Genomic DNA, 41,049 nt, shown 5'->3' with positions numbered 1-41,049 from the left:
GTCTGCAATATAATGCTGTTATTCTGTTATCATGAAGCTGCTCAAACATAATACCTCTCCTTTCCGCAGCTTCATACGGAACTCATTTATGTCATTATACCAAAGAATGCAATTTATGCGTCACAATCCATATAAAACTGCTCACACAAATCTCCATTGGTTGCATAGATGAAAAACCGGATACCATGGATGTTTTAGGTCCATTGATATCCGGAAATTCTTAACTACTATATATTTTGAATCTATGATTCATGAGGTAAAAATACTGTGACTCCGATAGCTGCTGCTCCTATGGCAAAGATGATCCAGTCCCACATACAGCTTCCAATTATGGCCAGAGCAAGCATTATAACTATATCCACACACTCTGTGCCGATAAGGAGCTTTTTCTTGTCCTCATGTCTGCGAAGCAGCAGTGCAAGTATCTCTCCTATCAGCGCTGCGGCCAGGATAAACCAGTGCATGAAGCAGTTATGTTTTTCGCTTACCGGCTCTGCCATATCTGGAGAGTCTGTATAAACAAGTGCATATGTAGAGAAGTATCTGGAGCTGATGGTTATGGTATCGGGCTCTTCATCCAGGTCAAAGAGCATCGTAACTGCTCCCTCATGACTCCTTAGGATATAGAATATCCTTCCGTCTGCCTGCAGACCCTTATCAATATCCAGTGTGATCTCTATGTCATCGTAAAGCGTTGTCAGGTATTCCCAGTCCCCGTTGCCTACGCTCTTCATTACACTAAGGTCATAATAGGTCCCGGGGATAAGCTCTTTATCTGCTATAGTGGTAAGAGCAGCCTCTATCTGCTCTCTGTCTGCCTCAGGAACATCCTCTGATATCAGCGTTACCACGAGCCTGATCCATACAGTTTCACCACTGGATACTGCATTTATATCATCCTGTGTAAGGACTGCCCTCATGATGGACTCCGTATCACCCACGATACTTCCGGAGTAGTTGGTCCTTGTCCCATCCTTGTCCTCCACATCGACACTAATGATCACTGTACCGTTGCCGTAATCAGTTTTGCGCTCCTCATTAAAGTAAATGCGCTCACCATCAAAAGTTTGGGTAGGAACTGTCACGCCGGTTCCGCCATCAGGCTTTCTGTCCGTATCCTGAGTGTCTAAAATATCATCATCCGGGGCATTTGCAGAATCCGCATCATAAGAGGAGGTAATATCATCAGACTTTTTGTCTGTATTCCTGCCACTGTTGCCCGGTTCCCCAGCCTTGGGGTTATTGTTTTTTGTATCATCAGCAGCTTTCTTATTATCGGTGCTTCCTTTATCAGACGGTTTATTGCCGCTGCCGGAAGGATTACCACCGTTATCATCGGACGAACCGCCTCCGGAACCACCAGAGCCGCCCGAACCACCTGAGCCTCCAGAATCGCCACCGCTCTTGATGGTAAAGCTTAAGGTGCTTGTATTACCTGCTGTGTCCGTTGCCGTGATGTTATAGGTACCGGCTCCGGATATGGTCTGGGTATAGGTATTTCCAGAAACAGGCTTTGACTCTCCGTTTACAGTGACAGAGGCAAGGCCGCTGATGTCGGATACGGAAAGATTGATGGTAGTGCCTCCTCCATAGCTTGCACCATTAGTTGCTCCTGAAATAACCGGTGGCTCATCGGGGACTATGATTATATCAAGTGTACTTACCGCACTGTTATTATGATTGCTGTCTCCTTCTATATAGTAGCTCACTCTATATGTACCAACTTCTTTAGCATATGGCAGGGTGTCTGAAAAGTCTGTCTCACCAAAGCCGCTCTGCGGTACTGCTGCGCCGGGTTCTGATCCTATAGCCTCTACCTTGTATTTAATAGTACCGTCATTTGTCGTACCTCTATTTATAAGGGTCCATGTATTGTCGTTATAGTAGAGATCACTTTTGGCAGAGGGATTTACAGTATAAACCGGGTCTGCCTTATCTATTCTGAGAACACCCGTTTCGTATGTAATGGTGTAATTATCCGTCACATTATTTCCGCTGGCATCCTTAATAACTGCCATGGATGGTGTCACGGTACCGTTTGTTGTGACATTGGTGCTGCTAGCAGTATATTTGATACTGGTTATGGTATGGCCACTATTAAGGGCTCCAGATGTAACAGATACCTTGGACACATCACTTGGGATTGTCTCTCCATAAGTAATAGTCCTGTCAGCCGCCTTGATTGTGATAGGGATTCCATTAATAGTAAAGGTCCCAGTTTCATATTTAAAGCTGTAATTGCCGGAAGTTTCGGTTGCGTTTGATGGTGTAATGATATATGTTCCGGAACCGTCTCCGCGTTCTCTGCCTAAAGAATAAGATAGTCCTGTACTTACTGCATCATCACCATCCGCAAAGCCCGTGACTGTGGCAGTAAGCTCGGGCTCAGCCGCTCCGTAGCTTATTGATTTATCATCAGCTTTAATCGTAAGTTCTCTCTTGGATATCTCATAATCAACCGAGGCTGTAACATTTCCTGTTCCACCACCACTGACAGCTACATTGCTCAGGGTGATACTTGCGGTATATTTACCTACAGCCGTTGGAGGAGTCGTGCTTTCGTCATAGATCGTACCATCCCTGCCCACATATTTAATGTCTGTATCTGCAATATTCAGACCTGTTGCGGTTTTGAAGGCATCAAGGTTCGTCAGGGTTGCAGATGCACTTTCAGTTCCGCCGTAGGTGGTAAGCGCAGGCTTAGTGATAGTCAGGCTTATCGTATGATTGCCGTTACCATCATTCAGCGTACAATGTTCATCACCATTTGAGCAGGTAGCTGTGATCTTGTTCGCCTCATTACCTGTTCCGGCTTCATAGGTAAAGTCGTGAGAGTGTTTTACTATCTCTACTTCACCAGAATTGTTTAATATTACAACATATCCATCATCACAGGTAAAAAATGTGGAGGGATCAACTATCTGACCATCAACCTGATTATTTGTTCCATAGCCTGTTGTGATAACGCCCGTACCGTCTCCGGTTCCAATACGGACACATATGCTCGCACCGTTTTGAAGTGCCCCGTTTACATTGATTTTCTTATTGTTTGTGATATATATACCATCACTGACCACAGGATTACCACTCAGATTAAGTATTCCACCGCTATAATCAATGCCATGCTTATCATCAGAACCATTTCCTGATATAGAACCACCTGTAAGAGTAAGAGTTCCATTAAGAAGCTTTATACCAACCTCATCATTATCCTTTATCTGCCCTCCTACTAATATGACTGTTGGTGGAGATTCTCCACTCATTCCACTCGAATTCATTTGGATGCCTAATTTGTTGTTAGATATTATTCCTCCCTCTATTGTAACCGTACCATAATAAGTATATATACCATAATTCAAATTTTGGATATTTCCACCATACAAATTGAATATATGAACAGTGTCATCTCTTCCGTTTGTTGCAACCCCGACACCAAACGCCGATGTACTCCTAATCGTACCACTATACATATTTACGGAGCCCCCAAAGATATTAATGGCTACACCAGATGACGTTGTTCTTTCTATCTTACCAGATTGCCCTGCGAACAAATTTATACTTCCATTACTTATAACCAGTTGATTTATTGTTTTGTCCACAAGGCATATATTTGATGTTCCGGTTCTATCCTTTGTTAAAGATAAACTATTAGTATTAATATAATAATTTCCACCGTCTAGATTTACATTGTTATTCGTTATCGAGGTCCATCCGCTATGGTCACCGTCACATGTTGTAACATGATTAGCAGCCAGAGCAGTCGAACCACACCAAAACAAATCAAACACCACTGCTAAAGCAACCACAATGCTAAGCAATACTTTTCTGCCGCCCTTAAACCTTCTTGTATAAAAAAAGCCGGAGAAAAAGCTCTCCTGCTTTTCCCTCCGGCTTATGTTATATTTCGCACGATCCTTATCTACACCAAAAGAAGCAGAGTCACCGCTCTGCTCTACGCTACGCTGGCTGGCTGGCTGGCAAAATTGTGTCCTATCTTCATCTGTGTGTCAAGTTCTTTTCGGTGATTCTTTGAAAACAAATTCATTGGTATAATGTCTCGCTTTCAATGATTTCATAAAACTAATGCCATACGTAATGTGTATCGGTACTTTTTTTCAATATCATGCCTTATTGCGCTTTCTGCGGTGCGAGGAGGGCAAGGACATATTCTTTTGCGACATGAAAATTTTCGACAATCTTTGAAATAATGTCGTTATCACTTGCTCCCATAATTCTCATACCCTTAATCGCACCAGTAACTTCTTTCTTCATATTGTTATCTTCCATCGCTTTACACAAGGGTTATCTTTAGTGGCGGACTGTATTCTACGACACAAACACTCAGAAAATCACATTTTCTACATGCGATACACAATTCTGTGTCCACCACGTCTCCTCCTATGATTAATAGTATTAAAAACAAATGACACTGTCAAACGAAAGTAGCTATACCACTTCTTCAATCACCCAAATTTGCTTCGATTTCTTCTATCGTAGGCAGAGAACTTTTATAGCCTTCAGGCATGAATTTAGTAATATCATACTCCGATATTCCCATAGGCTGACTACTTGCTTCTAACGCATATTGAGCCTTGATGTTATCTTTGGATTTACATATTATCAATCCTAACGTTGGACCATCTATTTCGCCCTTAAGAGTATGGTTGACAGCAACCATATATGTTCCAAGCTGTCCCATATCTCTTGAATTAAACTCTTCAACTTTTACCTCTACAACAACATAGCAATGAAGTTTTATGTTGTAAAAAAGCATATCCACATAATTTTCGGTATCACCAATCTTAAGCAACATTTCACGGCCTACAAATGCGAACCCGTTTCCAAGCTCAAGTAAAAATTTTGTAATGTTGTCCATAAGAGCATCTTTCAGCTCTTTTTCATCGTATCTTTCTCTTAATGTCAAAAAGTCAAAGTTATACGGATCTTTTGTTATTGCCTGTGCCAAATCGCTTTCTGTAGCTGGCAATGTCTGCTGAAAGTTTGTTATGGCTTTCCCCTGTCTCTCAAATAGGTCTGTATCAAGAAAATTGAGTAATACTGCTCTCGACCAGTTATTCTCTATAGTTTTCTTCACATAGAATAATGCCTTATCTTTATTATTCCTGCACTTATCAATAATTACTTTGTTGTGTCCCCACGGAATACTAAAAATCCCAGTATTACGCAAGTCCCCAACTTGGGGACTGCTGTTATTTTCGGAGTCCTCAACTTGAGGACTTGAATACATCTCGTAATAATACTGCATATATTTCAGATTTGTAACAGAAAAAGACTTTATTCCAGGGAACATATCAATAAGGTCATTACTGAGAGTTTTATAGAATGCATTTCCGCCAAAGCTGTCCTGTTTCCAAATATATATTTTGCTGCCAAGCCAAAAATAAAAGTCAAGCATCTCATTGTTTACCTTCATTGATGCCTTGATCTGACTTTGCCTGAATCTACTTCCAATCTCCTTGAGTAATTCCTTGTATTCCACCATTTTTTCTTCATTTGATAGTAAATCTGCCATAATTTCTACTGGTAAAAACTCCTTCTAATTCAGTTATTTACATCTGATCTCGACAACATAATTCCAGGATGTTGTCGTAATCCTTTTTCTTGCCATTATATACCCCAAATCAAAGCAAAAAGCCCGGTTGGTAATCCAATCGGACTTGATTTTGCTCTAGTTTTCTGATTTTATAGATGCCCGCCATCTTGCCTCGCGGCACGGATTAACCTATCAGTAAAAGGTTTTGATGGTCTCCTGATAACGACACGCGCCACATTAAGCCATCTCGGAGTTCGAGTTTTTACACTGTCAGAACCAGTGGGAGAAGCTCCTTATCTCCATAAAGGTGAGCACGCTCATCTGGCAACTAAAATATAACATGTGAGGTGGCAAATATCAATATGATAGCGCGACAATTTTATATATCTTTCACATGTAGTTCTAATTCCAGATACCATGACCTCATTCCTTTTCATAAAAAACACACCGGTGTTATAAACCGATGTGTCATGAATTCGTATGAAGCTGCAAACCGCTTATTTACAACACTATTAATTGGTGCGCTTACGGAAACTTGAACCCTTAATCCCCATGTTTTCCACCACAAATAGTATATTCAGGCATACATTTACAACTGTCATGATCACAGTTGTTATATCTATCAGCTTCTTTTTCTCATCCAACTGGAAAAGCGTAATCATATACAGTGTAAGAAGATGCGCAGGTGCACCGATGGCAAATGAAAAGAGATAATCCTTATTTTTCCCTATTCACAACCTTTAAGAATGCTGTGCTAACAACTGAGTAAATGATATAAGTGATTAGTGTTCCAAAACATACATCAGACAGAAAATGATTTGTCATGTGTATTCTGTTATATCCGTAAAGAACAACAAAACATGCTGCAAGGACAAAACAGAACATATTTTTAAACTCTGAACGCTTCTTGAGTACATCAGCAAGCATTGGCAGCGAAAACATCATGCTTGCTATGGTCATGTTGCCGCTGGGCCAGCTCTTAAAGCTGTCATTTGAGCCTGCGAGGTTCGGAACCATCTGCCACCAGTTCCTGAACTCCGACATAGGATCATCAAGTGTTATCAGATACTTATATCTTGGTCTCGATGCCACCTGCTTGAGCCATAGGTTTGTATTATCCGCTACAATCCCAGCTATCAGAATAGCAGCGCCTGTCATGATCAGCTTGTCAGGACTTACATCATCAAATATCCGGTAGCAGACAAATGGAACCCAAGAATATAGTATTACCCAGAATCCCCAACTTATTACAGATAGAAGTGGTGAGGAATCTCCAGCTGTGTAACCAAACAGCTCTCTTACCTTTGATCCGTTGTAATTATTGCTGTAATAAACAGCCATAAAGTATGAGATTGCCATGATCACCCACGCCAGCATTTTAAATTTGTTGCCTTTTTTCATTAGACCCTTAAAGATACACATCCCTGCTGCAGGATATAAACAGTAAGAGAAGTAAGAACCATAGGTGGAAAAAAAGGCCCCAATGTCAGTCTTGTTCGCCAGTGCTACGTTGATACTGTAATCAAAAAACGAACCCAGTATTATTCCTAAAATACAAACTGATATCACAATATATGTACATATCTTTGGAACAGCCAAAGTTTTCCTGTTATCCATTCTTCTTATCTCCTTTGATATTATATTTTTAATTACCGCTATTTATCGATAAAAAGTACCCCTAAAGTTCCAGGGCCGCAGTGGGAGGAAACAACGCCTCCTGCTCTGGTCTCAAGGATTTCATTAAATACGCCAAGGCTACTTAGATAATCTCTTACTGCCTCAACTATTTCTCTGTCGCATCCAGAGTGGGTTATGAATACTCGCTCAGGTCTTGCGTTCTTTAGGTCAGCTTCCATGTCTTTTACGTAATCAAGTATAAAGCGTTTGCTGGAACCGCGATATTTCTTTTCTGGATGCATGGCGCCATCTGCTACTGCGATACGTGGATGAAGCTTTAATGCAGTTCCAAGAAGAGCGGCCACTCCAGAGCAGCGCCCTCCTCTGTGGAGATATACTAGGGTATCCACCACAAAACTTGCGCGTACTTTGCCTTTGGTATTCTCTATTTCCTGGACTATCTCTTTGGCAGACTTTCCTGCTTTTTTAAGTTCAGCTGCATATAGTACCAACAGGCCAATACCAGTGGAAAGATTTGCAGAATCGATAACATAGACTCTGTCAGACATTTCAAGATTCTCAGCTGCAAGCCGCACATTGTTGAAGCTTGCAGACATTGAAGACGAGATTGTAAAAATGATGTATTCATCGCCGCTGTCAGGATCCAGATATTTTGAGATGTCCTCAATGCTGGGAGCAGCTGTCTTTGGAGTCTCTCCGTGCTCATCAGACCATTTATAGAGTTCTTCAGGAGAAATGTTTACACCATCTTGGTATTCCTCATCCCCCAATCTTACGTAAAGAGGAATAATACCAAGATCATATCTCTCAACCAGTTCCTTTGAAAGATCGCACGTACTATCTGATAGAATTTTAATCATTGTCTGTATCTCCCTGTAGCAAATTCTAAAGTATATTTCTATTTTGTGGCTTTAATCTCACCTTTTTCAACAAGCCTAAAAAACGCATCGACTACTTCAGGACTAAGCTGAGTTCCTGAAGCTTCCCGAATTATAGATATTGCCTTATCAAAATCCAGGCGCTTGCGATATTGCCTGTCGGAATACATTGCATCAAAAGCATCTGCCACGGCAATAATGCGGGCAACCTCGGGAATTGCATCACCGGAAAGCCCGTTGGGATAGCCATTTCCGTCATACCTTTCGTGATGACCCAGAGCACCTACTGCAAGCTCAGGTACAATGCTGATATCTTTAAGCACCTCATATCCCTTTAAAGTGTGAGATTTGATCAGGTCATATTCTTCATCTGTAAGTTTCCCTGGCTTATTCAGCACAGCCTTGGGAATTCCAACCTTACCTACATCATGGAGAAGCCCGATTCTATAATATTTTTCTACTGTTTCAGCATCATATCCCATCTCTTTTGCGATCAGAGCTGTATATTTTGCTACTCTCACTGAGTGACCGTTGGTATATGGATCCTTCATATCTATGACTTTGGCAAAAGCTTCTGAGATCTCAGATGCAAATACAGCACTCTCCCGCTGCTTTTTCTGCAAAGAATCGATATGATCCCTATATAGATAGATTCCCATAAATGCAGTAAATAAAAGCACGCCAAGGCGGGTAAAGGTTAAGCTTCCGTAGCTCTGCATAAAATGAAAACGGAGCATATCGATCACAGCTCCAAGTATGCAGGCGAATAGACCCCATTCCACGCTGCGAAGCAGTGTCTGCTTGATCTGTCCGCGGCGAACAGCCCTGAAAACCAGTATTGATGACAGCAGAAAACTAACCAATATCATAAGTTGCGAAATATTAACAAGATGATAATAGTCTGATGTACCGCTCAGGGTCAGCCCTATTTGAAGGAAAACATTTAAAAGACATGCTGCAAACATGCCGGACAACAGCCTTGGATGAGATTCCCCGGTTGTACTTGAAAAAAATGAAAGCGCAGGAAATGGTATAAGAGCAAGACACAAATATTCTGCAACTCTTACGATGTCAGGGCGAGCAGTCAGCACCTGAAGAAACAGCGTATCATTAAAGCCGATAAATCCGATCATTACACAGGATATTCCAAAGGATATGAAATCAATTCCTGTTGATTTCATGACGATCTGGCCTGTAACTCCTGCTATAACAAACAAGATCCCGATAATAATAGTTGTTGAACCCTGTCCAAATGAAAAGAGATTTCTTTTAAATACACCTGTCATGTACTGCCCGGCTTCACTTATAGCTATGTCATTTACGGCTGCCGATATATTTGTGAATACCGGTTCAAGCTCCAGTCTTAAAAATGAGCTCCCCTCCGGGATTGCAATAGTATGGTACTGCATACCATATGAAGCACCTAATTGCCTTGGCATCACAGGCTCATAATCGTAGATCATCCCATTGGATGCATATACTTTAAAATTGGTATCAATAGATTTGAAACAGATTGCCTTGCCATCAACGTTCTTATTGCTGATGTCCAGCGTCACAGACTGTTTCCCCGGGGCAAGATCATATAGATCAACTACCTGTCCGTTTTCATCGATCCAACCATCATTAATGTCCCAGAGCATTGTGGTATCAGTATTTACTTTAAAATTGCCCGAAGCGACAGAAAGTAATACAAAAAGCAAAAGGATCAGGACGCAGACGGCCTGCGCTATGCTTAAATGGGCTAATTCAGTTCTTTTTTTCATTGTCATTCTTTCTTCAAATATGCTTAAAGCATTATCCATATTATGCTATACTTTTTTTCGGCGTGAAATTTTAGCCGGGGAGTATGTGATATGGGAAATAAAAAGTTCTTTTTAAATATATTATCGTTAATAATTATAACAGTATCAATTTGTGGATGCACCAATAAGTCAGAAAACGCTTCTATTGTAGAGCCTTCAGCTGATGAGGTTTCCATAAGTGAGGCTGTTAGTAGCGAAGTTTCTGCCTCTGAAGATTCTTCCACTGATCTGAACAGTGAATACTACATGAACAAGCCCTTTGATAATCCAGAGGCTGGCCGTGCACCAGCAATTCCAGGAAACGGCAAACATTTTGTGAAGTTCGATGGAAAAATCTATTTCAGGATTCCGGAAAAATATGCAATGAAAGAAGCTGCTCTTTGGGGCGACTATGATGTAGTCTTGGCAGATAATTCATGTACTATTGCCTCTTTTGATGAGGGTACAGGTGAAATTGTCAGCCTTTTTCGAGATTCATCTTATGGTCCGATCACTATTTCAGGCGGGCGGTTCATTTTCTCCGAAAGTAAGGATGGAGAGGAAATGCCTGTAGAGTCAGTATCTTTAGACGGATCAGATAGACGTTCTCTTCCAGGGACTAAAGTCTATGGCACTCTTCCATCTGGGGAATATTTTGTGACAGGTGCATATGAATCAGATCATAAGTTACATTTGTACATCTGTGATCCAAATGGAGAAAGCAAAGAGATCCAGAATTCATCAGAGATCTTCTACTATGCCGGAATAGGCGGTGATCATCTCTTTTGCGTAACCAAGGCTGAAAGCAGCAGCTATGGACGACTTTGCGGATATGATCTTAATACAGGAAAAGAGATAATATACGGCGATTTCCCACAGATTGTAAAATATGCGGACTATTCAGCCGAGCCTGAGTATCTGGCTGTACAAGATGGCCTGGTTCTTGTTCAGATGTCTGTTTACGAAGGATCCGGTCATTTCTACGCAGGCTGCAAGCACTTTAGAGCGACCTGCGACAAGCCAGGGTCTCTTGAAGAGACTTTTCCGGCGGGAGCCCCAGGTAATTTCAATTCTGATGACCTTAAGAGCCCTGTTGTATACGTTCCGAATCCAAACACAGCCGGCAGATTCATCTATGCTGAAGGAGTACCAAGAACATGTGGTGTGGATGATGAAGGTAACGTGGGTTATTTTGATGATTATGGCTTTTTTAAGCCAGTGGCTTCTTACTATGGCTATACGCTTTTTGACAACTATGAAGACCGCGCCATAACTGAAATCTGTGAACTTGTTGATGACAATATATATGTTGTGAGAAACCATGAAGAATATGTTCCTGAAGCCTGCGTAGGATGGCGCGACGCCTATAGAAGATATGAGACCAGGATTGAGAAGATCAACATAAATAAGAAAGATGTCTTTTCACTGGCCCACATTATTTCGGACCCGCTAAAGGATTTGGTAGCAGATGATATTCTGACAGAATTTCGCGCTACTACTCCGATAAAAAGTTTTATTGCAACCAGTGAGGAGGCACAGGCTCTGGGCTTTTGGGTGCAGGATACCATTGGAAAAGAAAATTTCCCTGAAGACATCAGGGAAATGGGCGTTGGTATAGGAAATCGTTACGAATTCTGCTTTGGAACAGATACTAGTAACAATTTTGATGATAATATTCCGCGCATGTATAAGACATACTATGCCCTCAAGGAGTACTACACCACTGGCGGCAAGTGGGGTAAAGATTTCTACGATTCCCTCATGGAAGAGAATGAGTATTTTGGTAATGGTAACCCTGAAAACATAAACAACCTGTATTTGGAACTGCAGAATTTCATAACTGCCTGCAACAACATCGTTCGCAGGCAGAAATAGTAAAAAGCTTATGGAAAAATTAAGAGAATCTCAGATTAAAAATTCATTACTGCTCCTTCTTGCTTCGGTGGTCTGGGGACTGGCGTTTGTGGCACAGTCTGTAGCCGGCAGCAATATAGGAACCTTCACTTTTAACGGAATCCGCTTCATCATTGGCGGAATCTGCCTTTTGCCTTTTCTAAGAGGACATAATGTAAGGCCCAGTAAGATCCCACCTAATAAGCTACTTGGTGGTGTGATATGTGGTCTTGCACTTTTTCTTGCATCCACATTTCAGCAGGCGGGAATAGCTCTTGGTGCCACCGCTGGACAGGCAGGATTTTTGACAGCCTGCTATATCGTGCTGGTGCCAATACTAGGTCTTTTCATCGGAAGAAAGTGCAGCTTTCTTGTATGGCCTGCCGTGGCAATAGCGCTGGTTGGCCTCTATCTTCTGTGTGATCCCCTGGCTGGGATGGGCTTTTCGATTTCCACTGCAGATCTTGCGCTTTTATGCTGCGCTCTTTTGTTCTCAATCCAGATCTTGTGCGTTGATCACTACGCTCCCAGGATGAGCCCTGTAGCGCTGGCCTGCGTCCAGTTTTTTGTAAGCGGCGCAGTTTCGCTGGTTGCTGCGATCTTTTTTGACTTTATGCCAGATCCATCTGCCTGGATTAACAGCCTTTTAGAGCCTACTTCCTGGATTGCTATCCTCTATACCGGAATATTCTCAAGTGCTGTGGGCTACACCCTTCAGGCTGTTGGTCAGCGCGACTTAAATCCGGCCCTTGCATCCCTGATCATGAGCCTTGAATCTGTGTTTTCAACGCTTTTTGGCTGGCTCATCCTGCATCAGACCATGACAGGAAAAGAGATCACAGGGTGCCTTCTTATCTTTTCAGCAGTTATCCTTGCTCAGATTCCCACGAAAAAAGCTCAGTCCGGTGCATAAGCATCAGACTGAGCTATTTTTTTGTAATTACACAGGTCAGAACATACTCATGATATTGCCTACAAAAGATTCCTGCGATCATTATCTTTTTGAGCATAGTAATCACGTTTATATGCGTACATGTTCTTATCTGCCTGGATCACAATGGATTTGATATCCTTCATATCCTGATTGGTAGCATATCCATAGGAGATCGAAATGTCGGTGATGATCTCACCTTTATAGTTTGACATGAGCTTTTTCATCTCTTCTATTCTTCTGAGAGTTTCATCGCTTGATTCTTCTGAAATGACACAGAATTCATCTCCACCTGTGCGATAAAGCGACTCTATTCCCCAAAAGGCTGAAGCTATGCATTTAGCAGCAGCCACAATAAGCTCATCTCCTGCCTCGTGTCCAAGAGTATCGTTAACATTTTTAAGTCCGTTTATATCAAGGATGACAACGCTAAGGTGCTCTGGAAGGTTCATTGCAAGGGCCTTTAATTTTGTATCATAGGCGCGTCTGTTACGAAGCCCTGTCATCTCGTCGTGGTTGGCATATCTTGCCTGCTTTTCCGCCAGCTCTTTTGCAGATTCCTCATATATAAAGCGCTCGCTTCGCTCTTTGTTGATGGCATGACCAATAAGTATCCCTGCTAAAGAAAAGATGATAAGGTTTACAAGGCCCCAGGAATAAATGTCAGGCTCAATAATATTCACACCAAACACTGCATATACAATGATAGTGATAAATAGCATCAAAAAATCTGTGATAGAATTCTTGATAAAACATGTGGGAGTAATGATCACGAAAGCGATCATCGACGCAGTTCTTACATCCGGCTGACAAAACGCTATTCCTATGCCTGCGCCTAAGACGGACATCAAAAGCACACCTATGGTAGGATTTAATAACCATGGCATCTTCTTAACCATGAATAATGACACAATTATCGTTGCAATACTGAGCAGTAATGCAACTACATATACTATGCGGCATGCGAGATATGCATCTGAACTAAAGGACATTATCAGGCTGAATATCCAAAAGAGTGAAGCGCAAAATCCTCCTGAAACGGCAATCCTGCGGTTATCTTCTCCTATAACATCTGATACCCGCTGATATTGATCTCTTGTAAGCCCCATATAAAACAATGAATTGAATATTTTTTCAGATGTTTGCATGAATTCTGTTACTCCTCTGGAATAATGAATAAAAATGCATATAATACAGTCTTCTTTATTATTATAATATAGTAAAGTGTCTTGTCAGACAATAAGCATATCGATATTAGTTCAATTCCTTCATGTACCTGTCCATATCCTCTGCAATCTGCTTGGATACAGCAACTGCGGCTACAACGGTCTTTGCACCCGTGACCACATCTCCTGATGCAAAAACACCTGGAAGTGAAGTCTCGCCATGGGAATCTGTAGCCAGATTTCCATTTTCGTTGAGTTTAAGGTTCTTTTCACGGGTAACAATGCGGTCCTGTGGAACCTGCGAGATTGCGACGATAACGCTGTCTGCCGGAACCAGGTTCTCTTTTCCTTCAGCATCTCTAAATACGGGGCCTTCATCCTCAATTCTGACAATTGCTTTTTTGTACTCAAACTTAACACCGTCAACCTTGGCATATTCAAACTCTTCTGGGGAAGCGCTGACTTCCTCGCCTCTTACATAGACAACAACCTCTCTGGAGCCATGTCTGATAGCCGTCCTTGCCACATCCATTGCTGCATTTCCAGCGCCGATTATAACAACCCTATCCCCCAGCTCGTATACATCTGGATTGTTAAGATAGTTTATGGCGTAAAAGACATTTCCAAAGGTCTCACCCGGAACTCCCAACTTTCTTGGCCTCCAGGCACCTGTACCAATGAAAACACTCTTATATCCGTCTTCTAAAAGATCTCGGATTCCAGTTGAACCACCAATGGAGAAATTAGGTCTGAATTTAATCCCAAGTTCACGCATCTTCTTGTAGTATCTGTCCAGAATCGATTTAGGTAATCTAAATTCAGGAATACCGTAGCGCAGTATTCCGCCAATTTTGTCGTGGGTTTCAAATACGGTGATGGAATAACCCTTAAGCGCAAGGATTATCGCAATGGTTATCCCGGCTGGGCCAGCACCAATGACTGCAGCCTTCATTCCATTTGAAGGTGCAGGAGTAAGATCAAGTCTCTCGAAACAAGAGTCAGAAATATAGTTTTCTATTGACGAAATATGTATGGGCTCCCCTTTTATACCCCTTACGCAATTTCCTTCACACTGATTTCCGTGGTTGCACACAAGTGAACATATCATGGAAAGCGGATTGTTCTCAAAAAGCATTTCTGCCGCTTCCATCATGCGGTTTTCCTTGAAAAGACGTATCATCTCAGGAATGTTTGTGTGAATTGGACATCCATTTTCCCTGCATCTTGGGTTAGGACACTGTAAACAGCGATTGGCTTCATCGATTACGTGCACAGACATATATTGCTCCTCCACTTATCCGAGTATTTAGTACATGCTCCATTTATATCATGCGCACATATTCAATTGTAAGCGTTTACATTAGCAAAAATATGGAATATGTTGAACTCGATGTCACGCCTTACTCTTGCGCAAAAAAGCTACAATCATAAGTATGTAACATATGGTCTTTGGCAGCATCAGCATTCCCAGCATGGGAACGAGCCCTGCAAACACTGCAACGGGAATGTAAAAAAGAAATGACAGCAGTATGAATATCCACATAGAGCGGAATGTTTTATCCTGTGTTCTTTTTATATAATATATATAACATATAGCAGCTCCCAGGATTACAAACGGGATGTTTCTGATGATGCCCCAGGCCATGCTGCTTTCATTCTGAAACCACCCATTTTGTGGGAACAGGCACAGTATGATCCTTACTGCACAGAGTCCCCATATTGCCATCGTCAGGGCCTTGTTTTCCTCACACTTATACACCCTCATCCACAGATAATAGATAAGTACGTAAAAAACAGTCATGGTTATTGAAGTTACCAGCTTGCCAGCCCCAAGTGCAACGGTAAAATCACCATTCACAAAATAATTAAGCACTCTTGGCACAAGATGTAACGCATCGCCAAGCCCCAGTATCAGTGCGGCAACCCCCATGATCTTTCCCGTAGTATCCTTGGATCTTTTAAGGATGATACAGCCGCTTATTATGGCAAACAACAGGTAACAGATATCAAATAAAGACTCTCCGTATTTCATCATGTCCCTCCATTATGTTTAGTACCTTTTTTCACCAGCTCCATGTAATCTTTATAACTGATGGGCTCTCCGCCCATGCTCTCAAGATGATCAGTGTGAAACTGGCAATCTATGAGGAGATAGCCATTTTCATTAAGTATCTGGGCAAGGCCAATTAGTGCCAGTTTCGAGCCATTCTCAATATCGGAGTACATGCTCTCTCCAAAAAAGCATTTTCCCAGGTTCACTCCGTAGAGGCCCCCTGACAATTGCCCGTCTATATAAGCTTCAACGCTTAGAGCAAGGCCCTTACCTGCAAGCTCTGCGTAGGCTCTTTCCATATCAGTTGTTATCCAAGTACCTTCCTCTGTGGTCTCTCTCTTTTCCCTGCACCTGTGCATCGTATGGGAGAAATCCCTGTTGAGCTCCACCTTTACATCGTGCTTTCTCATGAATTTCTTCATGGAGTGGGATACGTGGATGTTCTCTGGCCTTATGATATAGCGTTCCTTCGGACACCACCATAAAATGGGGTCTCCCTCATTGTACCATGGGAATATCCCATTGGAATAGGCAAGTACAAGCCTTTCCGTGGACAAAGTCCCGCCTATGGCCAGAAGTCCGTCCTCCCTTGCAAGGGTTGGCAGTGGAAAAGATATCTGATTGTCATCAAGTTTGTACACAGGCATGTAGGATCACTTCCTTGCGACTTTTGAGGATTCTATGGTGAATTCCCTGTTTCTGGCTGAAAGCTTTATCTTTCCGCCGTTTTTAAGCTTTCCAAATAGAATCTCATCAACAAACAGCGGTTTAATGTCGTTTCTTATGATCCTGTCGATCTCTCTTGCTCCAAATTCCTGGCTTACGCCCCTGTCCTTTAACAGGTCTTTAGCTTTTTTATCAGCAGAAAGAGTGATCTTCTTTAAAAGAAGCTGCGCTGACAGCTCTTTTAGCTTCTTATCAACGACTCTTTTCGCCATATCATCATCCATGCTGTTAAAGACAACTACCTTGTTGAGCCTGTTTCTGAACTCAGGCTGGAAGGTGTTCTTGACTGCCTCTGTCAGCACGCTTTCATCCTGGTTTGTGCTGATAAATCCGATGCCGCTCTTACCAAGCCTGTTAGCACCTGCATTTGAAGTCATGATGATAATGACATTCCGAAAATCAGCTTTCCTGCCCTGGTTGTCGGTCAGAGTTGCATAATCCATAACCTGCAAAAGCACGTTGTAGATGTCAGCGTGAGCCTTCTCAATCTCGTCAAGAAGCAGTACGCAGGATGGATTTTTCCTGATGGCTTCAGTGAGGATTCCACCCTCCTCATAGCCAACGTAACCTGCAGGAGAACCGATAAGCTTGGCTACCGCATGCTTTTCGCCGTATTCACTCATATCGAACCTGATCAGTTTAACTCCAAGCTCCTCAGAGAGAGTCCTTGCTATCTCAGTCTTACCAACACCTGTTGGTCCCACGAACAGAAGGCTGGCAAGGGGCTTTCCGTCTTCGATAAGTCCTGCCTTTGAGAACTTCACGGCATTTACCACCTGGCTTATAGCCTCATCCTGGCCAAAAATCTTTGTTTTTATGCGCTCTTCCAACGTCTCAAGTCCTGCGGCATCATCTGTATCCACAGTTTCGATAGGAACTCTGCAGACGCCGGTAAGGATCTCATTTATCACGTCTTTATCTACGATCTGGACCTTTTTATCTGTTGGATGAAGCTTTCTGTAGGAACCTGCCTCATCAATAAGATCGATGGCTTTATCCGGCAAAAAGCGCTCATTTATGTACTTGGCGCTCATCTTCACAGCGTATTCCATGATACCCTTGCCGTACTTTACGCCGTGGTACTTCTCATATTTGGATTTAAGGCCGTTTAAAATTGCCACAGTCTCTTCTTCAGTTGGTTCCTTTATCTCGACATTCTGGAACCTGCGGACAAGGGACTTATTCTTTTCAAAATATTTCTTGTATTCCTCAAAGGTAGTGGCTCCGATGAACCTGATATGCCCGTCAGTCAAATAGGGCTTAAGCATGTTTGATGCGTCAAAAGAGCCTTCTCCAACTGCACCTGCTCCTGAGAGATTGTGGATCTCATCGATGTAAATGATGGGCTTTTCCTCTTTGCCGATCTCTGAAAGGACCTTCTTAAATCTCTTTTCAAAGTCGCCTCTGTACTGGGTTCCTGCCAGCATTCCGCCAAGATCAAGGGAAAAGACCTTTGCGCCCTTTAGGGCATCCGGAACATCCCCGGATTTAAGGCGCTCCACAAGGCCATAGGTTATGGCAGTCTTTCCAACGCCCGTCTCTCCGATATGAAGAGGATTATTCTTATCTTTTCTGCAGAGGATCTGAATGGTGCGCTCAAGCTCTTTTTCCCTGCCAATAAGAGGGTTTACGTCCCTTAATGTGTCATTGAGGCATGGGGCAAAAAGGCTGATCCCTGCCTTGTCCTCTTTGGGCTTGAGGTTTCCATCCACGTCCTCAGAAATCTCTTCATTTTCTGATTCTATAATGGCCATTTCCTGCAGCACGTCAGCTTCGCTGATATCCTGCTGTTCCATGTAGTAGACTGCATAGCTGTTTTCCAGGTTCCAGATGGCGTGAACAAGGTGCCGAACGTAGATCTGGTCGCTTCCACTACTGTAGGCGCTCTGTCCCGCAAAGCTTATGACAAAATTGGTTCCAATGGACAGCTCCGGCTGGCCGTTTTCAGCCTTATCCACGTATTCTCTAATATATTTCCGGAGATTACCATCAAGGATACTTAGGTCTCCGCCGCACTCCCTGAAGGCCTCCGCAAAGGTATCATCGTCAAGGATCATTAAAAGAACGATCTCAGGAGTGACATATTCATAGCTGTTCTCGCTTGCAAACGCTACCGCTTTCTGAAAAACCTCTGAAGCTTCTCTTGAAAGATCCATATTATGCCTCCTCCACTGTCATTCTGAAGGGAAATCCCTCTTTTTTTGCTCTCGCAAGGGCCTTGTTGACCCTGGTCACTGCGATATCGTAAGGGTATCTTCCCACAACAGCCTGTCCATTCTTATGAACACCAAGCATGATAGCCTCTGCGCTCACCGGGTCCTTGTGAAAAATGTCCACCAGAACTGAAACAACAAACTCCATGGTGGTGAAATCGTCGTTTATCATGATCACGTTATACTGCCGTGGCTCTTTTATCCTGCTAAATGTCTTTTCCTTGGTCTGACTTCCTGTGGCCATAGGTAATGCCTCCTGGATTAATGTGCATCTGCAAGCAATGTCATCTGGCAGATGAAAAACACTTTTCTTCATTCTAGCATAAATTTATAAATCACATGCCACAGTCGCATCGTATCATCTCCTCCTTCCTATTTTTCAAGCTTAAACAGTTTTGTCGTTATGTTTGAAACCACAACCGACAATACAACTCCTGCAATGATCACAACTATCAAACTCCACATTGGGCTTGCAGCCATAAGTCCCTCTGCATAGCCGGCAGGCATCTCTTCTATTGCGCACTCGTATGTGTAATCCCTGTTAAACCAGATCTGTCCATAGTAGCCAAAACTGGAGAAGGTCATAATCACTGTACTTATCACATCCCCTGTCCAGTTATACTTGAAAATTGTACGTATCGCCTCTGCAAGAATTACTATCACTACAATCGGAATAACATGCCATGCCACAGCATCTCCTATCAAAACAAGTAACAGGATCATTGCCACTCCCAGACAAACGGCCACTCCCGGTGCCTTTACTTTTCCGAATGCATAAATGATGATCCCTGAAAGTAGGATTCCGGCCGTAATCTGGTAGCACACAAATAGTATTGGCGTTATCGCACCCGTAACACATACAATTGCTGTTCCAACTGCATACAGAACTGCGTAAAGCAGCGTCCATAACGTTTTCTTTTTTGTCCATTCTTTCATAATGAGGTTCCTCCCTGTAAGTTAATATTTTGTGTTAGTATTAACTAACACCTATAACTAAGAAAGTCCCGGTTTCCCGGGATCTTTCAATGTTACCTGTATGTTTTATAAATCAGTTCGGCAAATACAAAGCAAAGTAAGCTTCCAATAAGCATGAGCCATATAAACAGCAACTCACTTTCGCCTATGTAATATCCATATATTAATCCAAGCATGCTTACAACCATTCCCAGAATGCCTCCCAGGACAAGTGCACCAAAGCCTCTTAAAAGCCTCACTCTAGGAAGTTTTCTATCCAGCTTCGCGAATCTTTCGGAAACAAGCTCTGCTATTCCGATCATCATTAAAACTGCCGGCAATACTGCAATAACCATGATTCCTGATAATCCCCGGGAAGAAATGAAGTCAGATTTTATGGAAAAGCACCTTGCAAGACAGAAAATATAAATAATCCATCCCACATTACCTGGAATGTCATAAGCAATCCATCTTGCATTCGAAATTTCCGTTACGTAGATCCTGTCTTTACATGGTTTCCAGGGAATACAGCGATTTACTTTAGTCTTATATATCTCATATTCAGCGCCATACAACTCTGAAAGCCACTTCTCTTCTGAGTTAATGAGCGTGATTGTCATAATAATCCAGTTAATAAACGGCAACACAAGCATCCATACGTTGTGCCACATAAGCGTGATACCGGCGAATGCGATCCACCAGCCACTGTACATAGGGTTCCTGACCCATGCATATATCCCATCTGTCTTAAGCTTATTGCTTTCAATGTTATTATCCATATCGGAGCGAAGTGCGCCGACAAACCAAATGACAATCCCGGATATTATCAATACGGCTCCTGCTATTCTAAAAATAAGTATCCATGGAGAGTTCAAAACTCCAATCTTAAGCACATACCCAAAAAGGATAATCCCTATCAGCGTCAGAGCACCCATTCCAAAAACCATATATGGCCCTACGCCAAACAGAGGAAGCTTCTGTCCTTTTTTATTATAGTTTCGTAACATTTCTTATCTTTACTCCCTTAAAACGGCTTATATTATTTTTTACACTTAAAAAATGCCATTGAGCCATCTATGTGGCATTCCACTTCAGAATACAGTTTATGAAGGACGTTATGAAGGCTCTCCTCAGTCAGAAATGGCGGTGTAAACCATCCTTTTTTTGTAAGTATCCTTCTTACCAGCCAATCTGTTCGCTTTGATTTCCCTTTAATATAGAAGCAGCCAATAAAGCTTCCACCTTTCTTCAGAACACGGTTCGTTTCAAGAAAAGCCTTTTTCTTATCAGGAAAAGCATGAAAACCATTCATACTAAGGACTGTATCGAAGCTCGCATCTTCAAATGGCAACTTTCCCACATCACCCTGCACAAATGAAATATTTTCATAGTAGTTCAATCTGTCTTTAGCTTTATCCAGCATGTCTTCGCTGTAATCAAGACAGATGATCTCTGCTTTTTTCAAGCCCTTCCATTTCTTTTCCGTAAATACAGCAGTTCCTACCGGAACATCCAAAAGCCTTCCATCAAAGTCATCAGGTATGTAAGACAGAACCTTTTCTGCAATTTCATTATCGTCCGTTCCGCTCCAGAAGAAACGTATATATAACCTGCTAAAAACGCTTCCCTGAGTTAAGACATCATCATAAATGTTTTTCGACGTATGATACGCACTCTTAATCCTGTCAGTTACCTGCTCAGTTTCTTTTGACATTCATTTTCCCCTCTCATCCCTTAAACTCTATCTTTACGATGATCATTTTTACCAGTCTGTCACAGAAGTGGATCATCAGTTTATGAAGGAAGCTCACATCTTTGTAGATGTCCCTGTAACCACGCATATAGCTCTTTGCGGACACATCTGCAAAATCATCAGACCATTTCTTCAGCTCATCCTTGTCCTCTAATGAGAAAAATGTGCTAACATCGGCTATTCCAGCTTCCTTAAGCCAGGTTTTTGTCATCATCTTTGCTCCACGCCTGTTACAGCTGTCGAAAACAATAACGGCTCCCGGAAATCTCTTAGCCATTTTCTGAAACAAAGCTTTCACATCATCGGTTTTAAAGTAATAAAACACGCCAGATGCAAAAAAGACTGCTCCACACTTTGCATCAATCTCATCCATCCAAGTTTCATCATTAAGATCATATGCAAGATTTCTTTCCCTGTCACTTTCCGGAAGGAGCTGATTTCTGACGGCGATCACATCGGACATATCGATATTATACCCTTTGCATGTCCCGTTATCACACTTACGAAAGGTATCATCTAGGCCACATCCCAGATTTACAACGGCTGCATTCGGATTTTTCTTCAAATAATCCTTTACTTCCCAGGCAAGATCATACTGTCTTTGTGCAACTTCCAACGCGCCAAAAAGTCCTACCGCGCTTTCCATCTTCTTGCCTTTCTCTGCAAAGTCATAATCCAGCATACTGCAAATGCGCTCTGCTTCTGGATCTTTGAACAATTCAGGAAAGTGTTCTGAGCATACCTTTCTGCCATACAAGGGAATGATCAAGGTCTCTTGTACGGTGTTCTTCTCAATGTGATATTTGCGCTCACCTTGATGTAAAATGTCCATCTCACGCCTCCATGAATCTTTCTATTTCTTTCACGTATTCTTCAGTTTTATCTGCCATATATCCACAGTGCGCATATCCCTTTCTGATCTTCATATCAGCTTTGGGCATATACACAGGAATCGATTTCTTTGAATACTTAAGATCAAAGTCTTTCTCACCAAAATCAAGGTGAAGTTTCTTTTGCTCGGCGTCTGTTAACTTGCGAAGATTATAATGACAACATGCGTGACATATCGCATCAATATCCTCCGGGGTAATCCTTTCAAAGTTCCTGGTCATCATCTTTGCGAAGTCATAACCGTACATCTTCACAAGGCTTTCAGATGCTTCCACATGCGTTTTTTCAAGCTTCTTTTTCCTATTTCTGAAGAGTTTTTTCATAAACCATTCAGCGAATCCCGCATTTTCTGCAAGAGCAACACCATCAAACCAGGCGCGTTCCACTTTAAAATCTGAATCAAGAAATAGCCTATAAGCCACAGCTACACCAAGCGATGCTCCATAAGCAAGCTTTATGTCCCTGATTCCTTTCTCCATAAGGTATTTTTTTAGGCAATCATATTCTTCATCCGCACTCACATAAGCACCTGACTTGCCATGTCCACCCTGATCCGGAGCGATGATATGATATGCTTTTGTAAAATACGGAGACAACAGCTCATACAGATCAGAACCGGATACCATCATAGGAGCAAGAAGAATCACAACCGGATATTCTTTATTTCCATATTCATTTATGTACATGTCAATTCGCCTCTTTCTTTTTTGTCAGGCATAGAGCACAAACAAGATATAATACAAGCCATCCGAAAGATTCAGATCCCGAATCCAGTCCCTCAGATATCAGATTAAGCAAATTTCCAAAGAGAATTCCAAATACAGGGCAGCATATGATCATCCACTTCTTTACTGGTATCATTCCCTTCAAAACCATTCCGATCCATCCTATAGCAACAAAAAGGTCGCATACCAAAAATCCAGTAGCCAAAGGCACCAATTCGCTCTTCAGTACCCTGACCGTCATTCCAACAGCAGTGGGGATATCTCCGGTAGCCTCCATACCTGCATTAAACACAACCGGCAAGATGCATATACCTATATGGATAAAGGCGAAATAAAGGATTCCTCCCCAATTGGCAATTTTAAACAGCTTATAAAGCTTGGAATCTTTAAGGTCATATTCTGTTTCCATTACCTTCAATAATTCTGTAGCGGCATAAGCAAACATAGCCGCACACAAAAAGCCGAGAACAGACGATACCGCATATCTCCAGTCAGGAGCCACATTCCAGGATAAGCCCATATATGCATCAGGATCCGAGGATGTACCAATCGTTCCATATCCAAGCAGATAATCTCCTATTATGGCAAGTACCATAGCATAACAACCAAAAAGGATTCTTTGTTTAGACTTCATCATTTACCTCCCGCCTAAGCTAATTATGAAATTGCGGTGCATAGCCATGCCACCAAGGCAGAGACCGCCGGAAACACGATAAATAGTTTTATCAGCTGACTCTTTATATTAAATCCATACTTTCTGTTCTGACTTACGCCTTCTATTTCCGGAAAATAAAACTGAAAGAAGTGAAACTTCATAAGCAGAAAATAGTCAAAGCAGATCATGTCATAGATTTTATATATAGTGAGGATCAATTCAAATCTCAAAAAGAACTGCCAGAAAGAATACTCACTTCTAAGTCCGTCCCATATGGTGATCACACACGAACCGATGATCATAAGAAAACTAAATACCATGAGAATCCAGCCTGTGGCCCTGGCACCATAAAAAAGTTCTTTATCTCTTGGTTTTATCACTTCCCTGAATTCTTTTGGTGCTGCCGAAAACATCTTTTTATCCTGGATAAATACAACGGCAGCAAACATCATGATTGTAATTGCTGCACATGTTACTATTGCTAAAAACAAAGTCAATAACATATCTATTTCTCCGAAATCATTCTCTTATGAGGTCATACATCCTACTTTCTTGCAATAACTGTTATCCACGGCTTGCTCTTATGGTGATCTGACTTAACCTTACTAAATCCGGCGTCTTTCAGTGCTCCTTCTATTTCCTCTACGGTATGGCATCTCATACCATCGATTATCTTCTCGAATTTAAGGCTGGTCTCATCCGTGCCATCAGACTCATTTACTATCATAAATGTTCCGCCCGGCTTTAAAACCTTGGCCACCTGTGCAAAGCACTCCTTAAGCCCCGGCCAAAAATATATGGTTTCAAATGCTGTGGCAAGGTCATACTTTCCCTCTGGTAGTGTCAAAGCTGAAACGTCTCCTTGTTTTACTTCACAGCGCCCTCTCTTTATTGCCTCTGAATTATATTCAGTTGCTTTGCTTACTGACACTTCGGAATAATCAATCGCTGTTACATGTGATGATGGATACTTCTTAAGAAGTTCTCCGGCATTTCTTCCACCTCCGCATCCTATCTCAACTATTTCCTCGGGTGCTATGGTTTTAAGATGTGACATGCCCCAATCTGCCATCTTGGCATGTCCTCCATTCATCCCGTTTACCATCATTTTTCCAAGAATACCTTCAGGTTTTCTTGTTTGACGAACAAAGCTCTTAAATAGTCCCATTTCTTACTTCCTCCCCATAAGAATTGCTGAACCAGAAAGCCCCATCCAGGTTGACTCCCATTTGTTCATAAACATTCCGCTTGTTGTATCTACAAGCTTCACTTCTTCGTATCCCATTTCCTTAAGCTTCTTCACAAACGACTGCATATCGCCGTATTTGGCCTTTGACATAATGTCATGGATTGCAAATGTGCCGCCCTTCTTTAATGTACGAAGTGTTTCCAGCAGTATTTCCTGTCTGTCGCCACTTGGAATATTGTGATACACGTAATTACTTGTCACTGCGTCAAAAGACTCATCCTCAAACGGCAATTTACATGCATCTCCCTGCATAAAAAAAGTATTGCTTACGCCTTCAGCTTTGGAATTGTTTTCACAAAGGCTTTTGCTAAATGACGCATATTCCTTGCCCCATCTGTCGATTCCGGTAAATGATGCCCCTGGATTTTTCTTTGCGCAAGCTATTGTTAGTGCTCCGCTTCCACATCCGACACCTAACCCTTTACCGCCATCAGGAAGCCTTACGTAAGATGCAACACCTTCGATGATCTGTTTGGACATCTGCCTCTTTCCGTTATAAGAAAAAGCCCTGTACATCAGATACATCCAAATTGTCATGATACAAAACATAACTGTAAGGATCAGAAACACAATTCCGATGACTCTTTTTGCGCTTCCTTCCGGTAATATCGGTGATATCCCCAGTGCAAGAAAAAGAACCAGCGAAACAAGTGCTGCGCATCCAAATCCCATTACCATGCCCTTTGGCATCCAATTTTTATAATCTGCTTTCATATACTCTTTCCTCCTCCAATCATATTTACCGACATTATAACTCTTAACGTTAGCTTGTGCTAACTTTTTTACAAAAAAATAAGGGCACTCCATGTGAGTACCCTTAAAGTCATGTTAGCTATGACTTTCACCAGTTTTCTTTCTTACAAAAAATCCAAACACATTTCTTACCAGTGGCCCGGCAATGAAAATCTGCCAGCAAAGTGCCATTGGGAAGTTCATAGCTGTGGTCTTAAGCCAGATGGCAACAAACTCAGCGCCGGCATCTTTAAAGAGGATTGTGGCAACCAGGCTCATAAGTGGGCACATGAGACATACTGACATGGAAGAGATAGCAAGGATCATCATGATCATAGGATCTTTTCCTGGTGTGACAAATCTGAAAGCCAGCTTCTGTGCAAGCTTTCCAACAAATAAAAGCTCTAAAACTATGGCGATTGGCCACATGATCAGCATTTCCTTAAATGCTGCAAGAAAAACAAAGTTCTGCATACCACCTACATTGAGGGCAATATTGTAGCAGATCATTGCATAGACCATGACGAAAGCCATGAAAATTGTGAAAATAACATCCTGAAATTTGTTCTGTGGTAACATACCTGGGGTTCTCCTTTCATTGTCCAGGGGAAGACCAAGGCGTGTTGTTCGTTATCACCACATAAGGTGTGCGTTTCCAATGATACCAGCCCGATATCTTCTGTATTTTGCGCGTCGATTTGTGATTATAGCAGATTTTTTTAAGGCATGTAATAGATAATTTTTAAATTATTCCTTCAACTGCTTTATTGATTTTCTCCACTTAACCATCTCATACATTTTCAATAAACTTCAAAATAAAGGCCTTAGTATAGCTTCCATAGGGCTGTTTTAGATGAATATCAAATCCATGCATGTCCATTACCTGCTTGGCAACTGACAGTCCCAGACCGCTTCCTGTATTTTTGGATCTTGAGTCATCTCCTTTTACAAAGGGCTCAAACAGCTCCTCTTCGCTTTTTTGGATCGCAACGCCGCTGTCTGCGATAGCAAAAAACTCAACGCCAGAGGCTCTTTTTATGATAAAACCAGCCTTCGTACCAGCCTCATTGTGCCTTATTATGTTGATTATCAGGTTCTCAATTACTCTCTTTAGATGCAGCTCATCTGCACTTATATAAAAACTCTCTTCAGGAATATCAATATCCACGCTGATCCCTGCATCTTCCAGGTCTGAGTAAAAGCCAGCTATTATCTCAGTAAGAAATGCATGAAGCTCAATATTTTTCCTTGCCAGTGCAAAGCCTTCGCTTCCTACCCTGACGTACTCAAAGAGCATGGTTATAAGCTCTGTCATTCTTTTGGATTTTGCTGCGATGGCTTCAAGATACTCTTTTTCCTGAGCATCATCTTTTACCATGCCATCTGTTATTGCTGATGCATAACCACCTATGGTCATGATGGGAGTCCTGAGGTCGTGGGCAAAGTCCGAGAGCATCAGGTTTCGTTTAGACTCATAGCTTTTACGCTCTTTTTCTCTTTCAAGTTCCAGCTGCTCCACCTGTTTTGTTACCAGCCCGGCATAGATCATGATCCCCGCAACGATTGGGATTGTAATGAGAAGCAGAGAAAAAAGGATCAGCGCAATAACTGCGGACGTTTCAAGGGCATTGTATACATACGCATTATTACCGGTGATTATGCCCCAAAAAACTCCAAGAATGCTACTGACAGACAGATCCGATGCTCCCGGCTTCCCCATAAGGTACCATATAAAGGGAAAAAGAATATAGTTTAGTATTGTACCAAGCAGCATCTCAACTGCAACTACTATGATCATGACCATGATCAGGCGTTTTATCAAAAAACCTTTTAATTTATCCATACTGTAGTATCCCAAAATTCACTCTTTTTCTATGCGATAGCCAAGGCCCCTGACAGTCTTGATATATGCTGAAGGGTCCTCACTGAGCTTGGATCTTAGCTTACTTATGGCAACCATGATGTTGTTATCAGCAACGACGTAGTTATCTCCCCAGGCACATTCATATATCTTTTCCTTGGTAAAGACCTTGCCCGGGTTTTCCATGAACAGCTCCATCATCTTAAGCTCTGTGGATGTAAGCTCGATCTTTTCATCTCCCCTGTAAAGGATACAGGCATCGGTGTCAAGTTTAAGGTCAAGAAGCTCTATTATCCTGCCAGACTCTGGCCCCATATCTCCTTTAAGTGCATGAAAGCGCCTTAGATTGGAACGCACTCTGGCTACGGCTTCAAGGGGATTGAAGGGCTTAACCATATAGTCATCAGCGCCAAGATCAAGTCCTAATATCTTGTCAGGATCAGTGTCCTTAGCGGATATGATGATAACCGGAATGTTGTTGTTTTTACGCATCTCCTTGAGCACGTGAAATCCATCCATTTCTGGCATCATAACGTCAAGCAGGCAGAGACTGATGTCTCCGCCTGCAAGGATCCTAAGGGCTTCCTGCCCATCGCCTGCTTCTTCTACGGCATATCCTTCATTTTCCAGATAAAGCCTTAATAAACTCCTGATTTCTGCCTCGTCATCTGCAATGAGGATCTTATCCATTAGTTTTCTCCTGTAATGTCTTAGATTAGTTGCCTGCTTCTTCTGAAAGATTGCCATATACAAGTCTTTCATAAAGGGCTGCTTCGGTCATGTTCTTATATGGTCCAACATAGAGCATTTCAAGAATTCTTGCTGTGAAAAGAGACAGGATATCCCATCCAATGAATGAAAGATCAAGTACGAAAGTCCTCCACTTCTGCCCCTTCATAAGCTCTTTACTTCTTGCAAATGCCTCATCCTTGGTCATCTCCGGGTTATCAGCCAGAAGATAAGGTATCAGGCGATATTCATAGCTCTTGATGATACCTGGAATGATAAAAAGTAAGCCCCAGAGAAGTATATAGATATCTCTCAAAAGAGTTGTCTTAACAATGTTGAGATAGTTGTTATCGAATGCGTAGGTTATCTCGCTAACGCTTGCTTTCTGGTTAAGATTCTTTAGGAAGAACCTTTTGCATCCTACTTCTATTGGATTGATAAGGAATGCGCTAACTGCAAGTACCACTGCGATTATCACTATACCGGCAAGACCGCCTATAACCGCTATGATAGGAGCCGCTTCCTTTGGAATATCAAAACCCATGGATAACTGAGCCTGTTCCAACGCTGTATCGACTTCTGACTGTGACGACTCTACAGATGTCTGAATTTCATTTTTGCCACTTCTTCCGCCGCCTACTCCTGAAACTGAACCAGCAGCTCCGCTAACCAGCACCAATAGGATAAAACTTACCAAAACAGTCTTCCAATAGTTAAATAGAAATGCTTTTTTACCTCTTGTTTTTAGTTCTTTTCTTGTCCACATACTTATTTCCTCCGTTTATGAATGTGCCGAATGTGTGCTTGTTTTCATTCGGTTTTGTTATCTTATGAACCAAGGATAACAAGCTAACCTTTCTGCCAAGCGAAAAGAACCTTAACATAACCTTAACACATCCTGAATTTATCCGGTATCCCAAAAAGAGATTTAGGAAGAATCCAGGCTCAGTCCTTTTTCAGCCTTTGCATGATTGTCTCAAGGGCCTGCTGGTGATAGTCTTTGTTTCTGTAGTTTGCCCACTTTGGCAGCTGTTTTTTTTGTTTGACCGCCTTCTCAATGTGGCCATAATAGTCAAGTTTCTTGAGGATATGCTCATAAGATTCGTAGCTTTCTGCAAACTCCTCAAGCATTATCTCGCTTCTGCGTCTTAGAAGGCGCATCATATCATCGATGCTCTTCTCTTCATTTTTCTCATATTCAAAGAAATCCTGTATCTCACTTATGGACATTCCGGCTTTTTTGAAGCAGTTTATGGCGCTCAGCCTTCCAACATGGGCATCAGAGTACACTCTACGGCCATTGTCAGTTCTTTCCACATTAGTTAAAAGACCTATCTCCTCATAATACCTTAAGGTAGACGCCGCAACGTCGAATTTTTCTGAGATCTGGGCGATTGTATAAGTCATTTTGGACCTCCAAAAATTTTTTGTTGACTTAAAGTGTACTTTAAGTATTATGCTTTGTAAAGAATCGAAAAAATGACATAATAAATATATATGTAAAGGGAGGTATACCATGTATACAGCTAATGAAAACAGATATGAAAATATGCAGTATAACCGCTGCGGAGCCAGTGGCCTTAAGCTCCCTGCTGTGTCTCTTGGACTTTGGCACAACTTTGGCGATACTGGAAATTTCGAGAACATGAAACAGATGTGTTTTACCGCTTTTGATAACGGTATAACTCACTTTGACCTTGCCAACAACTACGGCCCTGCAGAGGGAAGCGCCGAGGCAAACTTTGGCAAGATTTTAAAAGAGGACATGGCAGCCTACAGAGACGAGATGATAATCTCTACCAAGGCTGGATACTACATGTGGCCAGGGCCTTACGGCGACTGGGGAAGCAGAAAGTATCTCATCGCAAGCCTTGATCAGTCCCTTAAGAGAATGGGCCTTGAGTATGTAGATATCTTCTATCATCACAGACCAGATCCTGAGACTCCACTTGAAGAGACCATGGAAGCCCTTGCTCAGATTGTAAGGAGCGGAAAAGCGCTCTACGTCGGCATTTCCAACTACGACGGGCCTACTCTTGAGAAGGCAACCAAGATCTTAACTGATCTTCACGTTCCTTTCATCATCAATCAGAACCGCTACAACATCTTCGACAGAAAGATTGAGAAGAACGGTCTTAAGGAGAAGGCAAAAGAGCTTAATAAAGGCATTATCTGTTTCTCTCCTCTTGAACAGGGTCTTTTATCAGACAGATACCTTAAGGGAATCCCTGAGGACAGCAGAGTCCGCACAGATGGCAGATTCCTTCAGGAGAACAGGATAAACGAGGACGTTCTTGTAAAGGTAAGAGCTCTTAACGACATCGCTTCAAAGCGCGGTCAGACTCTTGCTGAAATGGCCCTTGCATGGATCTTAAAGGACGGCTATGTAACTTCAGTCCTTGTAGGAGCTTCCAGGCCCTCTCAGATCCTGGACAACATCAAGGCTATCGAGAACACTGCCTTTACAGAAGAAGAGCTCAGAGAAATCGATAAAATTTCCCTGAGCTGAGATTTCTTTTCATAAAAGATCAAAGAGGTCATCTCAACCAGATGGCCTCTTTTTTATCAGTTTAAACTTCGATCACTGTATAGGTATCTCTTGTCTTTTTTGACTCATAAAGAGCTTTGTCGGCAGTTGCGATCAGGTTGTTTACAAGGTCAGTTCCGTAAGCTCCGCCAAGACTCATGGTGAGCTGAACCTCCGGATGATCATCTAATTTAACCTTTTTAACCGCGCTTGTTAGCTGTGAGAGCTTTCGTTCAAGAACATCTTTGGTAATGTCAAAGAATACCATCATGAACTCATCACCGCCGTAACGGATCACCACATCATTTTTTCTGACTGACTTCGCCAAAACCTCAGCCACCTTCTGGATCGCCATATCTCCGCCTCTGTGGCCGATGGTGTCATTAATCTGCTTGAACAGATCAATATCTCCCATGACTACAGCATGACAGGGTTCATAGATAAGCTTCTCATCCAGGAACCTTCTGTTTCTTATCTTGGAAAGAGAATCGATATAGATCTCTGCTTCAAATTCCGATATCAGCTTCTGCTGCGCCAGAATCTGAAGCTTGGCATCTGTAGTATCAGCACAGCCATAAACAATATGTGCAAGACTACCATCTTCGTTGCGATCACCAACCATAAAGACACCGTTAAACCAGCGATGGGCGCCTTCACTGTAAAATTCCATGGTTGTGGAGCCATGGTCTTCAATGGCAGCCAGGATAGTATCCTTATTAAGCCAGTCATACAGGCTTTTGCGGAAGCTCTCTGCAACGGAAGAATCCACATTGTTCTTAAGGAACTGAAGAGCATCCGGATCCTTGGGAACTGCCTCTACAAACTCATTGGTACTGATCATTCGATAGCTCATGTCATTGACATCAATAAACATAGAGAAGTTGAAGACTTTACCGATGGCTTCGATAATCTTTAAGTATTCCTCAAGCTCCTGCTGAGCTGTGATATCGCGGTAACATCCCATGTAAATCTCTAATGATCCATCATCCTGACGTCTTATGAATCTTCCTGCTCCTGTAACCCAGATGATCTTGCCGTCTTTTCTCTGCATACGGTAAGTTGCGTGGGTGATATCAGGAAGCTCACGGTGCATCTTGACCGAATCCCAGAACAGCTTCACGATTCCGTCCCTCTCTTCAGGAACCAACGTCTTAACCCAGCTGTCAAATTCATTAGGAAGGTCCTCTAAGCCATCATAACCAAGCATCTGTCTGGTCTCATCGTTAAATTCAAAACTCGTCAGATTCTCGTCGCGGTCAAAGGTACAGAAATACATACCGGCTTTTAAGCCTTTAGCGAACATGTCCTCTCTAAACTTCGCAACTCGATATTTGTTGTTTGCCTCCTCAATCCTTCGGTTACACTCTTTTATAAGCTCCTGTTGATCCTCGGAATATTCAGAAACATCAAATAATGGCGTTAAATCCTTTATTTCAATACTATCTTCAGCAGCAAACTTTCCTACTCCTTCGTGCAGACTATCCGCTACCTTCTTTTTATCCATTTCATCTCCTTAAAGTGATGTTAATATGTGCATTAATATTGTATACCTAAATATTAAATATCGTTAACTTTAATTCAATGATATTATAAATTTCCCAAATATTTAATACACTTTTTAGAATATATAGTGTATAGTTAAATTACAAAATACAATATATAGTATTTATTTAAAAAGATCTTTTGCGTGCCATTTTGCATGCCTCCATAACAAGGGCGATGCTTCGTGTATCATATATACGCCCAAGCATCGCCCCTCCTTTCCTTTTTCAGGTAGTTATTCCTTTTGTTTCTAAAAACCTTTGTATCTTCTCATATCTGTCATTAATTGCGTGGTGAGCAGGGCCCGGGATCCAGCTTCCCTTGTGATGATGAACGCTGTAGCTATGTTCCGTGTTGTAGATGATACCGGTGTCAAAGCTCTTTCCCGTAAGGACCTCAAAGGGATAAATAGTTATGTCTCCTACAGTCTGGAAACTACCATCCTTTTTAAGGCCGTGTTTTTCAATGACTTTGGTGTATCGCACAGGACAGGTGGAGTTATCCCAGGTCCCGTCAGCCTTTAGATATGGCCTCTTTTCATAGCTCTCACAGATTTCCTCAATGATCTGATTTCCGGAAGCGGCCCCCATTCCAGAGCCACATTCTATGCGCTCCAAGGACTCAAAGCTCATATAGGCATCGTTATAGAGAAGATCATCGATGGGGCGAAGCAGCTCCACGTCAAGGTCCATGTAGATCCCGCCAAACCTGCGCAAAATGTCTGCTCTTGCGTAATCAGAGGCAAAAGACCAGTTCTTATGCCCTATTGCCTGATCAAAAAACAGGCATTTCCCAGGCTTATAAGTTTCAAGGTTCCAGATCTTTATCTCGAAATCGCCGGCATACTTTTTCCAGGAATCAAGGCATTTCTGGTACAGAGAGGGCATAGGGTCCCCAGAGAACCAAAAACTGTGAATGATCCTGGGGATTACCGGCTTATCATGCTTTCTATAGTTTACCGGCGGCTTTTTTGCCGATAAAAGCTGCATATCTTCATATAAAGCCTCAATGAAGATCGAAGGAACCGCCTCAAATGCTGACAATCTGGCATCTGCGCGCAGCTGAGAAAGAATCTCCTCATATCCCGTGACAGCAATCAGAATGACTGTGCAGCCGGGGTCCATGGCAGCCAGGTTCTCTTTTCCTATTATGCGAAAAGACCTACCGGCAAATTCAATGTCTTTTGCCAATTTACCATCCACAAATCCCTTCAGGTTATCAATAAGGCCACTCTTTTCTAAAAATGGCAAAGTGATATTGCGAAAGTGCTTGCCACTTCCATAGCAGATAATGTCTTTTGTTTTTAGCTCTTCAAAATACTCTTTTATCGTCATTCGCCAAATATCTTTTTGCTGATTTCATTGTACTTATCTTCTGCTATCTCTTCGTCATTGTAGAAGTAGGTGCGGTTTCCAGCATCGTCCTCATACCAGTACAGGTTCATGGAATCCGTGATCTCAAGATTGCCATTAAATTTGTACAGCTGGTATATGCAGCGCCCCTCGTGAAGGGTATCCTGATAAACGATCCAGGTTGCGTTATCGTAAGTTATGTACCTGCAGACAGTTGTGGTGTCAGTACCTTCAGCAAAGGCAACAACCTTTCCATCCTTGCAATCAAGGCACATTATGCCGTAAATCGTGTCAATTATGTACTCTGGCTCTCCGTCGTTATCAACGTCCATGGGGTCAAGGACTTTCTGATAGTCGTTCATGTCATCTAAAGACCATCCCCATTCTCTGGTGTCGAAACACCCTGTGTTACCATCAATATCCTTAAACTCTGCCTGGATCTCGCCTGCGCAGAATGCGTCAAACAGCTGCTGCGGAGTCATTTTACCAAGCTCTTCCTCTGTATACTTTGACACAAAAGGCTCTTTTTCTGCGGCAAAGTCCTCTGTCACATCAACAAGGACACCATCTTTTACCCTGTACATGTAGCAGAACGGCGTTTCATCAAAAACATCATATCCGTCAAGGAAAAAGCATTTTTCGCCGCCTACGTTCTTAAACTCTTCCTCTAAATAGTAGGTGACATTTGGACTGTACCAGCCAAAGATCTGGTCTACCTTAAGCTCTTCGTTTACAAACCACACGTTTTTTGAAAACCAGCGGGAATCATCTGTTTCATCAAGGTGTCCCCTAAGAACAAAGGCCTCATTCATGCCATTTCCGTCAAAATCTACGAGATAGTAGGCAAACTCACCCTCCTGCATCTCCTCTGTAGCTGCTGCAAATTCGTAAACAGCGTCAGTATATTCGTTCTCGCCAACAGTCAGCTTAACGATCCCTTCGACGGGCTCTTCCTCTATCGCCTCCTCTTTGTTGGCATTTTCTTCGCTTTCCACAGCTTCTACAACTGGGCTTTCTTCTATCGCACTTTCCAAAGGCTCCTCTGCCGCCTTCTTGCCGCAGCCGGATAATGCCAGGACAGTGCATGCTCCCGCTAGCATAAATAGTAGTCTCTTTTTCATAATATCTTTCCTCCAACAAAAAACCTACAGCAGTAAAACCGCTGTAGGTATATTATAGCCTTATTTTCTATTTTTTCTTCACATTATTTGATGACAGGCTCGATTCTCTTGGAAATTACTACAGCCAACGCCAGTTTAAGAAGGTCTGGGATGATAAATGGGAATACGCACCATCCAAGTACTGTAACAAGTCCGATCTCGCCGCTGTTTTTGATGTAAACACTCATGAACCACGCTGTCCCAAAGGCATAACACACTGCAAGTCCAAGAACCAACGCGATTATCTTAACTACGATCTTCTTACTGAAGAACTTTGTAAAGATGATGTATATGATACCTGTGAATAAAAATCCGATGATATATCCGCCCGTACTTCCTAAAAGAACTCCAATTCCTCCAGAAAATCCTGCAAAAACAGGAACTCCAACCGCTCCAAGAAGCACATATACCAGGGTTGCAAGAGTTCCTCTCTCTCCTCCCAAAGAAAGCAGAACAAAGAACACTGCAAATGTCTGAAGTGTAAATGGAACCGCTGTTGGTATGCTGATCCAGGAACAGATTGCAATAAGCGCTGCTCCAATGGAAATGTATACCAGATCCAGTACCTTGGTATTATCTCTTGTCTTAGCTACGTCTGCACTACTCATGATGTCTTTTCCTCCAACAATTAAGTTTGAACACTTATCTGAAGGTATCACATCAAAAATAGATTGTCAACCCAAATCATTTATCAGGGTGACAATCCAATATCTTCTCAATCACCCTTGCTATAAGAGCATTCTTGGTAATCGTGGCCTTTCCAGTAGGAAACAGGCTTGAAGCTCTTTCATTTACATCCTCAGGGAAGCTGTCTATATCTGAATCAAAGTTGATTCCAATTCCAGCAACTATCCACTGCAGGGTATTGCTGTCAAACTCGCTTCCAGACTCAAGCAGGATCCCGCATATCTTTTTCCCGTCCACATACAGGTCGTTGATTCCGTCAATATACGGCTCTATGCCGCACAGCTCCTTGATGGCGCCAATCACTGCGTTTCCAACAAAAGAGGTAACGGCTTTGCTGTCAGTACTAAAGAGCTTCGAAGGATCAAGGACAATGCTCATATAGAGCCCTCCTTCAGGAGAAAAGAATGAATGATCCTTCCTGCCTCGTCCTCCAGTCTGGGCCTTCGCAACGACAACGGTTCCGTGAGATGCGCCTTCCATAGCAAGCTCTTTTGCCCTGTCACTGGTGGATTTAAGGCTCTCATACACCATGATCTGCGCCACCTCAAAGTCCGATGGCAGACAGGCTTTTATCCCCTCTGCGGAGATAATGTCATTATTTTCCGTCAGTTTGTAGCCCTTGTTGCTGACAGCCTCAATAACATAGCCCTTTTCCCGAAGGTCTTTTATCGCCTTCCAGACTGCGTTTCTTGAAACACTGCACTGCCCGGCCATCTCCTCTCCGGATATATAAGCGTCTTTATTAGATTCAAGTATAAAAAGTACTTTTTCAGATGTAGTCATATATATATAATACAGTGGGGAGAGAGATTTTAACATGAAAAAAGTTCTTAAATGGATTTTTATAGTCATACTGGCCATTATTGTGATTTTTGCTGCTGTGACAACCTTCGACGTACTCACAAAACGGAAAGAGCGAAAAGCCGCAGAAGCCAATGCTATCGGATATATTGAAAAGAAATATGGCTTTACTCCTACGATTGTTGACAGCCAAAAATACTACGATACGAATTTCAATTTCGACATAGTGATCAGTTATTCGAAAAAAGCCACGGATTATTACCGGGTTAATATGGAGCACAACGATAAGTGCTTCACAGTCTATTCACCCTATACGGGCGATTCAATTGGAACCATAGACAACTACCAAAATGACGAGATTGATACTGCCATAGGTAATAAAGTGTCTGAATTCCTCGGAAAAGACAGTAGCTGCTTTTTGGAAACCACCATATATGCCAACAGAGGCCTTGGAACCTCCACATTCTTTGATGGAAGCAACCTAAAAGAAATGCTCTCAGAATATGAGTATTCAAGAGTCATGGTCCACACAGCCGGCTTGGATGCCGCGTCTATAGACATAAACAAGCTCAAGGAATCCATTGGCTGCACGCAGCTCTACATATTAGACTACACCTCTGCCGAAGTGTACAACGAGACAAAAGAATTCTACCTTATGGAGACAGCCCAGGCCTCGACCTGGGGAAAAGATCCCAAGGACTGCGTTCTTCTGCTTCCATTTATAGATGAATGCTACTATGTACGATACGGCGAAGAGCCCTTTTATATCAAAAGCTGCCTTAAATCAGTTGATGGCATCCTCTATGGCACATATAAAGATCTGGATATCACTGCATCCCGCTGCGATAAGAGTTTTCCTCTAACTAACTGGGATCGGTCCAACTCGGTAGATAACAATTACAGGCAAAAGACAAACTTCTACGAGTTAAACTCTGGCGCTAACGTAGTCTATATTTATGTCCCTTACGGTGATTTTGGCATGGAAAACCGCTACAAAGCAGGTTGTTTTGTAGCAAAAGAGTATGAATCAGGCAAAACCAGCTACAAAAGATCAGATTTTTACTCAATCTTTGGGGTAATAAGCAAAACCTATCCCTACTCAGTTTTTAAAGTTTACATTAAGGACATAGGATCTGATGTAAGACCTAAAAATGTATACTTCACAATAACAGGGACAGATCAATGATCTGTCCCTCATAAACCCGTTCTTGTTAAGGATCCTCCTCTAAAGTTTCTCTCATAGTAAATTCTGTGTCTTCGTCGATAATGCCCAGCATCACTTTTCCAAATTTTGGATCAAACTGCGTTCCAAGACCTTTTTCAATCTCTGAACGGACCTTCTCCTGACTCATGGCGCCGCGGTAGCTCCTTGAGCTTGTCATGGCATCGTAAGCATCCGCCACAGCTATGATCCTTGCCTCTTCAGGAATCTCTTCTCCAGCAAGACCATCAGGATATCCCTTGCCATCATAGCGCTCATGGTGCCACCTTGCGCCTGTGGCAAGCCTTGGATTCTGTTTTATGCTCTCTAATATCTTGCCTCCGATAACAGGATGGGTCTTGATTATGGCAAACTCTTCATCTGTAAGCCTGTCAGGCTTGTTGATAACCCCATCTGGCACACCGATCTTACCTACGTCATGGAGTAGTCCCATCATATAGAGCTCATTTTGCTCATTCTCAGGAAATCCCAGCTTTTCTGCGATCATTTTGGAGTACTTGGCAACTCTGGATGAATGGCCGTTGGTGTAAGCGTCTTTTGCATCTATGGCCTCAGCCAGGGCGCTTACCACCTCCATGTTCAGCTCTTCCACCTTCTGGTTGTTGTGCTGCTCGATCCTGTAACCAAAATAGTAGAAGAAAGAAATGAGCAGGAAGATTATCAGAGATACCAGTATATTTACCGCAAGCTGCGAGTGAACCGTCTCAAGAAGTTCTTCATTGCTGACAGCGATCATCACAACCCATTTTTCCATAAGGGCGTGGACGAAAAGAGTGTACTTCTCGCCGTCGATATCTGCATCAAACTGGCCCTTTGCAAAGCTTACCATTCCCCTATGGAAAACATCATCAGCCTTGCCCCCCAGCTTATCCCTGTCCTTGTGGGCAATGATAAATCCGTCCTCGTCAAGGACCATTCCATAACCTTTTCCGACAACATTTACATTCTCAGTTATTTCCTGGATATAGTTCACCATCACGTCAAGGCACACAACTCCCCTTGGAACCGATGATCCATCTCTTTTACTGAGGCTTTTTGCAAAAGTTACGACTATCTCACCTGTCTGAGCATCCATGTAGGGAGAGACTATGGCAATATCTCCACCTGCCTCAAGGGCCTGTTCATACCAGTCCCTACTTTCAGGATCGTAGTCATCAGGCGGGATCCAACCCGAGCCATCCATGTAAACTCCATCAACATATGCGTAAATACCGGTAAAATTCTTATCAAACTGTTTGGATTGTATATTGGTCTGGGTAACAAGATAATCATAGATCTCTTCTGAAGAAGCTCCATTTTGGCTCATTATATCCACAGAATCTGCTACAACCCTCAAGGTGGTCTTGGCAACCGTGATGTAGTTTTCCAGTTCAGCCGCAGTTGACCTCACAGCACCTTTAGCATCTTCGTTGATCTCTGAAACTGTAGCATTGTAAAGAAGCTTGGTGTTGTATATCACAACAAAAAGCATGAGAGAAAAAGTGATGATAATGGTAAAGATAAAGCTGAACCTGCTGCGCCTTGAGGCGTCCATGTTCATTCTTGTAGCCAGAATCTTTACATAATGATTGTCTATAGCATATACCAGAAGCATCACCAGCAGACACAAAACCACTGATATGACAAAGAGCATTACAACAATCCTGTCTGAAGCGGTGGTTCCAATCTGCATAGTGAGCATGGAGTTTTTAATCACTGTGGCCAGTATATAACCTCCAATAGAGGCTCCACCTATCAGAACTGATACGATAGCTTCAAATAACATCTGATATCTAAACTCAGACAGTTCGCCAGTAAAGCTGACATTAGAGGCTTTCCCAAGAGTTTTTTCCGCTGCCCAGGCAAACATAACGATCAGTATAGAGCGGACTATAGTCAGATAAAAATAGGGATCCAACAAATCATTCTCAAAGGTAAAGCACGAAGCCGTCCACATGCCATACTCTGTGAGCAAAAACAGAAGCACAACAACAGCAAAATATGGAAATTTCTGCCCTTTTGCCTTGTTCACACGATAATACATGATCTCCTGCATGCACAGGATCATGATGATTGTAGTAATACTTACCTGCCATATATTGTTTAATAAACCACCATACTGGATATACAGAAAGAATTGCACGATATTCGTAAGAATGGGCCATAGCATCAGAGGGTGAAAAAAGTCTTTTTCACTGTCAGAGCTGGTCTTTAGAACAGCGACCATAAGAAGCAGGTATCCGACATTCCAGCCAAAATAGGCCAGGAATTCTGATACCTCCGGATATGTATTCATTACAAGTGAATAAACAGTCCAGTAGTAATCACTTAGGAAATTCGCTAAAAAAAACGTTATCAGCAGCAAATACCAACGCTTTGGAGACTTGATATATTTAAAAAGAACACCCAGAAGTCCAAGGCATGTAGCCGCAAGCGTGATCACGTTTTCAAAATCGTCAAGGGTCATTGAGGTCTCCTCACAGTAACAATTAGGCGATATCTTTCATTCATTATACCAATTATTTTGTACCGAAGGTATAAAAAAGAGCTGGCATTACTTCCAGCTCTTTTCACGCTCGTTTCTTTCATCTTCTGTTTCCCAGTCCGGAATGGGGATTTCCTGGTGGAGTCTGTCCAAAATAGTATCAAGCCCCTCCGGCTTGTGATAAAAGAAGCCCTGACCAAGTTCGCACCCTGCGCTTAACAGGAACTGTCTCTGCTCCTCGGTTTCCATTCCTTCGCACAATGTGTGTATGCCCAGCTTGTGGGCAACATCTATCATAGCCTTTAGGATTTCACGGTTTGCACCCTTATGATCATCAAGATGCAGCAGAAGCTCCATGTCAAACTTAATAAGGTCAATATCGAATTTACTGAAAACATTGAGGGATGAGTAGCCGCTTCCAAAATCATCGATCCAAAGCTTATAGCCATTTTCCCTGATCTTACCCAGCTGTTCGTTGAATTTATCAGTAGCTGTGGCCATCCCCTGCTCCGTGATCTCAATGATAAAATAGCTCTTGTCTATGCCATACTGTTCAATATTGTACTCGTCGTAGATCCTGTTGATCTCACCAACAACATCGATATAATCAAAGTCCTGCCTTGAGAAATTAATGGAAACTGGCAGAAGCGGAAGTCCTTCATCATAGCGTATCTTTATCTCTTTACATACAGTTTCAAATATATACAGATCCAGCTCGTACATAAGATGATATTTTTCAAGCGTAGGTATGAAATCATCCGGAGTTATCATTCCCTTTTCAGGGTCGATCCACCTTGCAAGAGCTTCAAATCCCATTCCATTGCCGCTTTCAATGCGCAAAAAGCACTGGTAAAAGACCTTGATCCAGCCATTTTCCTTAGCTTTGCCAAAGCTTTCAACTATATACCTCTG

37 protein-coding genes are annotated in these 41,049 nt (G+C 42.3%); 4 read left to right on the top strand and 33 right to left on the bottom strand.

Annotated elements, in window-relative coordinates; genetic code table 11:
• Nucleotides 1-242: 242 nt before the first annotated feature.
• The 6 genes from J6I68_RS03390 to J6I68_RS03365 all read right to left on the bottom strand — a co-directional run bounded on the left by J6I68_RS03390 (nucleotide 243) and on the right by J6I68_RS03365 (nucleotide 9,833).
• On the bottom strand, nucleotides 243-3,263 hold the full coding sequence (locus J6I68_RS03390) for an MBG domain-containing protein (protein ID WP_292217419.1): 3,021 nt from the start codon (nucleotides 3,261-3,263) through the stop codon (nucleotides 243-245).
• A gap of 865 nt (nucleotides 3,264-4,128) precedes the next feature.
• Nucleotides 4,129-4,272, bottom strand: a complete 144-nt coding sequence (locus J6I68_RS03385) for a hypothetical protein (RefSeq protein ID WP_292217417.1) — start codon at nucleotides 4,270-4,272, stop codon at nucleotides 4,129-4,131.
• Between the two features lie 187 nt (nucleotides 4,273-4,459).
• A complete protein-coding gene (locus J6I68_RS03380) occupies nucleotides 4,460-5,533 on the bottom strand; it encodes a PDDEXK nuclease domain-containing protein (RefSeq protein ID WP_292217415.1) in 1,074 nt (357 codons plus the stop codon).
• 738 nt (nucleotides 5,534-6,271) lie between these two features.
• Nucleotides 6,272-7,171 (bottom strand): phosphatase PAP2 family protein, encoded by a 900-nt coding sequence (locus tag J6I68_RS03375; protein WP_292217412.1) that lies wholly within the window; start codon nucleotides 7,169-7,171, stop codon nucleotides 6,272-6,274.
• Between the two features lie 38 nt (nucleotides 7,172-7,209).
• Nucleotides 7,210-8,052, bottom strand: coding sequence for a DegV family protein (locus J6I68_RS03370; protein ID WP_292217411.1), 843 nt, complete (start codon nucleotides 8,050-8,052; stop codon nucleotides 7,210-7,212).
• 38 nt (nucleotides 8,053-8,090) lie between these two features.
• The gene (locus J6I68_RS03365; protein WP_292217409.1) at nucleotides 8,091-9,833 is read right to left on the bottom strand and encodes an HD-GYP domain-containing protein; all 1,743 of its coding nucleotides are present in this window, start codon (nucleotides 9,831-9,833) and stop codon (nucleotides 8,091-8,093) included.
• A gap of 90 nt (nucleotides 9,834-9,923) precedes the next feature.
• On the opposite strand from J6I68_RS03365, the gene J6I68_RS03360 reads away from it, so the two are divergent.
• Complete coding sequence (locus J6I68_RS03360; RefSeq protein WP_292217406.1) at nucleotides 9,924-11,726, top strand: hypothetical protein; 1,803 nt, start codon at nucleotides 9,924-9,926, stop codon at nucleotides 11,724-11,726.
• Between the two features lie 10 nt (nucleotides 11,727-11,736).
• Entirely contained in the window at nucleotides 11,737-12,657 is a 921-nt protein-coding gene (locus J6I68_RS03355) for a DMT family transporter (protein WP_292217403.1), read from the top strand.
• Nucleotides 12,658-12,716: 59 nt separating this feature from the next.
• On the opposite strand, the gene J6I68_RS03350 is transcribed toward J6I68_RS03355, so the two are convergent.
• From J6I68_RS03350 to J6I68_RS03255, 20 genes are all read right to left on the bottom strand, one after another.
• Complete coding sequence (locus tag J6I68_RS03350; protein WP_292217401.1) at nucleotides 12,717-13,823, bottom strand: GGDEF domain-containing protein; 1,107 nt, start codon at nucleotides 13,821-13,823, stop codon at nucleotides 12,717-12,719.
• 106 nt (nucleotides 13,824-13,929) lie between these two features.
• Nucleotides 13,930-15,120 carry an NAD(P)-dependent oxidoreductase gene (locus J6I68_RS03345; RefSeq protein WP_292217400.1) on the bottom strand — a complete coding sequence of 397 codons (1,191 nt, stop codon included), beginning with the start codon at nucleotides 15,118-15,120 and terminating at the stop codon, nucleotides 13,930-13,932.
• Nucleotides 15,121-15,234: 114 nt separating this feature from the next.
• On the bottom strand, nucleotides 15,235-15,873 hold the full coding sequence (locus J6I68_RS03340; protein ID WP_292217399.1) for a hypothetical protein: 639 nt from the start codon (nucleotides 15,871-15,873) through the stop codon (nucleotides 15,235-15,237).
• Nucleotides 15,873-16,541, bottom strand: coding sequence for a leucyl/phenylalanyl-tRNA--protein transferase (gene aat, locus J6I68_RS03335; protein ID WP_292217397.1), 669 nt, complete (start codon nucleotides 16,539-16,541; stop codon nucleotides 15,873-15,875). Before aat ends, J6I68_RS03340 begins: the two co-directional genes overlap by 1 nt.
• Before the next feature lie 6 nt (nucleotides 16,542-16,547).
• Entirely contained in the window at nucleotides 16,548-18,776 is a 2,229-nt protein-coding gene (locus tag J6I68_RS03330) for an AAA family ATPase (RefSeq protein ID WP_292217396.1), read from the bottom strand.
• 1 nt (nucleotide 18,777) lies between these two features.
• Nucleotides 18,778-19,077 carry an ATP-dependent Clp protease adaptor ClpS gene (locus J6I68_RS03325; RefSeq protein WP_292217395.1) on the bottom strand — a complete coding sequence of 100 codons (300 nt, stop codon included), beginning with the start codon at nucleotides 19,075-19,077 and terminating at the stop codon, nucleotides 18,778-18,780.
• Between the two features lie 128 nt (nucleotides 19,078-19,205).
• Complete coding sequence (locus J6I68_RS03320) at nucleotides 19,206-19,769, bottom strand: MptD family putative ECF transporter S component (RefSeq protein WP_292217394.1); 564 nt, start codon at nucleotides 19,767-19,769, stop codon at nucleotides 19,206-19,208.
• Between the two features lie 92 nt (nucleotides 19,770-19,861).
• The gene (locus J6I68_RS03315; protein WP_292217393.1) at nucleotides 19,862-20,794 is read right to left on the bottom strand and encodes a methyltransferase family protein; all 933 of its coding nucleotides are present in this window, start codon (nucleotides 20,792-20,794) and stop codon (nucleotides 19,862-19,864) included.
• Between the two features lie 32 nt (nucleotides 20,795-20,826).
• Complete coding sequence (locus tag J6I68_RS03310) at nucleotides 20,827-21,501, bottom strand: class I SAM-dependent methyltransferase (RefSeq protein WP_292217390.1); 675 nt, start codon at nucleotides 21,499-21,501, stop codon at nucleotides 20,827-20,829.
• Between the two features lie 13 nt (nucleotides 21,502-21,514).
• Entirely contained in the window at nucleotides 21,515-22,372 is an 858-nt protein-coding gene (locus J6I68_RS03305) for a class I SAM-dependent methyltransferase (RefSeq protein WP_292217388.1), read from the bottom strand.
• Between the two features lies 1 nt (nucleotide 22,373).
• A complete protein-coding gene (locus tag J6I68_RS03300; RefSeq protein WP_292217387.1) occupies nucleotides 22,374-23,117 on the bottom strand; it encodes an alpha/beta fold hydrolase in 744 nt (247 codons plus the stop codon).
• Nucleotide 23,118: 1 nt separating this feature from the next.
• Complete coding sequence (locus J6I68_RS03295; protein ID WP_292217386.1) at nucleotides 23,119-23,790, bottom strand: DUF6796 family protein; 672 nt, start codon at nucleotides 23,788-23,790, stop codon at nucleotides 23,119-23,121.
• A 23-nt stretch (nucleotides 23,791-23,813) separates the two neighbouring features.
• The gene (locus tag J6I68_RS03290; RefSeq protein ID WP_292217384.1) at nucleotides 23,814-24,314 is read right to left on the bottom strand and encodes a hypothetical protein; all 501 of its coding nucleotides are present in this window, start codon (nucleotides 24,312-24,314) and stop codon (nucleotides 23,814-23,816) included.
• 41 nt (nucleotides 24,315-24,355) lie between these two features.
• Nucleotides 24,356-24,979 (bottom strand): class I SAM-dependent DNA methyltransferase, encoded by a 624-nt coding sequence (locus J6I68_RS03285; RefSeq protein WP_292217381.1) that lies wholly within the window; start codon nucleotides 24,977-24,979, stop codon nucleotides 24,356-24,358.
• A gap of 3 nt (nucleotides 24,980-24,982) precedes the next feature.
• The gene (locus tag J6I68_RS03280) at nucleotides 24,983-25,774 is read right to left on the bottom strand and encodes a class I SAM-dependent methyltransferase (RefSeq protein WP_292217379.1); all 792 of its coding nucleotides are present in this window, start codon (nucleotides 25,772-25,774) and stop codon (nucleotides 24,983-24,985) included.
• Between the two features lie 114 nt (nucleotides 25,775-25,888).
• Nucleotides 25,889-26,371 (bottom strand): DUF2798 domain-containing protein, encoded by a 483-nt coding sequence (locus J6I68_RS03275; RefSeq protein ID WP_292217377.1) that lies wholly within the window; start codon nucleotides 26,369-26,371, stop codon nucleotides 25,889-25,891.
• A gap of 211 nt (nucleotides 26,372-26,582) precedes the next feature.
• Nucleotides 26,583-27,635 (bottom strand): sensor histidine kinase, encoded by a 1,053-nt coding sequence (locus tag J6I68_RS03270; protein ID WP_292217375.1) that lies wholly within the window; start codon nucleotides 27,633-27,635, stop codon nucleotides 26,583-26,585.
• A gap of 18 nt (nucleotides 27,636-27,653) precedes the next feature.
• Nucleotides 27,654-28,343 (bottom strand): response regulator transcription factor, encoded by a 690-nt coding sequence (locus J6I68_RS03265; RefSeq protein WP_292217373.1) that lies wholly within the window; start codon nucleotides 28,341-28,343, stop codon nucleotides 27,654-27,656.
• A 25-nt stretch (nucleotides 28,344-28,368) separates the two neighbouring features.
• Nucleotides 28,369-29,148, bottom strand: coding sequence for a DUF975 family protein (locus J6I68_RS03260; RefSeq protein WP_292217370.1), 780 nt, complete (start codon nucleotides 29,146-29,148; stop codon nucleotides 28,369-28,371).
• Nucleotides 29,149-29,327: 179 nt separating this feature from the next.
• A complete protein-coding gene (locus J6I68_RS03255) occupies nucleotides 29,328-29,789 on the bottom strand; it encodes a MerR family transcriptional regulator (RefSeq protein ID WP_292217367.1) in 462 nt (153 codons plus the stop codon).
• A 109-nt stretch (nucleotides 29,790-29,898) separates the two neighbouring features.
• Between J6I68_RS03255 and J6I68_RS03250 the strand changes: the two genes are divergently transcribed.
• A complete protein-coding gene (locus J6I68_RS03250) occupies nucleotides 29,899-30,891 on the top strand; it encodes an aldo/keto reductase (RefSeq protein WP_292217363.1) in 993 nt (330 codons plus the stop codon).
• A 61-nt stretch (nucleotides 30,892-30,952) separates the two neighbouring features.
• Here the strand turns inward: J6I68_RS03250 and J6I68_RS03245 are convergent, their stop codons facing one another.
• From J6I68_RS03245 to J6I68_RS03225, 5 genes are all read right to left on the bottom strand, one after another.
• On the bottom strand, nucleotides 30,953-32,413 hold the full coding sequence (locus tag J6I68_RS03245; protein ID WP_292217361.1) for a sensor domain-containing diguanylate cyclase: 1,461 nt from the start codon (nucleotides 32,411-32,413) through the stop codon (nucleotides 30,953-30,955).
• Nucleotides 32,414-32,678: 265 nt separating this feature from the next.
• Nucleotides 32,679-33,785: a glycosyltransferase family 32 protein gene (locus tag J6I68_RS03240; RefSeq protein WP_292217358.1), complete on the bottom strand. Its 1,107-nt coding sequence runs from the start codon at nucleotides 33,783-33,785 to the stop codon at nucleotides 32,679-32,681.
• A complete protein-coding gene (locus tag J6I68_RS03235; protein WP_292217356.1) occupies nucleotides 33,782-34,924 on the bottom strand; it encodes a hypothetical protein in 1,143 nt (380 codons plus the stop codon). The genes J6I68_RS03240 and J6I68_RS03235 overlap by 4 nt, the downstream gene beginning before the upstream one ends.
• 83 nt (nucleotides 34,925-35,007) lie before the next feature.
• A complete protein-coding gene (locus tag J6I68_RS03230) occupies nucleotides 35,008-35,571 on the bottom strand; it encodes a biotin transporter BioY (RefSeq protein ID WP_292217353.1) in 564 nt (187 codons plus the stop codon).
• A gap of 76 nt (nucleotides 35,572-35,647) precedes the next feature.
• Complete coding sequence (locus J6I68_RS03225; RefSeq protein WP_292217350.1) at nucleotides 35,648-36,433, bottom strand: biotin--[acetyl-CoA-carboxylase] ligase; 786 nt, start codon at nucleotides 36,431-36,433, stop codon at nucleotides 35,648-35,650.
• 34 nt (nucleotides 36,434-36,467) lie between these two features.
• Here J6I68_RS03225 and J6I68_RS03220 point away from each other — a divergent pair, with 34 nt between their 5' ends.
• Nucleotides 36,468-37,637 (top strand): hypothetical protein, encoded by a 1,170-nt coding sequence (locus J6I68_RS03220; RefSeq protein WP_292217348.1) that lies wholly within the window; start codon nucleotides 36,468-36,470, stop codon nucleotides 37,635-37,637.
• Nucleotides 37,638-37,662: 25 nt separating this feature from the next.
• Here J6I68_RS03220 and J6I68_RS03215 read toward each other — a convergent pair whose 3' ends face one another.
• Both J6I68_RS03215 and J6I68_RS03210 read right to left on the bottom strand, forming a co-directional pair.
• Nucleotides 37,663-40,119: an HD domain-containing phosphohydrolase gene (locus tag J6I68_RS03215; RefSeq protein WP_292217346.1), complete on the bottom strand. Its 2,457-nt coding sequence runs from the start codon at nucleotides 40,117-40,119 to the stop codon at nucleotides 37,663-37,665.
• A gap of 87 nt (nucleotides 40,120-40,206) precedes the next feature.
• Nucleotides 40,207-41,049 (bottom strand): EAL domain-containing protein (locus tag J6I68_RS03210; RefSeq protein WP_292217344.1); only part of this gene is annotated, 843 nt, incomplete at its 5' end.

Origin of the sequence: Butyrivibrio sp. (assembly GCF_017940685.1) — a bacterium.
Lineage (GTDB): Bacteria > Bacillota > Clostridia > Lachnospirales > Lachnospiraceae > Butyrivibrio.
The sequence above is the reverse complement of the archived record's forward strand: the minus strand, read 5'-3'. Positions and strand labels throughout refer to the sequence as shown.

Coding starts and splice junctions, on each gene's coding strand:
- J6I68_RS03350 (WP_292217401.1), bottom strand. CDS start 13,823: ATGCAAACATCTGAAAAAATATTCAATTCATTGTTTTATATGGGGCTT.
- J6I68_RS03245 (WP_292217361.1), bottom strand. CDS start 32,413: ATGGATAAAAAGAAGGTAGCGGATAGTCTGCACGAAGGAGTAGGAAAG.
- J6I68_RS03295 (WP_292217386.1), bottom strand. CDS start 23,790: ATGAAGTCTAAACAAAGAATCCTTTTTGGTTGTTATGCTATGGTACTT.
- J6I68_RS03260 (WP_292217370.1), bottom strand. CDS start 29,148: ATGTGGACAAGAAAAGAACTAAAAACAAGAGGTAAAAAAGCATTTCTA.
- J6I68_RS03375 (WP_292217412.1), bottom strand. CDS start 7,171: ATGGATAACAGGAAAACTTTGGCTGTTCCAAAGATATGTACATATATT.
- J6I68_RS03255 (WP_292217367.1), bottom strand. CDS start 29,789: ATGACTTATACAATCGCCCAGATCTCAGAAAAATTCGACGTTGCGGCG.
- J6I68_RS03390 (WP_292217419.1), bottom strand. CDS start 3,263: ATGAGTGGAGAATCTCCACCAACAGTCATATTAGTAGGAGGGCAGATA.
- J6I68_RS03235 (WP_292217356.1), bottom strand. CDS start 34,924: ATGAAAAAGAGACTACTATTTATGCTAGCGGGAGCATGCACTGTCCTG.
- J6I68_RS03220 (WP_292217348.1), top strand. CDS start 36,468: ATGAAAAAAGTTCTTAAATGGATTTTTATAGTCATACTGGCCATTATT.
- J6I68_RS03240 (WP_292217358.1), bottom strand. CDS start 33,785: ATGACGATAAAAGAGTATTTTGAAGAGCTAAAAACAAAAGACATTATC.
- J6I68_RS03215 (WP_292217346.1), bottom strand. CDS start 40,119: ATGACCCTTGACGATTTTGAAAACGTGATCACGCTTGCGGCTACATGC.
- J6I68_RS03340 (WP_292217399.1), bottom strand. CDS start 15,873: ATGAAATACGGAGAGTCTTTATTTGATATCTGTTACCTGTTGTTTGCC.
- J6I68_RS03330 (WP_292217396.1), bottom strand. CDS start 18,776: ATGGATCTTTCAAGAGAAGCTTCAGAGGTTTTTCAGAAAGCGGTAGCG.
- J6I68_RS03380 (WP_292217415.1), bottom strand. CDS start 5,533: ATGGCAGATTTACTATCAAATGAAGAAAAAATGGTGGAATACAAGGAA.
- J6I68_RS03360 (WP_292217406.1), top strand. CDS start 9,924: ATGGGAAATAAAAAGTTCTTTTTAAATATATTATCGTTAATAATTATA.
- J6I68_RS03345 (WP_292217400.1), bottom strand. CDS start 15,120: ATGTCTGTGCACGTAATCGATGAAGCCAATCGCTGTTTACAGTGTCCT.
- J6I68_RS03280 (WP_292217379.1), bottom strand. CDS start 25,774: ATGAAAGCAGATTATAAAAATTGGATGCCAAAGGGCATGGTAATGGGA.
- J6I68_RS03290 (WP_292217384.1), bottom strand. CDS start 24,314: ATGTTATTGACTTTGTTTTTAGCAATAGTAACATGTGCAGCAATTACA.
- J6I68_RS03370 (WP_292217411.1), bottom strand. CDS start 8,052: ATGATTAAAATTCTATCAGATAGTACGTGCGATCTTTCAAAGGAACTG.
- J6I68_RS03385 (WP_292217417.1), bottom strand. CDS start 4,272: ATGAAGAAAGAAGTTACTGGTGCGATTAAGGGTATGAGAATTATGGGA.
- J6I68_RS03275 (WP_292217377.1), bottom strand. CDS start 26,371: ATGTTACCACAGAACAAATTTCAGGATGTTATTTTCACAATTTTCATG.
- J6I68_RS03365 (WP_292217409.1), bottom strand. CDS start 9,833: ATGAAAAAAAGAACTGAATTAGCCCATTTAAGCATAGCGCAGGCCGTC.
- J6I68_RS03325 (WP_292217395.1), bottom strand. CDS start 19,077: ATGGCCACAGGAAGTCAGACCAAGGAAAAGACATTTAGCAGGATAAAA.
- J6I68_RS03305 (WP_292217388.1), bottom strand. CDS start 22,372: ATGGACATTTTACATCAAGGTGAGCGCAAATATCACATTGAGAAGAAC.
- J6I68_RS03265 (WP_292217373.1), bottom strand. CDS start 28,343: ATGGATAAGATCCTCATTGCAGATGACGAGGCAGAAATCAGGAGTTTA.
- J6I68_RS03270 (WP_292217375.1), bottom strand. CDS start 27,635: ATGGATAAATTAAAAGGTTTTTTGATAAAACGCCTGATCATGGTCATG.
- J6I68_RS03315 (WP_292217393.1), bottom strand. CDS start 20,794: ATGTTACGAAACTATAATAAAAAAGGACAGAAGCTTCCTCTGTTTGGC.
- J6I68_RS03225 (WP_292217350.1), bottom strand. CDS start 36,433: ATGACTACATCTGAAAAAGTACTTTTTATACTTGAATCTAATAAAGAC.
- J6I68_RS03230 (WP_292217353.1), bottom strand. CDS start 35,571: ATGAGTAGTGCAGACGTAGCTAAGACAAGAGATAATACCAAGGTACTG.
- J6I68_RS03300 (WP_292217387.1), bottom strand. CDS start 23,117: ATGTACATAAATGAATATGGAAATAAAGAATATCCGGTTGTGATTCTT.
- J6I68_RS03285 (WP_292217381.1), bottom strand. CDS start 24,979: ATGGGACTATTTAAGAGCTTTGTTCGTCAAACAAGAAAACCTGAAGGT.
- J6I68_RS03320 (WP_292217394.1), bottom strand. CDS start 19,769: ATGAAAGAATGGACAAAAAAGAAAACGTTATGGACGCTGCTTTACGCA.
- aat (WP_292217397.1), bottom strand. CDS start 16,541: ATGCCTGTGTACAAACTTGATGACAATCAGATATCTTTTCCACTGCCA.
- J6I68_RS03310 (WP_292217390.1), bottom strand. CDS start 21,501: ATGTCAAAAGAAACTGAGCAGGTAACTGACAGGATTAAGAGTGCGTAT.
- J6I68_RS03250 (WP_292217363.1), top strand. CDS start 29,899: ATGTATACAGCTAATGAAAACAGATATGAAAATATGCAGTATAACCGC.
- J6I68_RS03355 (WP_292217403.1), top strand. CDS start 11,737: ATGGAAAAATTAAGAGAATCTCAGATTAAAAATTCATTACTGCTCCTT.